General features: G+C 36.3%; 56 protein-coding genes and 1 riboswitch (2 of these 57 cut by a window edge). Of the genes, 39 read left to right on the top strand and 17 right to left on the bottom strand.

All coding sequences use genetic code 11. The features are described 5' to 3' along the window. From ACL9RH_RS17835 to ACL9RH_RS17845, 3 genes are all read left to right on the top strand, one after another. A protein-coding gene (locus tag ACL9RH_RS17835) for a type 1 glutamine amidotransferase domain-containing protein (protein ID WP_422694701.1) crosses the window boundary here: on the top strand, positions 1 to 30 show its 3' end. It extends 645 nt beyond the left edge of the window; 30 of the gene's 675 nt are visible here — the last part of the coding sequence; its start codon lies beyond the left edge, outside the window; its stop codon occupies positions 28 to 30. 198 nt (positions 31 to 228) lie between these two features. After that, positions 229 to 1,212 (top strand): aldo/keto reductase, encoded by a 984-nt coding sequence (locus ACL9RH_RS17840; protein WP_422694702.1) that lies wholly within the window; start codon positions 229 to 231, stop codon positions 1,210 to 1,212. A 196-nt stretch (positions 1,213 to 1,408) separates the two neighbouring features. Continuing rightward, on the top strand, positions 1,409 to 2,377 hold the full coding sequence (locus ACL9RH_RS17845) for a cyclase family protein (protein ID WP_422694703.1): 969 nt from the start codon (positions 1,409 to 1,411) through the stop codon (positions 2,375 to 2,377). Positions 2,378 to 2,863: 486 nt separating this feature from the next. Here the strand turns inward: ACL9RH_RS17845 and ACL9RH_RS17850 are convergent, their stop codons facing one another. The 3 genes from ACL9RH_RS17850 to ACL9RH_RS17860 all read right to left on the bottom strand — a co-directional run bounded on the left by ACL9RH_RS17850 (position 2,864) and on the right by ACL9RH_RS17860 (position 4,383). Beyond that, positions 2,864 to 3,307 carry a carboxymuconolactone decarboxylase family protein gene (locus ACL9RH_RS17850; RefSeq protein WP_422694704.1) on the bottom strand — a complete coding sequence of 148 codons (444 nt, stop codon included), beginning with the start codon at positions 3,305 to 3,307 and terminating at the stop codon, positions 2,864 to 2,866. Positions 3,308 to 3,309: 2 nt separating this feature from the next. Beyond that, entirely contained in the window at positions 3,310 to 3,747 is a 438-nt protein-coding gene (locus ACL9RH_RS17855) for a DoxX family protein (RefSeq protein WP_422694705.1), read from the bottom strand. Positions 3,748 to 3,810: 63 nt separating this feature from the next. Further along, entirely contained in the window at positions 3,811 to 4,383 is a 573-nt protein-coding gene (locus ACL9RH_RS17860; RefSeq protein WP_422694706.1) for a Crp/Fnr family transcriptional regulator, read from the bottom strand. Positions 4,384 to 4,447: 64 nt separating this feature from the next. Between ACL9RH_RS17860 and ACL9RH_RS17865 the strand changes: the two genes are divergently transcribed. From ACL9RH_RS17865 to ACL9RH_RS17880, 4 genes are all read left to right on the top strand, one after another. Beyond that, positions 4,448 to 4,813, top strand: coding sequence for a DUF1304 domain-containing protein (locus ACL9RH_RS17865; protein WP_422694707.1), 366 nt, complete (start codon positions 4,448 to 4,450; stop codon positions 4,811 to 4,813). Between the two features lie 530 nt (positions 4,814 to 5,343). Further along, positions 5,344 to 6,594 (top strand): quaternary amine ABC transporter ATP-binding protein, encoded by a 1,251-nt coding sequence (locus ACL9RH_RS17870; protein WP_422694708.1) that lies wholly within the window; start codon positions 5,344 to 5,346, stop codon positions 6,592 to 6,594. 1 nt (position 6,595) lies between these two features. After that, a complete protein-coding gene (locus ACL9RH_RS17875) occupies positions 6,596 to 7,423 on the top strand; it encodes an ABC transporter permease (RefSeq protein ID WP_422694709.1) in 828 nt (275 codons plus the stop codon). 1 nt (position 7,424) lies between these two features. Next, complete coding sequence (locus ACL9RH_RS17880) at positions 7,425 to 8,279, top strand: glycine betaine ABC transporter substrate-binding protein (RefSeq protein WP_422694710.1); 855 nt, start codon at positions 7,425 to 7,427, stop codon at positions 8,277 to 8,279. Between the two features lie 292 nt (positions 8,280 to 8,571). On the opposite strand, the gene ACL9RH_RS17885 is transcribed toward ACL9RH_RS17880, so the two are convergent. Then, positions 8,572 to 8,949 (bottom strand): winged helix-turn-helix transcriptional regulator, encoded by a 378-nt coding sequence (locus tag ACL9RH_RS17885; RefSeq protein ID WP_422694711.1) that lies wholly within the window; start codon positions 8,947 to 8,949, stop codon positions 8,572 to 8,574. 90 nt (positions 8,950 to 9,039) lie between these two features. Between ACL9RH_RS17885 and ACL9RH_RS17890 the strand changes: the two genes are divergently transcribed. Together ACL9RH_RS17890 and ACL9RH_RS17895 are read left to right on the top strand one after the other, a co-directional pair. Beyond that, a complete protein-coding gene (locus ACL9RH_RS17890) occupies positions 9,040 to 10,029 on the top strand; it encodes an NADP-dependent oxidoreductase (protein ID WP_422694712.1) in 990 nt (329 codons plus the stop codon). A gap of 3 nt (positions 10,030 to 10,032) precedes the next feature. Continuing rightward, complete coding sequence (locus ACL9RH_RS17895; RefSeq protein WP_422694713.1) at positions 10,033 to 10,503, top strand: cupin domain-containing protein; 471 nt, start codon at positions 10,033 to 10,035, stop codon at positions 10,501 to 10,503. 297 nt (positions 10,504 to 10,800) lie between these two features. Here ACL9RH_RS17895 and ACL9RH_RS17900 read toward each other — a convergent pair whose 3' ends face one another. Together ACL9RH_RS17900 and ACL9RH_RS17905 are read right to left on the bottom strand one after the other, a co-directional pair. After that, complete coding sequence (locus ACL9RH_RS17900) at positions 10,801 to 11,262, bottom strand: thiol:disulfide interchange protein (protein ID WP_422694714.1); 462 nt, start codon at positions 11,260 to 11,262, stop codon at positions 10,801 to 10,803. Then, complete coding sequence (locus tag ACL9RH_RS17905; RefSeq protein WP_422694715.1) at positions 11,259 to 13,328, bottom strand: TonB-dependent receptor plug domain-containing protein; 2,070 nt, start codon at positions 13,326 to 13,328, stop codon at positions 11,259 to 11,261. The genes ACL9RH_RS17900 and ACL9RH_RS17905 overlap by 4 nt, the downstream gene beginning before the upstream one ends. A 121-nt stretch (positions 13,329 to 13,449) precedes the next feature. Here ACL9RH_RS17905 and ACL9RH_RS17910 point away from each other — a divergent pair, with 121 nt between their 5' ends. The 9 genes from ACL9RH_RS17910 to ACL9RH_RS17950 all read left to right on the top strand — a co-directional run bounded on the left by ACL9RH_RS17910 (position 13,450) and on the right by ACL9RH_RS17950 (position 23,310). Beyond that, complete coding sequence (locus ACL9RH_RS17910) at positions 13,450 to 14,601, top strand: homogentisate 1,2-dioxygenase (protein ID WP_422694716.1); 1,152 nt, start codon at positions 13,450 to 13,452, stop codon at positions 14,599 to 14,601. 162 nt (positions 14,602 to 14,763) lie between these two features. Beyond that, the gene (locus ACL9RH_RS17915; RefSeq protein ID WP_422694717.1) at positions 14,764 to 16,275 is read left to right on the top strand and encodes a succinate CoA transferase; all 1,512 of its coding nucleotides are present in this window, start codon (positions 14,764 to 14,766) and stop codon (positions 16,273 to 16,275) included. Positions 16,276 to 16,497: 222 nt separating this feature from the next. After that, positions 16,498 to 17,772: an acetyl-CoA hydrolase/transferase family protein gene (locus ACL9RH_RS17920; RefSeq protein ID WP_422694718.1), complete on the top strand. Its 1,275-nt coding sequence runs from the start codon at positions 16,498 to 16,500 to the stop codon at positions 17,770 to 17,772. A 129-nt stretch (positions 17,773 to 17,901) separates the two neighbouring features. Continuing rightward, positions 17,902 to 18,693 (top strand): hypothetical protein, encoded by a 792-nt coding sequence (locus ACL9RH_RS17925; RefSeq protein ID WP_422694719.1) that lies wholly within the window; start codon positions 17,902 to 17,904, stop codon positions 18,691 to 18,693. A 237-nt stretch (positions 18,694 to 18,930) separates the two neighbouring features. Further along, positions 18,931 to 20,061, top strand: coding sequence for a 4-hydroxyphenylpyruvate dioxygenase (hppD, locus tag ACL9RH_RS17930; protein WP_422694720.1), 1,131 nt, complete (start codon positions 18,931 to 18,933; stop codon positions 20,059 to 20,061). A gap of 71 nt (positions 20,062 to 20,132) precedes the next feature. Beyond that, positions 20,133 to 20,597, top strand: a complete 465-nt coding sequence (locus ACL9RH_RS17935; RefSeq protein ID WP_422694721.1) for a hypothetical protein — start codon at positions 20,133 to 20,135, stop codon at positions 20,595 to 20,597. A 56-nt stretch (positions 20,598 to 20,653) separates the two neighbouring features. Continuing rightward, positions 20,654 to 21,901, top strand: coding sequence for a fumarylacetoacetase (gene fahA / locus ACL9RH_RS17940; protein ID WP_422694722.1), 1,248 nt, complete (start codon positions 20,654 to 20,656; stop codon positions 21,899 to 21,901). A gap of 97 nt (positions 21,902 to 21,998) precedes the next feature. Next, positions 21,999 to 22,412, top strand: coding sequence for a GxxExxY protein (locus ACL9RH_RS17945; protein ID WP_422694723.1), 414 nt, complete (start codon positions 21,999 to 22,001; stop codon positions 22,410 to 22,412). Between the two features lie 73 nt (positions 22,413 to 22,485). Next, positions 22,486 to 23,310, top strand: a complete 825-nt coding sequence (locus ACL9RH_RS17950; RefSeq protein WP_422694724.1) for a flavin reductase family protein — start codon at positions 22,486 to 22,488, stop codon at positions 23,308 to 23,310. Between the two features lie 53 nt (positions 23,311 to 23,363). On the opposite strand, the gene ACL9RH_RS17955 is transcribed toward ACL9RH_RS17950, so the two are convergent. Continuing rightward, positions 23,364 to 23,873 (bottom strand): hypothetical protein, encoded by a 510-nt coding sequence (locus tag ACL9RH_RS17955; RefSeq protein ID WP_422694725.1) that lies wholly within the window; start codon positions 23,871 to 23,873, stop codon positions 23,364 to 23,366. A gap of 47 nt (positions 23,874 to 23,920) precedes the next feature. Further along, positions 23,921 to 24,763 carry an alpha/beta hydrolase family protein gene (locus tag ACL9RH_RS17960; RefSeq protein WP_422694726.1) on the bottom strand — a complete coding sequence of 281 codons (843 nt, stop codon included), beginning with the start codon at positions 24,761 to 24,763 and terminating at the stop codon, positions 23,921 to 23,923. A 230-nt stretch (positions 24,764 to 24,993) separates the two neighbouring features. Between ACL9RH_RS17960 and ACL9RH_RS17965 the strand changes: the two genes are divergently transcribed. The 7 genes from ACL9RH_RS17965 to tenA all read left to right on the top strand — a co-directional run bounded on the left by ACL9RH_RS17965 (position 24,994) and on the right by tenA (position 30,597). Continuing rightward, a complete protein-coding gene (locus ACL9RH_RS17965) occupies positions 24,994 to 25,767 on the top strand; it encodes a HipA family kinase (RefSeq protein WP_422694727.1) in 774 nt (257 codons plus the stop codon). Next, positions 25,754 to 26,137 (top strand): DUF3037 domain-containing protein, encoded by a 384-nt coding sequence (locus tag ACL9RH_RS17970; protein ID WP_422694728.1) that lies wholly within the window; start codon positions 25,754 to 25,756, stop codon positions 26,135 to 26,137. Before ACL9RH_RS17965 ends, ACL9RH_RS17970 begins: the two co-directional genes overlap by 14 nt. Before the next feature lie 22 nt (positions 26,138 to 26,159). Beyond that, positions 26,160 to 27,194: an alpha/beta hydrolase fold domain-containing protein gene (locus ACL9RH_RS17975; RefSeq protein WP_422694729.1), complete on the top strand. Its 1,035-nt coding sequence runs from the start codon at positions 26,160 to 26,162 to the stop codon at positions 27,192 to 27,194. Positions 27,195 to 27,546: 352 nt separating this feature from the next. Then, a riboswitch (TPP riboswitch) is annotated at positions 27,547 to 27,639 on the top strand. A gap of 61 nt (positions 27,640 to 27,700) precedes the next feature. Continuing rightward, positions 27,701 to 28,498: a hydroxyethylthiazole kinase gene (thiM, locus tag ACL9RH_RS17980; RefSeq protein ID WP_422694730.1), complete on the top strand. Its 798-nt coding sequence runs from the start codon at positions 27,701 to 27,703 to the stop codon at positions 28,496 to 28,498. Beyond that, positions 28,495 to 29,130, top strand: coding sequence for a thiamine phosphate synthase (thiE, locus tag ACL9RH_RS17985; RefSeq protein ID WP_422694731.1), 636 nt, complete (start codon positions 28,495 to 28,497; stop codon positions 29,128 to 29,130). The genes thiM and thiE overlap by 4 nt, the downstream gene beginning before the upstream one ends. Continuing rightward, entirely contained in the window at positions 29,127 to 29,960 is an 834-nt protein-coding gene (gene thiD, locus ACL9RH_RS17990; RefSeq protein WP_422694732.1) for a bifunctional hydroxymethylpyrimidine kinase/phosphomethylpyrimidine kinase, read from the top strand. Before thiE ends, thiD begins: the two co-directional genes overlap by 4 nt. Continuing rightward, a complete protein-coding gene (gene tenA, locus ACL9RH_RS17995; protein ID WP_422694733.1) occupies positions 29,947 to 30,597 on the top strand; it encodes a thiaminase II in 651 nt (216 codons plus the stop codon). Before thiD ends, tenA begins: the two co-directional genes overlap by 14 nt. Before the next feature lie 97 nt (positions 30,598 to 30,694). On the opposite strand, the gene ACL9RH_RS18000 is transcribed toward tenA, so the two are convergent. Together ACL9RH_RS18000 and ACL9RH_RS18005 are read right to left on the bottom strand one after the other, a co-directional pair. Beyond that, positions 30,695 to 33,463: a TonB-dependent receptor plug domain-containing protein gene (locus tag ACL9RH_RS18000; protein ID WP_422694734.1), complete on the bottom strand. Its 2,769-nt coding sequence runs from the start codon at positions 33,461 to 33,463 to the stop codon at positions 30,695 to 30,697. A gap of 413 nt (positions 33,464 to 33,876) precedes the next feature. Then, entirely contained in the window at positions 33,877 to 36,207 is a 2,331-nt protein-coding gene (locus ACL9RH_RS18005; RefSeq protein WP_422694735.1) for an ATP-dependent helicase, read from the bottom strand. Positions 36,208 to 36,468: 261 nt separating this feature from the next. Between ACL9RH_RS18005 and ACL9RH_RS18010 the strand changes: the two genes are divergently transcribed. The 4 genes from ACL9RH_RS18010 to secG all read left to right on the top strand — a co-directional run bounded on the left by ACL9RH_RS18010 (position 36,469) and on the right by secG (position 40,691). Further along, the gene (locus tag ACL9RH_RS18010; protein WP_422694736.1) at positions 36,469 to 36,693 is read left to right on the top strand and encodes a bacteriocin-like protein; all 225 of its coding nucleotides are present in this window, start codon (positions 36,469 to 36,471) and stop codon (positions 36,691 to 36,693) included. Between the two features lie 136 nt (positions 36,694 to 36,829). Then, positions 36,830 to 38,143 (top strand): M16 family metallopeptidase, encoded by a 1,314-nt coding sequence (locus ACL9RH_RS18015; protein ID WP_422694737.1) that lies wholly within the window; start codon positions 36,830 to 36,832, stop codon positions 38,141 to 38,143. 8 nt (positions 38,144 to 38,151) lie between these two features. Continuing rightward, on the top strand, positions 38,152 to 40,197 hold the full coding sequence (locus ACL9RH_RS18020; protein ID WP_422694738.1) for a M16 family metallopeptidase: 2,046 nt from the start codon (positions 38,152 to 38,154) through the stop codon (positions 40,195 to 40,197). A 134-nt stretch (positions 40,198 to 40,331) separates the two neighbouring features. Beyond that, positions 40,332 to 40,691, top strand: coding sequence for a preprotein translocase subunit SecG (gene secG, locus ACL9RH_RS18025; RefSeq protein ID WP_422694739.1), 360 nt, complete (start codon positions 40,332 to 40,334; stop codon positions 40,689 to 40,691). 51 nt (positions 40,692 to 40,742) lie between these two features. Here the strand turns inward: secG and ACL9RH_RS18030 are convergent, their stop codons facing one another. Further along, entirely contained in the window at positions 40,743 to 41,582 is an 840-nt protein-coding gene (locus ACL9RH_RS18030) for a glycosyltransferase family 2 protein (protein ID WP_422695024.1), read from the bottom strand. Beyond that, positions 41,578 to 42,189, bottom strand: a complete 612-nt coding sequence (recR, locus tag ACL9RH_RS18035) for a recombination mediator RecR (RefSeq protein WP_422694740.1) — start codon at positions 42,187 to 42,189, stop codon at positions 41,578 to 41,580. Before recR ends, ACL9RH_RS18030 begins: the two co-directional genes overlap by 5 nt. A gap of 248 nt (positions 42,190 to 42,437) precedes the next feature. On the opposite strand from recR, the gene ACL9RH_RS18040 reads away from it, so the two are divergent. The 5 genes from ACL9RH_RS18040 (at position 42,438) to ACL9RH_RS18060 (ending at position 46,701) form a co-directional block, all read left to right on the top strand. Beyond that, a complete protein-coding gene (locus ACL9RH_RS18040) occupies positions 42,438 to 43,043 on the top strand; it encodes a hypothetical protein (protein WP_422694741.1) in 606 nt (201 codons plus the stop codon). Positions 43,044 to 43,067: 24 nt separating this feature from the next. Continuing rightward, positions 43,068 to 43,559: a hypothetical protein gene (locus ACL9RH_RS18045; RefSeq protein ID WP_422694742.1), complete on the top strand. Its 492-nt coding sequence runs from the start codon at positions 43,068 to 43,070 to the stop codon at positions 43,557 to 43,559. 81 nt (positions 43,560 to 43,640) lie between these two features. Then, positions 43,641 to 45,083, top strand: coding sequence for an aminoacyl-histidine dipeptidase (locus ACL9RH_RS18050; protein ID WP_422694743.1), 1,443 nt, complete (start codon positions 43,641 to 43,643; stop codon positions 45,081 to 45,083). Positions 45,084 to 45,149: 66 nt separating this feature from the next. Continuing rightward, positions 45,150 to 46,118 carry a hypothetical protein gene (locus tag ACL9RH_RS18055; protein WP_422694744.1) on the top strand — a complete coding sequence of 323 codons (969 nt, stop codon included), beginning with the start codon at positions 45,150 to 45,152 and terminating at the stop codon, positions 46,116 to 46,118. 1 nt (position 46,119) lies between these two features. After that, a complete protein-coding gene (locus tag ACL9RH_RS18060) occupies positions 46,120 to 46,701 on the top strand; it encodes a TIGR00730 family Rossman fold protein (RefSeq protein ID WP_422694745.1) in 582 nt (193 codons plus the stop codon). A gap of 74 nt (positions 46,702 to 46,775) precedes the next feature. On the opposite strand, the gene ACL9RH_RS18065 is transcribed toward ACL9RH_RS18060, so the two are convergent. After that, complete coding sequence (locus ACL9RH_RS18065) at positions 46,776 to 47,105, bottom strand: ferredoxin (protein ID WP_422694746.1); 330 nt, start codon at positions 47,103 to 47,105, stop codon at positions 46,776 to 46,778. 12 nt (positions 47,106 to 47,117) lie between these two features. Then, a complete protein-coding gene (locus ACL9RH_RS18070) occupies positions 47,118 to 48,173 on the bottom strand; it encodes an NAD(P)/FAD-dependent oxidoreductase (RefSeq protein WP_422694747.1) in 1,056 nt (351 codons plus the stop codon). 150 nt (positions 48,174 to 48,323) lie between these two features. Here ACL9RH_RS18070 and ACL9RH_RS18075 point away from each other — a divergent pair, with 150 nt between their 5' ends. Continuing rightward, positions 48,324 to 49,094, top strand: coding sequence for a DUF3108 domain-containing protein (locus ACL9RH_RS18075; protein WP_422694748.1), 771 nt, complete (start codon positions 48,324 to 48,326; stop codon positions 49,092 to 49,094). Between the two features lie 289 nt (positions 49,095 to 49,383). On the opposite strand, the gene pheS is transcribed toward ACL9RH_RS18075, so the two are convergent. Further along, complete coding sequence (pheS, locus tag ACL9RH_RS18080; protein ID WP_422694749.1) at positions 49,384 to 50,394, bottom strand: phenylalanine--tRNA ligase subunit alpha; 1,011 nt, start codon at positions 50,392 to 50,394, stop codon at positions 49,384 to 49,386. Positions 50,395 to 50,522: 128 nt separating this feature from the next. After that, positions 50,523 to 51,182 (bottom strand): YceI family protein, encoded by a 660-nt coding sequence (locus tag ACL9RH_RS18085; protein WP_422694750.1) that lies wholly within the window; start codon positions 51,180 to 51,182, stop codon positions 50,523 to 50,525. Positions 51,183 to 51,257: 75 nt separating this feature from the next. Here ACL9RH_RS18085 and ACL9RH_RS18090 point away from each other — a divergent pair, with 75 nt between their 5' ends. After that, positions 51,258 to 52,193, top strand: coding sequence for a sulfate/molybdate ABC transporter ATP-binding protein (locus ACL9RH_RS18090; RefSeq protein ID WP_422694751.1), 936 nt, complete (start codon positions 51,258 to 51,260; stop codon positions 52,191 to 52,193). Positions 52,194 to 52,504: 311 nt separating this feature from the next. Here ACL9RH_RS18090 and ACL9RH_RS18095 read toward each other — a convergent pair whose 3' ends face one another. After that, positions 52,505 to 52,849, bottom strand: a complete 345-nt coding sequence (locus ACL9RH_RS18095; protein ID WP_422694752.1) for a zinc ribbon domain-containing protein YjdM — start codon at positions 52,847 to 52,849, stop codon at positions 52,505 to 52,507. 270 nt (positions 52,850 to 53,119) lie between these two features. On the opposite strand from ACL9RH_RS18095, the gene ACL9RH_RS18100 reads away from it, so the two are divergent. The 3 genes from ACL9RH_RS18100 to asnB all read left to right on the top strand — a co-directional run. Beyond that, positions 53,120 to 54,325 (top strand): RsmB/NOP family class I SAM-dependent RNA methyltransferase, encoded by a 1,206-nt coding sequence (locus ACL9RH_RS18100; protein WP_422694753.1) that lies wholly within the window; start codon positions 53,120 to 53,122, stop codon positions 54,323 to 54,325. 174 nt (positions 54,326 to 54,499) lie between these two features. Next, entirely contained in the window at positions 54,500 to 56,167 is a 1,668-nt protein-coding gene (locus ACL9RH_RS18105; protein WP_422694754.1) for a GLPGLI family protein, read from the top strand. A 319-nt stretch (positions 56,168 to 56,486) separates the two neighbouring features. Beyond that, positions 56,487 to 57,671: the 5' portion of an asparagine synthase B gene (gene asnB, locus ACL9RH_RS18110; protein WP_422694755.1), read on the top strand. 483 nt of this gene lie beyond the right edge of the window; only the first 1,185 of its 1,668 coding nucleotides appear in the window; it begins with the start codon at positions 56,487 to 56,489; its stop codon lies beyond the right edge, outside the window.

Genomic DNA, 57,671 nt, shown 5'->3' on the forward strand with positions numbered 1-57,671 from the left:
GAAGCCATCTTAAAAGAATTAAAAAAATAACAGACAGGTTTTAACCACAAAAGCTTTTCAAATGCTTAAATAAAAATAAGCTGCTATTCAAAATGCAGAGAAAACATTTAAGTTCTTAAAACTGCCACCATTGAAACAACGAGAATTCCCCTCCTCTGGAGGGGTGGCGAAAATTCAAAGAATTTTTGACGTGGTGGTTCAACACAACAACAATTGTAAAACAAAAAAATGGAATACAGAAAATTAGGAAATACAGACTTAGAATTATCAACAATCACGCACGGTGCTTTCGCTATTGGTGGAAATATGTGGGGTGGTAACGAAAAACAAGACTCTATCAATTCTATTCATGCATCTTTGGATCATGGAGTAACTTCAATAGATACAGCACCTTTCTACGGTTTCGGATTAAGTGAAGAAATGATTGGAGAAGCAATCAAAGGAAAAGACCGTTCAAAAATTCAGCTTCTCACCAAATTCGGATTGGTATGGGACGGAAGCAATAATGGAAAAGGAGAATTTTTCTTTGATGCTGAAGATGAAGGGAAAACAATCCCTGTTTATAAAGTCGCTTCAAAAGAAAATATCATCAAAGAAGTTGAAGAAAGTTTAAAAAGATTAGGAACAGATTATATCGACCTTTTGCAACTTCACTGGCCAGACAGCACTACTCCAATCAATGAAACGATGGAAGCAATGGAATTATTGATTCAACAAGGAAAAATAAGAGCTGCCGGAGTAAGTAATTACAGTGTAGACCAAATGGAAGAAGCTAATAGGACTTTAAAATTAGCCAGCAATCAGGTTTCATACAGTATGCTGAACCGTTCCATTGAGAGCGATCTTGTTCCTTATTCTTTAGAAAACAATTCAGGAATCATCGTTTACAGCCCTATGGAAAGAGGTCTTCTTACAGGTAAGTATTTCAAAAACAATACACTGAAAGACAATGACCACAGAAATGGATATTTCTCTCAGTTTGACCTGGATAAAGTAAAAAATTTCTTAGAAAAAATTGAACCTATCGCCCAGGAAAAAGGAGCTACCCTTTCACAATTGGTATTGAGATGGACCGCTTTACAACCGGCAATCACCGTAGTATTGGCAGGAGCAAGAAATGCACAGCAGGCTATTGAAAATGCACAGGCAATGTCTATCAATCTATCTCAGGAAGAATTGAACTTCATCAACTCATCATTAAACGAGATATAACATATAAAGTTACGGGTTGGAAAAAGAAATTTTATGTTTCCTTCCTTCCAATCCGTAGCTTTTCATTCTCTTATTAACTTACATAAAAAGAAAGCCGGAAGAAATTCTATCAACAGAATATCATTGACGATATAAACCTCTACAACTCTCTCTTCCAACACTTCTTCTTTCTTTTCTCTCTATAATTTTTTTAAAAATGAAAAAGAATCTGATCAAAACGCTCGGACTGATCACTCTATTGGCATTCAACAGCGTTACCATAAAGGCTCAAACCCTTGTGAATCCCGAAGATAAAACATGGTATCCTTCTGCTTATGGAACAAAGGATGAAATCGGAGCCGCCAATTTACTGACTCCTGAAGTTGTAAAACAAGCCTTAGGACTAGTAAAACAGGGAAAAACATTAGCCCTTGCCGTTCCTATTGATAAAAACCTGCCTGCCTTCAGACACAGAAGTTTCAATTTGTATAATATTCAGCCTGGTGAACAGGGAGGAAAAAGCATCGGTCCCAACAAATTCACCTTCAATGATGAATTGGTTAACGGATGGACTGGTGTGGGAACCCAGCTTAACGGCATTGGACATATCGGAATCGACAACACTTACTACAATGGAAATAAAGCCACAGATTTTGTAACAGTAGAAGGCGTTAAAAAATTAGGAATTGAAAAGGTTCCCCCTTTTGTTACCCGAGGTGTTGTTCTTGATATGACGGTTCATTATGGGAAATCTATTGTACCCGGAGGAACAGAATTTACAGTAGAAGACATCAAATCTGTTCTAAAGAAACAGGGAATAACATTAAGAAAAGGAGATGTTCTTCTCTTCAATACCGGATGGCTTGAATTGATAGGAAAAGATAATAAACAGTTTCTGGAAACAGAACCCGGTATCGGAATGGAAGCTGCAAAATGGCTGGCCGATCAAGGAATTGTTGCTTTCGGAGGTGATACCTGGGCTTCAGAAGTATATCCTAATCCTAAAAGTAAAGAAGAATTCCCGATCAATCAGTTTATGCTGGCCAAAAAAGGAATCTATAACCTGGAACTTATCGACAGCCGCCCGCTGGTGAAGCAAAAAGTATGGGAATTTCTATTCGTTCTGGGACAGCCTTTATATGTAGGTTCCACTCAGGTGAATGTAAATCCTGTGGCGATTTATTAATTTAAATGCTTACAATATGAGGTTGTTTAAACTTTTATATTCATATTTTAACCACCAAAGGCACAAAAGTTTTAAACACTTAACTTTTTTCAGAACCCGGCCTTATGTGTAATAAGTACACCTAAGTTTTGTGAAAATCTTTGATTTTCATCTTTTGTGAACTTTTCTGCGGTCTCATTTTAAACTTACTTAAGTGAACTCAAGTGTATTAAAATGAAACCTTTTGTGATTTTTGTGGTTGGGTAAAATTCAAACAACTTTTATATCAGAGAAGCGGAGAGACAATGCAATTCCGGTTTAAAAAATAAAGTCAACCTTAGAATTTATTGTTAGAATTAATACCAAACTGTATTACACTGTCACTTTGTTTATTACATCAAAACGGCCTTTCAGCATTTGAAAGGCCGTTTTCTTAAAAATAAAGTAAACATCTCTGATGCAGTCACCATTAACTTCCATCCTTCATCTTCTCACTTCCTTGCTACACTATTTTGCAACCGGAAGATGAGTACTTACTGCGATTCTGTTCCAGGCATTGATCGTTACAATAGCCATGATGATCTGAGCGATCTGGTTATCATCAAAGAATGACTTCGCTTTCTGATACGTTTCTTCAGTAAGCCCTTTATCGCTGATTAATGTAATTTCTTCTGTCATCGCCAGTAGCACCTGCTCTTCTTCAGTGAAAAATTCTTTGGCTTCTGTCCATCCATTCAGAATAAAGATTCTTTGAGGATTTTCTCCATATTTGATGGCATCTTTAGTGTGCATATCAAGACAGAAAGCACATTTATTAATCTGTGAAGCTCGGATTTTAATCAATTCTTTCTGAATATGACTTAAAGAAATTGTCTGAAGATATCCTTCCAATCCTAACATCGCTTTGTAAGCGGCTGCATCTACTGTTGCAATATTTAATCTTGCGCTCATTATTATATATTTTTTTGGGTTAATTGATCGATACTAAAAGAATACTGTTTCTGAACAGCCAGTAAAAGAGCTCCTGCACTTCCCACCCACACCGAATAATCAAAAGGGGCTTTAGCTCCCAGTGAAATAGCCATGGATGCTGCAAAAATCAGTAACAGAACGCTGCAACCGTAAGCGGCTATTCTGGTTTTAAAACCAACAATAAGCATCAAAGGAAATAGTATTTCGAAAAAAGTTGCTGAATATGCAGAGAATGTACTCAAAGCTTCCGGAAGGAAAGATGTCAACTGTCTGGTATATATTTTAAAATTGGTCATATTCCCCCAGGCTGAACTTTCTTTATTCCACCATCCGAATCGGTCTGCCACGGCAGAAAGCATGGTTACGGAAAGGGCCAGTCTTAAAAATAACTGTGGAAATGGATTAGGTGTCTCTGTCATTGTATTGGCTTTTAATTACATGACAAAGTTCCGGTTTCTAATCCGTAAAAATCTTAAACTGGTTTAAGAACGTAATTTTGCCCGAATTTCACTAAGATATTCTGGAGTAAGATTAAGGAAAGAAGCAATTAGATACTGAGGAATTCTCTGAATAAACCAGGGATATAACGTACTGAAATGCATATACAACTCTTCTCTGGACATTTCATACAAATAACGAATCCTGCGTTCTGCCGCAGCATAGGCACGCTGGTAAATCATCCGAAAATAGCGTTCCATGATAGGATGTTTCTGCAATAGCAGCTCCTGATTCTCCATATCAATGACTAAAAGAGAGGAATGCTCTACCGCCTGAATAGAAAAATCCGTTGGAATATGTCTTTCATAAGCAAAAGTATCCGTAATCCACCAGTTTTCAATAGCGAATTCCGTGGTTTGCTCTACTCCTTTTTCGTTGATAAAAAATTTTCTAAGACATCCTTTTACTACAAAATACATTGTACGGCACACTTCTCCTTCCAATACCAGCTTCTGTTTCTTTTTCACATCAAGAACCTGAAAAAAAGAAACAATAGAAGTATATTCCTCGTCAGTTACAGTAATAAATTTGTTTAAATGTGATTTGAATGAGTCCATCTTAAGAATTAATACTCAAACTTAACTTTATTTTTTTAGTTTTACAAAGAGAAAATATTGAATCATGGAAATCGTTGCTAAAATTCTGATTGCTGTTGTAGCACTGGAACACCTTTATATTCTATGGATGGAAATGTTCGCCTGGGAAACCAAAGGAAAAGAAGTTTTCAAAGCGGCCCTGCCTGCAGAAATGTTTAAACCCACCAAAGGTTTAGCCGCCAATCAGGGATTGTATAATGGTTTTCTGGCAGCCGGACTCATCTGGTCATTCCTTATTAAAGACCCGCAATGGCAAACCAATGTGGCTTTATTCTTTTTAGGATGTGTAGCAATAGCCGGAATTTACGGTGCTGTTTCTGCCACTAAAAAAATATTTTTCGTTCAGGCTTTGCCCGCTATCCTTGCTATTATTGCCATTTTATTGAAATAGTCTTACAAGTTATCTTCCCAGGATTTCTTCTCCCATCAATATTCTCTTACCTTGAATGATAAGAGAAAAAACATCATGAAATCACCATTCTAAAATAAACCTGAAAATCAACACCTTACATACTGAAAAATTCATTTAATATATAATTCGTAAATTTGCACCGTCATAAAAAATTGATATACAGTTTTTTGATGCTGGCAAGCATTTTGATTAAATGTAGCCATTCAAGTTGTTCAGTACACATATCTGTAATTACCTCATCCGTAATTTAATTGTAGAATCTATGTAAAAGATTAGCTTCTTTTTACATGATACACTCTTTTTCTAGAGTATAATCTATTGAAATATTTAAAATAAACATAAGGCCAGCAGGTCTTTATGCTGTTATTTTTTTGTTTAAAGCTTTTATCACTAAAGGCTTAACAAATTATTTTATCCTATCGTCATCAGCAGAACAACTAAAATTAAATAGATATAATGAATTGGTGTACAATTTTTTATATGAAATTATTAATTGAAAAATTCTGAATATGGAAAAAAATGAAAACACTCGAAAAGTAAAACTTAAAGTGGAAGACCTGACCATCATCTTTGGTAAAAACAAAGAAAAAGCCCAGGAACTACTGGATAAAGGTTTTTCCAAAAAGGAAATTCTTGAAAAAACAGGTTGTACCATAGGAATCAACAAAGCCAGTTTTGAAATCTATGAAGGAGAATTCTTTGTCATTATGGGACTCTCGGGAAGTGGAAAATCTACTTTACTGCGCTGTCTTAACAGGTTGAATGAACCTACTTCCGGAAAAGTATACATCAATGACGATGATATTACCGGTAAAAACAACAAAGAACTGCTGGAAGTAAGAAGAACGGAAATGAGTATGGTATTTCAGAAATTTGGACTGCTTCCCCATCACAATATTCTCGATAATGCAGGTTTCGGACTGGAAATAAGAGGAGAAGACAAAGCTTCCCGTGATCAAAAAGCACAGAAAGCATTGGATATTGTAGGTTTAAACGGATTTGAAAATCAATATCCTTCCCAACTTTCCGGAGGAATGCAGCAGAGAGTAGGATTGGCAAGAGCGTTGGCTAACGATCCTGAGGTTTTGCTGATGGACGAAGCTTTCTCAGCGCTGGATCCTCTGATAAAATCTGAAATGCAGGATCAGATGCTTGAGCTGCAGAATACATTACAAAAAACCATCGTCTTCATTACCCACGATTTGGATGAAGCTATTAAAATTGGAGACCGTATTGTCATTATGAAAGATGGGGTCATAGAGCAAATAGGAACGGCCGAAGATATTTTAACCAATCCTGCAAGTGACTATGTGAAAGCCTTCGTAGAGAAAGTAGACCGTAAAACGATTATCACTGCAAGATCTTTAATGTTCGACAAAGCAACGGTGGTACGCTTCAGAAAAGACGGTCCTGAAGGTGCTTTAAGAAAAATGAGAACTACAGGTCTGGAAAACTTACCTGTTGTAGACTTTCAAAATAAATTTCTGGGCTTTGTAAAACTTAACGATGTCGTTCGTATTGCCAAAATGAAAGAACCTACAGTGGAATCCATTATCAACAGCAATGTGCCTTCGGTTTATCCTGAAGTGACTGTAGAAGAAATGTTACCGCTGATCTCTGAAAACAAATCGTCCATAGCCGTAGTAGATGAAGACAATAAATTCCTAGGTCTTATCACCCAATTATCGCTCATCATAGAAGCTACAAAGTTTAACGAAAAAGAGATCATAGAATTAAAAGAAATCGCAAACAATCAATAAGATGAATAAAACTATAGATATAGGCCAATATGTAGAAACTGCAATCAATTGGCTCACAGAAAACGGAAAGCCTGTATTTGATGTCATAAAACATCTGGGAAACGCCTCTATTATGGGGATTGAATGGGTTTTAACAAACACTCCTTTTTATGTAATCATTCTATTTTTTACCCTGCTGGCATTATGGAAAGCCGGAAAAGGAATTGCTGTGGTAACAGCAGCCGGACTCAGTTTAATATTTTTAATGGGACTTTGGAAAGAAACGATGGAAACCTTGGCGCTTATCTTTGTTTCTACCATTACCGCCCTTATTCTTTCTATACCTCTGGGTATTTTAGCCGCTAAAAGTAAAATAGCAGACAAAATCATTCGTCCTTTACTGGATTTGATGCAGACCATGCCCGCATTTGTCTACCTGATCCCGGCTGTACTGTTTTTCAGTATCGGTAAAGTACCCGGAGCTTTTGCAACCATTATTTTTGCCATGCCTCCAGCGGTTCGGTTAACGGCGCTGGGAATTGAAGCCGTTCCGAAAGATATTGTAGAAGCAGCAAGAGCTTTTGGAGCTACTAACCGTCAGATTCTATTCAAAGTTGAACTTCCTCTAGCAATGAAAACGATTTTAACGGGAATTAATCAAACCATATTGCTATCATTATCCATGGTCGTTATTGCAGGAATGATTGCTGCAGGTGGTTTGGGAGAGAAAGTATTGGAAGGAATTAATAACCTGGATATCGGATTAGGATTTGAAAGTGGTTTATCTGTTGTGATTTTAGCCATTATCCTCGATCGTATTACCCAGGGATTTGTAAAGAAAAAACAATAAGATGAAACATTTAAAATATCTGTTTTTACCTTTCTTAATGTTGATAATTACCACATTAAGTTCGTGTAAAAACATAAAAAAATCTAAATATATCACCATAGGAATGGTGGATGGCTGGGCGGAAGATGTTGCCATGACACACGTGGCAAAAGCCATTCTGGACAAACAAGGTTATCATGTCATCATTCAAAAAGCCTCTACAGATATGATCCTGGCTTCGATGAATAATGAAGATACAGACCTTTTTATGGGAGTCTGGCTTCCTTACACCCATGCAAAAAAACTGGCTAAATTTCCGGGACTGGCTCATCTTGGAACCAATTATGACAACGGCCGTATAGGATTAGTTGTTCCGGAATACGTTACCATTAATTCCATTGAAGAGCTCAATCAGCATAAAGATCAGTTCAGTCATAGAATCATTGGAATTGAAAAAGGAGCCGGATTAACCACTGGAACCGACAAAGCCATTATAGATTATAAGTTGGATTATCAACAGATCAATTCTTCAACCATCGCCATGATCACCGAATTACAGAATGCGATCCAACGCAAACAATGGATTGTAGTAACAGGATGGCAACCCCATTGGATGTTTGGTAAAATGAAACTTAAGTTTCTGGACGATCCCAAAAAGATATTTGGTGAAGCAGAGCAGATTAAAACCTATTCCAGAAAAAGCTTTTCAAAAGATCATCCGGAACTGGCCAAATTCTTTTCAAAGCTTCATTTTGATGATGAAAATATGTCTGATCTTTTAATGAAAATGGAACAGAGTAAAAATAAAGAAGCTACTGCTAAAGAATGGGTGGAAGATCACGCTGAACTGATACAGTCGTGGTTAGATCAAAATTAATCAACAATTTGGTATTATTTAAAATCCTCAGCCCTAAATTAGTCTGAGGATTTTTTCATCAACATAGATTATTTGATCTTTTCTCTATGAAGTAATATTTATTAGTCATCGCAAAGGGCGCAAAGAAATTTAATAACATACTGCTTTAAGGCGCAAGAAAATCAAAGATTTTCAGCAAGTTTATTTCATCCAAAATTCAACAGAATTAAATTGTATCAAAGATAAAATCCTTGCGCCTTAAGACATATTTAAGGAAAATTCTTGCGTCTTTGCGTTTTCCAATATCTCATAACTATCCCATTGATTCTTTAATTTTCTCCCGATGAATAATTCCCCAATTGACTAATGTTTCTGTTACAGGGAATACAGATTTTCCGTATTCCGTCACTGCATATGTTACTGTAATTGGTTTTGTATCCTGAATAGTTCTTGTGATCAGAAGATTAGTTTCCAATTCTTTTAATTCTTTGCTCAACATTTTAGCAGAAATTCCTTCAATACTTCGTTCCAGCTTTTTAAAATGAATCTTCTGATCTGGTCTGTTGTTTAAATACCGCAATATCATCAGTTTCCATTTTCCGCCTAAAACATCCAGACTGTCTCGCATTGCAAACAATTCTTCAGTACAGTTTGCTTCTCTTTCGATACCGTTTTCTATAATTTTTGCCATAATAGTTTCATCAAGGTAACTAGTTACCAATAGTTAACTAGTAGCAAATATAAACTATTCTGTCTTTACATTTGTCTTACAAAAAACAATATGAAAGCAGTTATTTTAAATAAAAACGGAACACTGGAAGACGGATTTGCAGAGCAACCTCAACCTAAAAGTAATGAAGTTTTAATTCAGATTAAAGCAAGTGGTTTCAATCCCATCGATTATCAGATGATGGAAAATGAACTTGAAAGGAAGCTTATCAGTTCTCCGATATTAGGAAGAGAATTGTCCGGAATTGTAGTTGATAAAGGTAATGAAGCTATACAATTCAACATAGGTGATGAAGTATATTGCGGCAGCGGCTCTATGGGAAGTAACGGTACTTATACAGAATATATCTCAGTTCCAGAAGCTATTGTTTCTTTCAAACCAAAGAATATTTCGTTTGAACAGGCAGCAGCTATTCCTTCGGCAGGGCTTACTTCTTTACAGATCTTTAACCGTTTGAAATTAAACCCAGAAAACACCGTTTTAGTAACGGGTGCAGCCGGAGGTGTGGGATCATTTCTGATTAAACTTTTATTAGCTCATAATATCCGGCAGATCACAACAACTGTTGGCAGTGAAGAAAACAGACAAATTCTTCTCAATCTGGGATTAAAAGATCATCAAATTATCAATTATAAAGAAGAAAATCTGATTGAAAATATTTTAAAAGCTAATAACGGCCAGCCTTTCGAATATGGAATTGATCTGGTTGGGAACTATATGTCGGAAGTGACTGCAGAAGTTTTAAAAATTAACGGAACATATGTGGATGTGACAGCCCTGGTCACTAAAGATGCACATGAAGCCCTTTTCAACAAAGGAACTATGATCATGAATATCTCCAATTATACCTACGGAATGGTTAAAAAATATGAGTATTATAAGAACAGTTTACTTGAAATAAAAAAATTGATCGAGAATGAAAAGATTCTCCCTCCGCAATATAAAATTGTTGGAAACCTTTCTTTGGATACCGTTATCCAGGCACATTCTCTATTAAAAAATAATCAGACCCAAGGTCATAAACTTATTATGAAACATTAATTTATGAACAAAATACCAAGACGAATCGTAACAGGAACGAAAGACGGAAAATCTGTTATTATAGAAGACCAACAGGTAGAAAATGCTGTAGAACATTTTCCGGGACTGATCATTTCAGACGTATGGAATACCCAGAAAATGCCAGCAACTTTAGATTTTGAAACGAAAATTCCCAATACCGGATTTCCGCAAACACCTAAAAATGGAACTTACTTCCGATATGTTGTTGTTCCTCCTGATAAAGATTTAGGAGTAGAGTGGAAAAAGGATGAACCTCATCCGATGATGCATCAGACACCAACACTGGATTATATCATTATTCTTTCCGGTGAGCTTTACCTTATAATGGAAGAAGGCGAAACTCTTCTGAAACCGGGGGACATCGTCATTCAAAGAGGAACGAATCATGCATGGAGCAACCGGTCTGATGAACCCTGTATTCAACTGGCTGTGTTGATTGATGCTGATAATTAAATAATTGAAAGATTTAATTATTTAAAGATTGGGATCGTTCTCACAAATTTTAAAAGTTCAACAAGCTAAAAAATCTGTGGGAAATAGAAAAAATCTCGCAAGGTTAAAAAAACGCAAAAGCACAAAGAAAAATAAATAATGTATTGTTTTTCAAGACGCAAAAAAATCAAAGATTTCCAGCAAGAAATAATCTATAAAGTATTAGGAATATACAATTTTATCGCAGATAAAATCCTTGCGCCTTAAAACATAAGAAAAAACTTTGCGCCCTTGCGTTTTCCAACAAAACCTCCCAACTTACAAAGCAGAAATCTCCAACAGTTTCTGCTTCATTTTTTCAGATGTCATCTGCCCTTCCTGATAATACACCAGATTCTGATGCTTATCCAGAAACACCCACAAAGGATAAACAGGCTGGTTTTTATTCTTAGATAAAGCCAAAGCCAACTCATGAATTCCGGAGCTTCCATTCTGCAGATACTCAAAATCACGGTTCTGAAAACGAATTTTTTCTTTTGTTTTCTCCGCCTCAAAATTCACGAAATAAAAATGATCATTCATCAAACCTACAAGCTCTTTATCTTTACTCAAATGATAAGATTCGATCTTACACACTGCACACCAATCGGTATAAAGGTGAATGACCATAGGTCTTGGACTCACTTTTTGTAAAGTCTCTATTTCAGAAAAAGTGCCTGTCTTCATCTGAGACAGATAAAAACAGGACACTAACATAAAAAATAAAGCTATTTTTTTCATTTTAAATTATATTTTACACCAAAAAAACCTCGAATACGCTGCATTGGGGCATACCCGTACGCTGTATCAAAAGTATAATGATTGGGATTATTGATGGGATCATCAACATGCTTATCAAACGGATCAAACGGTCTCATCAGAGGATCTTTAGGCGTAAAGTTGAAAAGGTTTTTAACCCCGCAATACACTTCAAACCCAGATTTGAAACTTTTGGAAAACTGAATATTAGCCAAAGAATAGAATGGAGAATATTCCGGGCGATAATCGTTAGGCAAAACAGGAAGCCTCATAGGTCCATAAAACTGTCCTGTAAAATCTATAGTCAGATTGTTGGCAAACTTATAAGTCAGATTATAAGTACCACTCCATTTGGGGGCATGTAACTGTTGTGTTTTTTGATTTTCGTTATCAAACTTCTGATAAACATCCAGATACGTTACGCCAAGATTGACACTTAGAGGAAATTGAAAAGTAAAATCTACATTCAAAGAAGCTCCCCTTGAAATTCCGTACCCGTGAAGATTGTCATAAATGATTTTATTAGGATCGGAATCAAAATCACCTACAATTTTATTACTGAAATAGGTATAAAAAGCAGAAGCATCAAAGCTCAGCATACGACCTCCTACAGGAACTTTCCAGATATAATTAAGATTTCCGTTGACTGATCTTTCCGGCTTGAGATCCGTTTTCACAACCACATCTCTGGAACCTGTAAGAGCAGCGTGGTCTTCTGTAAATAAATTCACCACCCTGAAACCTGTTCCGAAATTGAATCGCAAAGTATGATAAGGGTTCGGAGAAAATTTCCACGCAAATCTTGGCGAATGAACCGAATGATGGATTCTGTCATAATCATATCGATAGCCCAGCAATAGAGTATTTTTATCATTAATCTCCCACTGATCCTGAACAAAAGCACCCCAAATTGGTGATTTCATCGGCGCATTGGTGATACCATCAGCAGCTAATGTTCCTGGAGTGTTATCATCATAGAACGTTCTTTTAAAAGTAAGCCCGGCAGTGATATCATGGCTTCCAAAGCTTCTGTCCCAATACGTCTGCACAAAAGCGACCTTTTGTATTGCATCGAATGGATTTGATCCATAAAAAGAGTTTTGATTATGATAATTGTAGGAAAACTGAGTCACAATATGCTCTTTCATAGGCCACTCATACAAACCGAAAACCTCAGCTCTGTTGGTGTAAATACTTTCACCATATACCTGATCACTTCCACGGAAAGATTTGTTCCACTGCATTTCACCACCAAAACGGTCCTCGTACAGATATCTCATCGCAAAACTGGCCTGTCTGTTTTCTTTTCTCTTAAAATTCCACTTGTTAAATACAGAAATTCTGCTTTGTAAAGTGGTATCTGTGAAATTATCTTTGTTCTGATCTATTCTTTCCTGAAAACTGAAATAATTTAAACTTAATAAAGAAGCGGCATTCTTCCCTACATTAAACTTCGTCGAAAGATCAAGATTATTTTCAAACCAACTGGTCGTCATCAGATCCACACTTAACTTAGGAGCGGTTAAAGCATTTTTGGTGATGATATTAATAACTCCTCCCATCGCTTCAGAACCATAAATGGATGATGCAGGACCTTTCACAACCTCTATTCTGTCAACCAAACTATTCGGAATTCCGCTTAGCCCATATACAGTGGAAAGTGAACTTACAATCGGCATTCCGTCAATTAGAATCATAGTATAAGGTCCTTCCAGCCCGTTGATGTGAATATCTCCGGTGTTACAGACGGAGCAGTTCAACTGAGGTTTTACACCGTTTACCATGGCAATGGCTTCAAAAATACTGGCAGTTGGATTTTTCTGGAAAAATTTCTGACTGTAAATTTCTACAGCTACAGGGCTTTTCGATCTGCTCATCGGTTTTATGGTACCGGTAACCACTACATCTTCAATATTGCTCGTCTTGATTTCCCTCCTCGAAACCTTCGCCGAATCTATATTTTTTTGTTGAGGTAAACTTAGACTGTCTGTCTCCTGGGCAAAACAGTAGGATGATAAAAAAGTAATAGAAAATAATATTCGCTTCATGAAATTAAAATTGTTAGACAAATCTAACAATTATTTTTCAATTACAAAACTTCTTAGAAAATATTGATTGAGCCAATTCATGAAAAATGATTAAATTTGAGAAACTACATATGAAAGTAAAATGAGATATCATGTATCGGGAAATATCCCACCAAAAAGGCATACGATCTTTAAGTCTCCGGAAGATAAGTTTTACTATGAACAGCTTTTCGGTACCGAAGGCTTTCATGGAATTTCTTCACTGCTATACCATATTCACCGTCCTACACAGATCAAATCGATTGGTGAACCGAAGGATGTAACTCCAAAAATTGCAGTAGAGAAGAACGTTGCTCCAAGAATGTTTAAAGGAATGAATGTAACTCCTGAAGACGATTTTATGGACAGCCGAAAGATCCTTTTGATGAACAACGACCTGAAAATGGGATTGGCAAAGCCAAGAAAATCGATGGATTATTTCTACAAAAACGCTGAATGTGATGAGCTTTTGTATGTTCACAACGGAACCGGAATTTTGAAAACCTTTGTTGGGGATCTTGAGTTCGTAACCGGAGATTATCTTATCATCCCAAGAGGAACCATTTATCAGGTAGAACTGAAATCTGATGATACCGTCTTTTTTGTATTGGAAAGCCACTCTCCTATTTATACTCCGAAACGATACAGAAATGAGTTTGGGCAGATGTTGGAACATTCTCCATTCTGCGAAAGAGATATGATCGCTCCTACTTTCAAAGAACCTATAGATGAGAAAGGAGAATTTCTGATCAAAGTAAAAAAACAAAACGAAATTACAGATTTCATCTACGCAACTCATCCATTTGATGTAGTGGGTTGGGATGGATACTTTTATCCTTATAAATTCAATATTAAAAACTTCGAACCGATTACCGGAAGAATTCACCAACCGCCACCGGTTCACCAGAATTTTGAAGGACATAATTTTGTAGTGTGTTCATTCTGCGCAAGAATGTATGACTATCATCCACAAGCTATTCCGGCACCTTACAACCACTCTAATATCGATTCTGATGAAGTATTATTCTACACAGAAGGTGATTTTATGAGCCGTAATCATATTGATCTTATGGACTTTACCCTTCACCCTGGAGGAATTGTACACGGACCTCACCCCGGTGCTATGGAAAGAAGTATTGGTAAGAAATTCACAGAGGAATATGCGGTAATGGTAGATCCGTTCCGTCCTCTGAAAATTACCGAAGAAGCTTTAAAAGTGGAAGATCCCTCTTATAAAACTTCTTGGTTAGAATAAAACAGTAGAAAACTACTACTGAATACATACAAAAGACGCTTTAAATCCTTTATTTAAAGCGTCTTTTTTCGTAAATTTGTGAGGTATGGTTAACATATTAGCCATCATTATTTTTCATGACGCATCCTAAGTAATGGTGGTTTAAAACAAAATCAATATTACATGTTAGAAAGAATCAGATTAGAAAGTCTACACCAAAAAGTAACCACGGCAGAAAATGCTGTAAAAATCATTAAAGACGGGATGACCATTGGGTCTAGCGGCTTTACGAAAGCAGGTGACAGCAAAGCTATTTTGCCGGCCCTTGCAGAAAGAGGAAAAACAGAAGACCTTAAAGTCACCTTAATGACCGGAGCTTCTCTAGGTCATGGTACCGATGGAAAACTGGCTGAAGCTAATGTTTTAAGGAAAAGAATGCCGTTTCAGGTAGATCCAATCTTACGAAATAAGATCAACAAAGGGGAAATTCTTTTCATCGATCAGCATTTGAGTGAAAGTGCAGAACTTCTTCACACCAAAAATCTTCAAAGCATTGACGTAGCTGTTATAGAAGCTGCTTACATTGAAAGAGACGGAAGCATTGTTCCCACAACATCTGTCGGAAACTCCGTAACATTTGCAGCGTTGGCTAAAAAAGTCATCATTGAAATCAATACAGAAGTTCCTGAAGAAGTATACGGAATCCACGACATTTACCAGGCTGAAGACTATCCTTACAGAAATGTGATCCCAATTGTAGCTCCGTGGAACAAAATCGGAAGAAAAAGCATTCCTGTAGATCCTGAAAAAATTGAGGCCATTGTTTTTACCAACCGTAAAGACAGCCCGGCTGATATTGCAGAACCGGACGAAAAAACAACAGCCATCGCCAAGCACCTTCTTGCTTTCTTTGAAAATGAAGTTCTTTTGGGACGTCTTACAGACAGATTACTTCCTCTTCAGGCCGGTATTGGTAAGGTAGCCAATGCTGTACTTACAGGTTTTAAGGACAGTAATTTCTATGATCTGACCATGTTTTCAGAAGTTCTTCAGGACAGTACATTTGACCTGATTGATTCCGGTAAGCTAAGTTTTGCATCAGCATCTTCCATCACTGTTTCCCAGGAATGCTATGAAAGAGTACTGGGAAATCTTTCAAAATATAAAGACAAATTTGTTTTAAGACCTCAGAATATTTCTAATACTCCGGGATTGATCAGAAGATTAGGAGTCATCGCCATCAATACAGCCATTGAGTTTGATATCTACGGAAATGTAAACTCTACCCACATCGGAGGATCCAAAATTATGAACGGAATTGGAGGTTCGGGAGACTTTGCAAGAAATGCCTACCTAAGTATTTTTGTAACTCAGGCTGCTTCAAAAGGAAACAATATTTCCCACGTACTCCCAATGGTTTCTCATACAGATCATACCGAACACGATGTAGATATTCTGGTAACCGATGTTGGATTGGCAGATCTGAGAGGATTAGCACCAAGAGAAAGAGCTCAGAAAATCATTGACAACTGTGTACACTCTGATTATAAAGAAGAACTGCAGTCTTATTTTGACAGAGCCTGCGAAAGAGGAGGTCATACTCCACACTTGTTGGAAGAGTCATTCAGCTGGCATTTACGCTTTGCTGAGACAGGAAGTATGAAACAAGCTATAGAAACAGATATTCAAAATTAAGAATAGCCAACCAATATTTAAAATGACCCAATGCAATGCGTTGGGTCATTTTATTTTTATGCAATACTTCTTTCATTAATATGATAAAAATCTCATCAAAACCATCAAATATTTAGAAAAAGATAAGATTATAAAGGCTATCTTTGAAAGAACAGAGATATTTTATAGGATAAAAAGATTAGGTCAAAACCCATTATGACTATTATTTAAAAAAGATAAAATATGCAGAATTACATCAGCGCAGAAGAAGCGATATATACGATAAAAAGCGGAAACCGTGTATTTTTTCATGGAAGTGCCTGTACTCCCAATTACCTGATTGATGAACTGGCAAGACAGTCGCACCGCCTGGAAAATGTTGAAATGGTTTCTATTACCCAACAGGGAAATGTTGAAATTGCCAAACCACAATACAAAGATCATTTCTTTGTCAACTCTCTGTTTGTTTCTACTCCGGTACGCGATGCCGTCAACTCAGACAGAGGCGACTTTGTTCCTGTATTTTTAAGTGAAATCCCAATCTTATTCAGAAAAAATATTCTTCCGCTGGATGTGGCACTGATAACGGTCTCTCCACCCGACAAGCATGGTTTCTGTACTTTGGGAACTTCTGTTGACATCGCAAGATCGGCCGTAGACACCGCCAAAATAATAGTTGCAATAGTAAACCCCAGAATGCCAAGAACCCACGGAGACGGAATGATTCACATCAGCAGAATCCATAAGCTGGTGTGGCATGAGGAAGAGCTTCCAACCGTCGATTATGGTTCAAAAGTTGGCCCTGAGGAAATGCTTGTAGGCAAAAATGTAGCAGAACTTATTGAAGACAGATCCACCCTTCAAATGGGAATCGGAACCATTCCTGATGCTGTGTTGAAATGCTTAACCAATCATAAGGACCTGGGTATTCATACTGAAATGCTGAGTGATGGGGTAATCGATCTGATCCAGAATGATGTCATCAATAATAAATACAAAGGCTACAATGACAATAAAACCATTACCAGCTTCTGTTTCGGGACAAGAAAGCTCTATGACTATGTAGATGACAATACTGTTTTTGCTTTCAGGGATGTAAGTGAAGTCAATTTTCCGATCAACATCATGAAAAACAAAAAAATGGTAGCCATCAACTCAGCGATTGAAATAGATCTTACAGGACAGGTATGCGCCGATTCTATCGGTACCCTTCAGTACAGCGGCATTGGTGGGCAAATGGATTTTATGAGAGGAGCAGCACTGGGAGAAGACGGGAAACCTATCATTGCCATTACTTCCAGAACAAAAAAAGGAATTTCAAGGATTGTTCCCTATCTTAAACAGGGTGCCGGTGTAGTGACTACAAGAGGGCATATTCACTATGTTGTTACCGAATATGGAACCGCTTATTTATATGGCAAAAATCTTCGTCAGAGAGCACAGGAACTCATCAGTATTGCCCATCCGGACGATAGAGAAATGTTGGAGCGTGCTGCTTATGAAAGATTTAAGCACTGATAATCAGACCATCTTGTATTCTCGCGAACTCAACTCTAAAATCCATTTTTTAATTCCGATGAATAATCAATAAAAAAGTGTTAACATTTTGGCAGTATTTTTGATCAAACTCTTTATAAAACAAACAAATTGAAGACTATATATAATTCGATACGGGAAGAGGTGGTAAAGCATTCGAAAGTAAGGAATTCTGTTTTGGGGAATGTGAATGAATGGAAGAGAAGCCATTATATTATTCTTTCAGAAATCATCAAAGACGAGCTTTCAGAAGCTGAAGAACTTAAAGGAGGAAAAAAATTTGAAATCGGTAACACTATTTCACACGTTACACTGCAGCGTTTTTTTGAAAATGACTATCAGGACAAAACTCACAATGATCTCAGGTTTCTGAAAACACTGGATAAAATATGCATTTTTTTAGGGTATAAAGACCTTAATGATTATATCCTGTCTGTAAGGCACAAACAAAAAGATGATCAGGAGGCTGACGAACAATCTTTTCTTACCCAGATGGTGTACGACTATTGTGCTTCTGCATTCGAGTTTTATAAACTCTTTCCTGCTCACGATACAGAGAAACTAAAAGACCTGGTGTTTCATGACTCCCCGTTTTTAGAGCGTTTGTCATTATTCAGCAAAGAATTGTGTGATAAAGATTTTCATCTGGTTACCAAAAATAATCGTTCCAATTACGAAGTTTTCGACATCAATATTGTGACCGACGAACCGGATAAAAAGATACTGGAGTCTCAGGAATTCTGGAATCTCTTATTTAAAGTTGGACAAACAGGAGAGGAACACTTTGTCAATCAACTGAATACACAGATCTATTTTCTCAGAAAAATAAACAACACCTGGAAAATCTGGGACAACTATAATCCGGATGCCGGAAGATTAAACCGACAAATAGAAACAGTCTAAAAATAAGAAAGCCGCAGATAAATTCTGTGGCTTTCGTGTTCGAAATGTTTTTTCTCACTTGTCTTTTGTATGACAAATGTAAGCGGTTGATTCTAAACACGTGAAACTTAAATATACTTAAGTAAACTCTTCTTCAAGGTTATGTTAAATATATTCAACGATTCCGGGGTTATATTTTCGCAATGTCTAAGATTTTTGTAATTTGCATACCAATAAAATAAAAGTAAAAGAGAAAATATGTCAACACTTACATTTGCCGAGAAAATTGCTCAAGCAGAAAATTTCTTACCAATTAATGGTACAGATTATATTGAGTTTTATGTAGGAAATGCAAAACAGGCTGCCCATTATTACAAAACCGCTTTCGGTTTTCAGTCTGTAGCTTATGCCGGTCCTGAAACAGGAGTGAGAGACCGTGCATCTTATGTGCTTCAACAGGGAAAAATCAGATTGGTTTTAACAACAGGACTAAAATCTGACTCCCCTATCAACGAACACGTAAAAAAACATGGTGACGGAGTAAAAATTTTGGCACTTTGGGTAGATGACGCTTATGCAGCTTTCGAAGAAACAACTAAAAGAGGTGGAAAACCGTATTTAGAGCCTGTAACTTTAACTGATGAGCATGGTGAGGTAAGAATGTCCGGAATCTATACCTATGGAGAAACCGTTCATATGTTTGTTGAGAGAAAAAATTATAACGGAGCTTTCATGCCTGGATATGAAAAGTGGGAAAGCGACTACAAACCTGAAGAAGCAGGATTACTATATGTAGACCATTGCGTAGGAAATGTAGACTGGAACAGAATGATTCCAACTGTTGAATGGTATGAAAAAGTAATGGGATTTGTAAACATCCTTTCTTTTGACGACAAACAAATCAACACAGAATATTCTGCATTGATGTCTAAAGTAATGTCCAACGGAAACGGATTTGCAAAATTCCCTATCAACGAGCCTGCAGAAGGTAAAAAGAAATCTCAGGTAGAAGAATATCTTGATTTCTATGAAGGTGAGGGAGTACAACACATTGCGGTAGCTACAAAAGATATCATCCACACGGTAACTGAGCTTAAAAAACGCGGTGTAGAATTCCTTTCTGCTCCACCGGAAGCATATTACGATATGGTTCCTGAAAGAGTAGGTCATATTGACGAAGATTTAAAGAAACTTCAGGACTTAGGTATACTTATTGATCATGATGAAGAAGGGTACTTACTTCAGATCTTTACAAAACCTGTAGAAGACCGCCCTACCCTATTCTTCGAAATTATTGAAAGACATGGCGCACAGAGTTTTGGTGCCGGAAACTTCAAAGCTTTATTCGAAGCGCTGGAAAGAGAGCAAGAGAGAAGAGGTAATCTTTAATTTTACATAAGAAATATTAAGTTTTGTCAGAATACCATATTCTGGCAAAACTTTTTTATAAAACACACCATATGAGAAAATTTTTAATCGGAGTTTTATTCTTTGGAACATTAGGGCTGAAAGCTCAGTATGGAACATTGGATGCAATTCTTAAAAGACTTGAAGAAAGAAAAGGCATCAATCAAAATCTGGAGCAGGTAAATATTGATAACAAGAAATTTGTTTTCATTAAAGATGAAGCAGACCACACAGAAAGAGACTTTATTATCATTAAAGGAAATAACGCTACCTATGTGGAAGTATTCGATGATAAAGCTACAGGAGAAAGCAGTTCCAACGTTTTTACCGGGGATATTATCCGAAAGAAAAACATAATTTCTTTAAGAGCTGATATGCTTGAAAATAAAAAAGTTCCCCTACCAGTTACCAAAACACTGCTTCTGACTCAGCAGGATAATATTCTGTACCTCATCGACGTCAATACGAAAGACCGATGGATTGATGAACAATCTTACTCGAAAAAGGCAAAAAAATAAACATCTGTAAAACATCAATTCCAGATGCCGTTTTAATCTAACTAAAATCTAAACTTATGAAATCATTTGTAGACTATTCCTCAAATTCGGATTTTTCTATACATAATATTCCTTTTGGAGTAGCAGTTTTTAACAAAGAATATATTGGATGCTGTACAAGAATCGGAGATCAGGTTGTTGATCTTGCCACCTTGTATGATCTTGGGTATTTTGAAGATATTGAAGGATTAGACGACAATGTTTTTGAAGCATACACCATCAACGAATTTATCGAATTGGGTAAGCCGGTTACCAATGCTGTCCGCGCAAAAATTCAGACACTTCTGCAGGAAGGTTCTACTCTTTCAAAAGATCAGAAAACCATTGAAGAAGCATTCTATGACCTGGACAAGGTTAAAATGATGATGCCTATTCACATTCCCAATTATACAGATTTCTACAGCAGCATTGAACACGCTACCAATGTAGGAAAAATGTTCCGTGATCCTGCTAATGCTTTATTACCTAACTGGAAGCATTTACCTGTAGGTTACCATGGTAGAGCCTCTTCTATTGTTGTTTCAGGAACGGAAATCAATCGCCCAAAAGGTCAGACAAAACCTGCTGATGCAGATAAGCCTGTTTTCGGACCTTCCAAACAACTGGATTTCGAACTTGAAATGGCTTTCATCATCAATAAAAATACAGAGATGGGAGAAAGTATTTCTACTAAAGACGCTGAAGATGCTATTTTCGGAATGGTCGTTTTCAACGATTGGTCTGCAAGAGATATTCAGGCTTGGGAATATGTTCCACTAGGACCATTCCTTGCCAAGAATTTCGGTTCATCTATTTCTCCATGGGTGGTTACTCTTGAAGCTTTAGAACCATTCAGAACAGCTTCTCCAACACAAGATCCTGAAGTTTTAGAATATCTGAAATTTGAAGGAGATAAAAACTACGATATCAACCTTGAAGTCTACATTCAGCCTGAAAATAGAGATCAGAATCTAATCTGTGAAAGCAATTACAAGCACATGTATTGGAATATGACACAGCAACTGGCTCACCATACCGTAAACGGATGTAATGTTGAAGTGGGTGATCTTTATGCCAGCGGTACTATTTCCGGAAGCGATCCAAAATCTTTCGGTTCTATGCTTGAACTGACATGGAGAGGTCAAAATCCTTTATCATTAAGCAATGGTGAAGAGAGAAAATTCATTGAAGACAATGATACCGTTACCATGAAAGCTTGGGCAGAAAAAGATGGAGTGAGAGTAGGTTTCGGAGAAGTTTCCGGTAAAATTATTCCAACGGTTTAATAATTATTTAAACACTTAAGTTTTTTAAGTTACATGATAATGGTAAAATTAAGTTCACTTTAGTATTGAAAATCTATGATTTTCATATTCTTGCATTATGATTACTCAAAAGTTAATTAATCATCTGTCTTACAAAATTATTGGAGCCTGCATAGAAGTACATAAATTAGCAGGTCCTGGTTTGTATGAAGACGTTTACCATCAATGCCTGAAAAAAGAATTTGATCTTATTGGTCTACAATATCGAAGTGAACTTGAAATACCATTTTTATATAAAGGAAACCATATAGACTGTAAAGTAAAATGTGATTTTTTGATTGAGGAATTAATTATCTTAGAACTAAAATCAGTTGCTGAAATTCATCAGATACATAAAGCTCAGACTATGAATTATATGAATCTGTTAAAAGTACCTCGCTCAATATTAGTTAATTTCAATGTCACAAACCTTTATCATGAAGGCTGTGAATCTTTTGCCTCTAAAATATTTAAGGAGCTTCCCAAAGAATGAAAATCTACGATTTTCATTCTTAAGTGATCTTTTATATGTTTACTAAAATAACTTAAGTGTTAAAAAGAAAAGTATGAAAACAGTAATTCCTTCCGATTTAACCTCTGTACAATTACAAACCATTATGCAAACGGCTGTTTCACCGCGACCTATTGCTTTGGCATCTACGGTGGATAAAGACGGTCATCATAATTTATCACCATTCAGCTTTTTCAATATGTTCAGTACGGTTCCTCCGATTCTGATCTTTTCACCATCGAGAAGAGTTCGTGATAATACGACAAAACATACATTGGAAAATGTTCTGGAAGTTCCGGAAGTTGTCATTGGAACTGTAAATTTTCCAATTGTACAACAAATCTCTTTGGCTTCTACAGAATACGAAACCGGAGTTAATGAATTTGTAAAATCTGGTCTTACGATGAAAGATGCAGATCTTGTAACACCCAAACTAATTGAGGAATGTCCTGTAAATTTTGAATGCAAAGTTTTAGAGGTAAAATCATTGGGAGATCAGGGTGGCGCAGGAAATCTTGTGATCTGTGAAGTTCAGAAGATTCACATTCGTGAAGAATATCTGAATGAAGCAGGAAACCTTGATCAGCAAAAACTGGATATGGTAGCCCGTTTGGGCAGTAATTGGTATTCCAGAAATAATGAAAACAATCTTTTTGAAGTTCCAAAACCTTTGGTAACAAAAGGAATCGGTTTCGATCTTCTGCCGGAAGCCATCAAATACAGTAAAATATTCACTGGAAATGATCTTGGGATGCTTGCCAATACGGAAGTATTACCCTCCGGAGAATTTCATGCTGATGAAAATATTCATCTCAATGCACAAAAGCTTCTTCTGGAAAGCAAAATAGAAGAAGCCTGGAGTATTCTGATCATGAAGTAAACCATCATAATAGTAAAAAAAGGCCAGCCTGAAAAATTCAGGCTGGCTTTTTTTTATTTTGCTTTTAAAGACTTTGTCACTGCGATCTTCTTCTTTTCGCTGAAATCTGTTAATGTTCCATTCTGATCTATCATAACATTTATATTGTCATCCTTGGCATCGTAATAAATATCTGTGGAATATCCCGGACAATCGTGCTGCTTACATCCTGTCACTTTATAAATCCCGTTTTCGGAGGTAACAGGAGTTTCTACATTGAAGTTCTTCACCATTTCATCATACTTTTTCCCCAGTAACTTCTTCAATCTGTCAGAAATCGTTTTATCTTCAAACAGTTTGATCTCATTCGGATATTTCCCTTCATTTTTGGTAATGATATTGTCTGTACCCGGAACAGAGGCTGCTTTTGTTGATGCAGAATCTGTTTTTGGAGCAGCAGCCGAATCTTTGGATGTCATGGCAGCTAAAGAATCTTTACTCACAGAAGTGTCCGTTTTTGATTCTTTCTTACAGGAAACAACAAATAATGATAGCGCAAATGCGCCTGCAATGATTTTTTTCATAAATATAAGTATGTTGGTTAATGTATTATAATATGATTGGAAAAGTTTTAATTCAGTTTTTCTCTGATAAAATCAATACATTTTTCAGTGACTGTATTGAGATCTTTGGGTAAATGATGATCCACCCAAGGTTCTTTTGCCCCAAAAGTATGATTGGCATTTTCAATAAGAAACAATTCAGAATTCGGGTGAAGAAGGTGAAGATGCTCCGCCTGCTTTACTTCTACAGCCTCGTCTTCTGTTCCGTGTATAATCAACATATGAGCTTTTGCCATTTCGGTAGCCCGTTCTACATCAAACCGGTGAATATTTTCTTCATAATTTTCATAAAACTGATAATAATGAGGCATTTCCTGTTTTGTACGGCCGTTTAAAGCATAATATACTCTTTCTTTTTTCCACTTTTCAAAGGCTTCACCAGTAGGAAATCTTTCTAGAGTATCTACACTGGCTAAAGTAATCAAACCGTTGATTCGTTCATCTTCTGATGTTTTGATAATGGAAATTCCTCCTCCTCTACTGTGTCCAATCAGTATCACCTTCTCTGAATCTACATGCGGATTTTGAATAAAATGATCAATAACAACACCAAGATCTGAAAGTTCTTTAGAATAATTATTATTTCCAAAAGCTTCAAGGTCAGCAAAATGATGAGGATTATCGACCGTTGTTCCGTTATGTGAAAAATTAAACTTAACAAAGAAAAAGCCTGCTTCAGCAAACTTATGCCCCATCAAATCCCAAGCGCCCCAGTCTTTATATCCTTTATATCCATGAACAAAGATCACCAATGGCAGCTTGTCTGTACTCTCTGTATAAAAACTATCAGCCAGAAAACCTTTTGTTTCATTATTCTTTAAAAATATATCTTTTTCAACAATCAAATTCATAAAATAAACGAATTTTATTTAACACAATTCATATCTACAATGATAATTTAAATATAAATTTATGAAAAAAACTCTACTTTTATTACTTTTAAATACATTTTCTTGCTCATCCAATTAGCGTTGTAAGCCTATTTTCTTTCTTGAAATTACCGTATTTAAAGAGACCCAATTTATTTTCTGAACTATAAAAACCAATAAAAATTATAAAAAAATAAGCTTATTTTTGCCTCATGCAGAATTTAAGAACTGTAACCGTGATGCGTTACATTCTGCCGTTGAGAGAAGGAGGTTCGCTTCCTGCTTTGGCAGAAGCTGATGATGACTTTAAGTATGTTTTAAAATTCCGTGGTGCCGGCCATGGAGTGAAAATGCTGATCTCCGAACTTCTGGGCGGAAAGATTACAGAAGCGTTGGGATTAAAAATTCCCGAACTTGTTTTTATTAATCTTGATGCAGATTTTGGTAGAACAGAAGCTGATGAAGAAATACAGGATCTGCTAAAGTTTTCAGAAGGTCTGAATTTAGGTTTACATTACCTTTCCGGCTCCATTACCTATGATCCCGGTGTACGTGTTGATCCTCTTTTAGCATCAAAAATTGTATGGCTGGATGCTTTCATTACCAATATTGACCGTACATTCAAAAATACCAATATGCTGATGTGGAATAAAGAACTCTGGATTATTGATAACGGAGCTTCATTCTATTTCCATCATTCATGGCAGAACTTTGACACTGCGGCAAAAACGCCTTTCAAATATGTGAAAGATCACGTTCTTCTTCCTAAAGCAAAAATGCTGGATGAAGCCGATCAATTTGCTCATGAAGTACTGAACGATGCTCTTTTCAGAGAAATTGTCAATTTAATTCCCGAAAATTGGCTGTACTGGGATGATGCCGACGAAACTCCAGATGAAATACGTGAAATCTATTTTCAGTTCCTGAAAACCAGATTCGAAAATTCTCAAATCTTTGTAAACGAAGCCAAAAATGCAAGAGGATAAAATATATGAATACGCGGTAATACGCTTGGTACCAAAGGTTGAAAGAGAGGAATTTTTCAATATAGGATTGGTGATGTTTTCTAAAAAGGAAAAATTCATCAAAGTAGAATTCTATCTGTGTCCTGATAAATTCAAACTCATGCACAGTAAACTGGACTATGATGATGTTATCCAGAATCTGGTAAGTTTTCAGAAGATAGCCAATGGTGATAAAGAGGGCGGACCAATTGCTTTGCTGGACATTCCTGAGCGTTTCCGATGGCTGACCGCTGTAAGAAGTGCTGTTGTGCAAACATCTAGACCTCATCCAGGAAAATCCAAAGATCTGGATCGTACTTTTGGTAAGCTTTTTGAGGAGTTAGTAAAATAACGTTTCCCTCAAAAAAATTATTATGAATTCAAACATAAACAACATATCACACTACAGGTTTTTTACAAACCTGTTTTTTGTTTTATTTTTAAACCTTTCCAATTTATTTTTTTCACAAAATTTTTCACAAATACCGGTTAAAACACCTCCTGTAAAAAGTACTCTTCTTCCGGAAATTGCTACCATCACAGAGAACGTTACTTACACCATCAATAAGAAAGGAAATCCTATACAACTGGATATTTTTACCCCTAAAAATACTTCAGCAGAGAAGCTTCCTGTACTTATTTACATTCATGGTGGCGGATGGGTAGAAGGTGATAAAATCATTCATGCAGATAATTATGTAGAGACTACGATTGCAAAACTGATGGCTAAAAACTATGCTGTAGTCAGCATCAATTATACACTTCTGAATGATAATACACATTTTCCGCTTCCGCTGGAAGATACCAAAGATGCTATAAGATGGGTAAGAAAAAATGCAGAAAAATATAATTTTGATACTCATAATATTGGCCTTTTCGGTGCATCTGCAGGCGCTCACCTTGCATTGATGGCGGCCTACACTCCGGACAATACTTATATAGGTAATTCTGAGCTTTCATCTTATTCAGCAAAAGTTAATTATGTGATCGATCATTATGGACCGGCAGATCTTAATACACTTTTCCATACAAGATTGGGGACCATTCCTGTGGCTATGATCGGATTAATTTCCAAAAAAATTGTCACCCTGCAACAGAATTTGGTAAAAGGTCTTTCGGGATATGATGTGAAAAAAGATCAGGACAGAGCCATAGAATATTTCAAAACTATTTCTCCTGTTTATTTCGTTTCTGATGCAGTTACTACTTTGATCGTTCAGGGAAATAGTGATAAGATTGTTCCTTTAAGTCAATCCAAAAAACTGTATAGAAAATTAAAAAGAGCTAAAGTACAAACCTCCTTAATTGTTGTTGATAAAGGTGTTCATGGCTTTGGTACTACAGATAAAGCATATCTTGATAAACTTACAGATGAAATGGTGGACTTCGTTGTATCGCAGAAAAAGTAAAAAATATCATCAATACTTTATAATTTAAGTCATATTATTTTGTCTAGTTATAGCTTTTTATGTACTAAAAGACTAGACTTTGCATTAATCAATTATCTGCTGACTGTTTTTAATCAGGGAGATTTTTAATTTTTAACCACAGATTTCACGAATGGGCACAGATGATTGTGTTTTTATTAGATGGATGATAATGTCTTAATTGATAATATTGGTGAGATTAGTGGTAAAAGTTGACGTAAGTTTAGTTTTTTTTTACAGGTAAAAAGTAATGATTAAGATGAAAAGGTTGATCTATTTCTTTTTCAAATTCCTGTAGCGGTTTTTTGCCTGCTGTGATAATTTTTATACATTTGTTATGCTTTAGGGGTATTCTGAAAAGAATTGAGAGAGTCCCTTCGAACCTGATACGGCTTACACCGGCGTAGGGAAAAGCAAAATTACATTATCCTCTAATGTATCTTTTGTTCCGGATTTTTCCTAAAGCTATTTTTATTTTAATGATAACAATGGAAAAAATTCTCTGGCAGCAAGTTCAGCTTGTACAACAAAAATCTCCCCTGGTTCACAATATTACCAATTATGTAGTGATGAACAATACAGCCAATGCTCTTTTGGCTGCAGGTGCCTCTCCTATTATGTCTCATGCCAAATCTGAGATTAGGGAAATGATCAATATTGCCCATTCGGTAGTGATTAATATTGGGACTCTTGATGAATATTGGTCCGAATCGATGATTATGGCTGCAGAAACAGCAGATGTTATTCACAAGCCTTGGGTTTTAGACCCTGTTGGAGCGGGTGCCACTTCATTCCGCGATCAGATCCTACATCAGCTTTTACAATATCGCCCTACGGTGATCAGAGGAAATGCTTCTGAAATTATCGCTCTGGCTAAGATCAATACGACAGTTACCAAAGGGGTTGACAGTACCGCAGAAAGCAATGAAGCGGTGGACGCAGCTCAAATTTTAGTCAATCAATATAATACGATTGTCTGTATTTCTGGTGAAACTGATATTATCCTTAGCCCTCATCAAACTTTCTTTATTAAAAATGGACATCCTCTTATGACTAAGGTCACTGGCCTTGGATGTTCAGCAACAGCATTAATAGGAGCATTCATAGCATGTACAGAGGACAAAGCATTAGGCACTGCAGCAGCAATGGCATTGATCGGGATATCGGGAGAACTGGCTGTTCAGAAAAGCAAAGGTCCGGGAAGCCTTCAGGTTAATCTGATCGATAAGCTTTACAATATTACTGAAGAAGAATTCATCCGTCATTTGAAAATTGAGAAAAAATGAGCCTATCTTCCTTCCCTTACCAATTATACCTTGTGATTTCCGAAGCTGACTGTGCTGGAAAAAACTTTCTAACAGTTGCTGAACAAGCAATTTTGGGTGGTGTAGATATCATTCAGCTGCGAGAAAAAAATGACTCTACCGCTGTATTTCTTCAAAAAGCCCAGCAACTTCTCGAAATCACCGAGAAATACAATATTCCTCTTATCATTAATGATAATATTGAAGTGGCTGAAAAAGTAAATGCTGCAGGAATTCATGTTGGAAACAGTGACACCGCTCCTACTTATCTGAGACAGCAGCCTCTCATTAAAGATAAAATAATAGGGTATTCTATAGAGCACCTGATACAGCTTGACAATGAAGAAACTTCTTTTTCAGATTATCTTGGAATAAGTCCTGTATTTAAAACCAATACTAAAACAGATACTATCATAGAATGGGGACTCGAAGGCATCTCAGAGATTAGGCAACGCACAAGAAAACCTTTGGTAGCAATAGGGAATGTTCATCGGGAAAATGCAAGGATAATCATCAATGCAGGAGCAGACTGTCTTGCGGTAGTCTCGGCAATATGCAGCGCAAATGATCCCCAAAAAGCCGCATATGAATTAAAAAACGAAATTTTAAAATGAAAAAATATAAATATCCATCGGTTCTAACCATCGCAGGTTTCGATGGAAGCGGCGGTGCTGGAATTCAGGCTGATATTAAAACCACTTCCGCACTGGGATGTTTTTCAACATCGGTATTAACGGCCTTACCTGTACAAAATACTCAGGGAGTAAGAAATATATATCCGATTCCTGTTGAAGCCGTGGCTGATCAGATCAAAGCCATTCTGGAAGATATCGTCCCTGATGCTATTAAAATCGGGATGGTTCACACACCGCAGCTGGTTGAAACTATTGTTTCTACCCTCTCACAATATCAAAAAATACCCATTGTATTTGATCCTGTAATGGTTGCTACCAGCGGACATCGGTTGATTGAAGAAGAGACCATCAATGCGATTACAGAAATGCTGTTTCCTATTGCTGATGTGATTACTCCCAATATGGACGAAGCTGCTATTCTGGCAGACATGAAAGTAGAAACTCTTGAGGATCTTTACACAGCCGGAAAAAAGATTAAAACATTGGGATGTAAAACAATCCTTCTTAAAGGCGGTCATCAGGAAACCTCAACGATAACGTCTCTATTTTATGATGAGTCTGATGTATTTCATCCTTTTGAAACCATAAAATTTGCGACCCACAACACCCACGGTTCTGGCTGTACGCTTTCTTCAGCAATCGCAGCTTATATCGCTCAGGGAAAAACCTTGTATGAAGCTGTTTCTTTAGCTCAGGATTATGTTTACCAGGCTATCGAAAACGGAATAGATGTACAAACAGGACTTGGAAACGGTCCTCTTAACCACTTTTTTAACCCTCAAAAACTTATCAAAAATGAAATGGTCTGAACAAACCTGGAATGATATTGAAGAATGCTACCAATCTATTCTCGATATGCCTTTTATAAAGGAATTATCAGACGGCAGTCTACCTCAGGAGAAATTCCGTTTTTACATGGCTCAGGATTCTTTATACTTAGAACATTTTGGAAGAACCCTTTCTCTGATTGCAGCTAAAATCCCGGATCTTCAGGATGTATTAGCCTTCATGCGTTTTGCAGAAAATGCTATTGTCGTAGAAAATGCCCTGCACGAGTCTTACTTTAAAGATTTCGGAGTGAGTGACAAAGGAATTTTACAGCCTGTATGTCATCATTACATCCATTTTCTGAGAAGTACAGCTGCTTTGGAATCTGTGGAAATTGCCGTTGCCGCGGTATTACCTTGCTTCTGGATTTACAGGGAAGTTGGAAATTATATCTACAAGATTCAGAATACCGACAATAATCCTTATGAAAAATGGATTGCTAATTATGCCGGCGAAGAGTTTTCTGCCGCAGTGGATCAGGCAATAGTCATTTGTGATAAAATCGCTGAAAACAGTACTGCTGATACCAGAAAAAAAATGACCGAAGCTTTCATCACGGCCTCCCGTATGGAATATCATTTCTGGGAAGCTGCTTATGAACTTAAAACCTGGAAATAAAATCTGCAAGGTTGATATTATAGCCTGACTTTCACCAAATAAAAACGGAACTCTATATCATAGAAGTTCCGTTTTTTTTATAAAAGTAAAATATTGTTTAAAAATTGAAATTCAATCTGGAGAAAACATATCTTCCATTCTGTCCAAACTGTGAAGTGGAACGCGAATAAACGAACTGATCGTTGTTGGAAGATACCGCAAGATTTTTGGTAGGGTAAATATCAAAAATATTGTTTACCCCTAAAGTCAATCCTATATTTTTTGTAAACTGATACACTACAGAAATATCGGTAATGATCTTATCTCCTATTTTTTGATGTTCGTTAGGCTCTATAATACCATCACCATTAGCATCTACTACGTCAGCTCCGGTTACTTTCCCGAAATAGGTATTTCTAAGGTAGAAACTTGCATTTTTCCATGAAAGAGTATGAGAAAGACTGGCTTTCACTCTAGGAACCGCTTCTTCCAGATATACTCTGGATTTTTCAGAGAAATAAATCTTTTCAAGATTCGGGGAAGTTAACAATCCTGCCGAATGAATATCTCCAACCTGCTTGGTCTGGTTCAGGTTCACAGCAAAATTATTGTCTAGCTTGAAGTCTGAAAATCTTGTATTATGAGAAATCACAATATCCAACCCTTTGGTTTCTGTATCAATGGCGTTGGTAAAGAACTGCGCTGCATTCACATTTAATTTGTCATACTGTAGCTGTGCATCCACTGGCACATCTTTTCTTAAGAACTGGTCTGTAAGAATGATTCTGTTATTAATTTTAGTAAAATACCCATCTGCTGTAAAGGTCAGGTTTACAGATGGAATTCTATACGTAAATCCTATACTTGCAGATTTCGAAGTTTCCTGTTTCAGTTTTGGCATATCCAGCAGACCTGCCAATTGAGAATCATTGCTGAAAGTTCCTACTTCCAAAAGCTGATTATTGGTAAATAATGTAGACGTTACATTATAATAAATCTGGTGGATAGAAGGTGCTCTGAATCCTGTAGATCCTGCAAATCTTACGTTGAAGTTGGGAGCAACTTTAATTCTGGAAGCCAGTTTGTAGTTGAAAGTAGATCCAAAGTCTGAATAATTTTCATATCTCGCAGCAGCATCTACTAAAAGCCAGTTGGTAAAATTGAATTCAACATCAGCATACGCTGCCAATGACTGTCTGTTTTTATTCACTGCATTCTCAGGTTTAAATCCATTGAATACCTGTGAACCTCCCGGAAGAGGCTGACCAAAGAAATCTGTAGCTCGTTGAGTGGGATCTCCATTCCAGATATTCCCAAATTGGTCATAAGTCTGGTAAGATGCTTCTTCTCCCTGTGTTATCTTGAAATTTTCAAAACGGTGTTCTCCTCCAAACGCAACGTTGATTCCTTCCAAAACATCATATTTTTTAGAGAAATCTAAATTGATGGTATTCTGTGAAAATCTTAAACCTCCTGCATTAAATTCATTTGGAGACGCAAAACGCATTGAAGTATTTCCCGTGTTTCCAATATTATAGGTAAATGAGTTTTGTCCAAAAGTATTACTGAAATCAATATTCCAGCCCTCCCATTTACCTTTGATTCCGGCTGCTAAAGAAAGATCCTGAATATCCGTTCCAATTTGTGGAAGATACCCATTAGGATATAGCCCTGTAAAAGTTCTGCTTTCTCTTGGTCTTCTGTAAAATCCTCCTGAAGTTCCATGTCTTATACTGTACCCTCCAAAAGTATATACTTTCCAATCGTCATTAATAGGCAATTCAGCATTGATAAAAAACTGATGATTGTTAAGCTTAGACTGCCCTACCTGCATATTGAAATCTTTCCTAGTCTGTCCTCTGTAAGCTAATTCCTGATCAGTAATATAATTAAGCTGATCGGTACTGAAACCTGTTCCCAAAACTTTTTGAAGATCCGCAATTGTATTTGCTCCCTGGATTGAATTTTGTAAATCCTGAGAAAAATATCCTACCTGCTGTGCATATTGATGGACATAGTTTACCAGCTGTTGAGGATTGGCTATATCTTTAATATCGGTAAAAAGAGAAGAAAGATTCACTCCGTTGTTCAAAGCACGCTGCTCAATAGCATTATAGGCATTATAAATAGGTCCACTTTCCGTCCCTGCTCTATAAGTAGGATTTCTGAACTGTGAAGTCCATGTAATATTGAAGAAACCTCCTCTTTTTCCAATTTTGTTTCCGTAGTTTAGGTCCAGCTGGATATTCTGACCATCAAAATCTCCAGTATGATCATTGGCTGCAGGGGTTAAATTTCCTCCGTAGCTGATCTGTCCCGCCAGTTTTCCGGTATCTTTTTTCAGTTCAAGGTTGATTACTCCAGCAATGGCATCTGATCCATATTGTGCAGAAGCTCCGTCTCTCAAAACTTCTATTCTGTTTAAGGCAAAAGAGGGAATGGCGTTTAAATCCGTTCCAACTGTACCTCTTCCCGGTGTTCCGTTTACATTAACAAGTGCTGAAGTATGTCTTCTTTTTCCATTAACCAATACCAATACCTGATCAGGTCCTAATCCTCTCAACTGAGCGGGGTCCAGATGATCCGTTCCATCGGAGTTAGTTTGGATGGTAGAGGTGAAAGATGGAGCAACAGCATTCAGAATCTGTCCAATATTGGTCTGTGGAAGAATAACCGATGATTCCTTTACATTGAATACATCTACCGGAACTGGGCTGTCTATTTTGGATCTGGCACCGGCTCTTGATCCTAATATAACAACTTCTTCTACGTTATTGGTCTTTATAGTGTCTTTATTTGTCTTTATGCTGTCTTTCTCCTGCCCGTAAGTAAATACGCCAAGGAAAAATAGAACAGAGGCAGAAAGAATAGTTTTCTTATTTTTCATAGTTTAGAAATTGATTAACATTTATGTTTTTTACAAGATGCAAATGTAGAATTTATTTATTAGTCTACAAAAACAATAGACTTTGTTTTTGTAAAAAATAGTTATCGTTTCTTTCTATCCCTCACTTAAAGTTATGATAAATTAAGAAACATTCGATAAAAAAAACTCATTTTCTTGAATATTAAATCCAAAATAATATAGAAAATGCAACATATATAAAGAAATATGTTACTCATTGATTACTCTTTCTATCAAAAAAGTCCTGTATTTGGCAATAAAAATGACTTCATTAATTGAAGCACCTTTACAAATATCAATGTGAAGTAGTTATTTATAAAAACTTTCCGAGATTGTGCTGAAAATAAAAGCGGACTCAAAAATTGAGTCCGCTTTTATTATATTTTATTTTAAAATTAAATCTTAGTCAGTTTAGCATATTTTAAGATCAGATTTTTCTCACCTTCATGTAGAAAAACTACCTTGGCCTTGATATTCTGTGGATCTGTTCCATCCAGGAAAGTAACTTCGCCAATTCCAAAACGATCATGTCTTACTTTATCTCCCACTTCAATATCCTGAGAAGAAGCACCACTTGGATTAATAATCTTCGCTGTACTTACAGGTTTTAGTTTTCTTACTTCCTGAGCCGGTTTCGAACTATCTCCCCTATCAATGGTCTTTTTCTCAACCTTTTTGAAAGATTTCATTTCAGATGGATGTTCATCAAAAATATTCGATTTAACCCCAGAGTTATTGATAAATCTCTTTTCTAATACAGGATTAAGGAATTCTATATATTCGTCATCAATTTCACTTAAGAACCTTGATGGCTCCGCATCTGTAATTTTCCCCCATTGAAAACGGGACACTGCATAAGAGAAAAAGACCTGCTTTTCGGCTCTGGTTAACGCCACATAAAACAATCTTCTTTCTTCTTCCAGATCTTCTCTGGTAGCAGAACTCATAAAGCTTGGGAATAGATTCTCTTCAAGCCCCACCAAATGAACTACCGGAAACTCCAATCCTTTTGAAAGGTGAATGGTCATTAATGAAACCATGTCATCTTCCAGATCTTTGTTTTGAGTATCTGCAGAAAGAGCAATGTTTTCAAGGAAATTGGAAAGGCTCGGATCTCCATCTTCCAGCTGCATTTGTTCCTCAATGAATCCCTGCATCGAGTTCATTAATTCCTGAACGTTTTCTACTCTGGAAATCCCTTCAGGCGTCTGATCATCTTTCAGGAATTTGATAAGGCCACTTCGTTTAGCCACTTCCATCGCTACACTGTAAGCTGTTTCTGTCTTCAGTAATACCTGAAATGCCTTTATCATCGACCAGAAATCGTTCAGTTTATTTAAAACTCCATTGTTTAAACCTAACTGTGGAGCATACATCGGAAGATTATCCAACACTTTTGAGACAGCAATATTCTGTGCATCGGCAAAAACAACCAGTTTATTCTGAGTGGTTTCACCAATTCCTCTTGCCGGATAATTGATGATTCTCATTAATGCTTCGGAATCATTTTCATTGATCAGAAGTCGCAGGTAACCGATAAGGTCTTTTACTTCTTTCCTTTGATAGAAAGAGAGTCCACCGTATACTTTGTAAGGAATATTTTTACGCCTCAAAGCATCTTCAAATGCTCTGGTCTGAGAGTTTGTTCTGTATAAAATAGCAAAATCACTGTACCTTCTCTGATCACGGTTGCGAAGTTCCCAGATATTTCCAGCAACAAAGTTGGCTTCATCAGCGTCTGAAAGTGAACGGTAAATTTTAATTTTATCCCCTTCTTCATTGTCACTGAAGACATTTTTCTTAAACTGCTGCAGGTTTTTTGCAATCACTACATTGGCAGCATTTACAATATTCTGGGTAGAACGGTAGTTCTGTTCCAGAGACACACTTTTAGCGTCTGTATAATCTTTTTGAAAGTTTAAGATATTATGAATATTAGCTCCACGGAAGGAATAAATAGACTGGGCATCATCTCCTACCACACAGATATTTTCAAATTTTGAAGCCAAAGCTTTCACAATAAGATACTGAGAATGGTTGGTATCCTGGTACTCATCTACCATAATATATCTGAATCTGTCCTGATATTTTGCCAACACTTCCGGAAAACGAGTCAGTAATTCATTGGTTTTCAAAAGAAGATCATCAAAATCCATAGATCCGTTTTTGAAACACTGTTCAACGTATCTTTGATAAATCTGACCAATAAATTTCATATTAGCTTTTTCATCAGCTTCCATCAATTCCGGATTGTTGAAATAAGCTCTTACCGTAATGAGATTGTTTTTATAGGTAGAAATTCTTGCCTGAACTTTTTTAGGTTTGTAAAGATCGGCATCAATGTTCATATCTTTCAACACTTTTTTGATGACGTTCAAAGCATCCTGCTGATCGTAAATGGTAAAATTGGAAGGATATCCCAAATAATGGGCTTCAATTCTCAAGATTCTCGCAAAAACGGAGTGAAAAGTTCCCATCCAAAGACTTCTTGCATTGCTGTCTCCTACAACTTTTGCAATACGTTCTTTCATTTCCTTTGCCGCCTTGTTGGTAAAGGTAAGGGCCAAAATATTGAAAGGGTCTATACCATTGTGTATTAAATGGGCTATACGCATTGTGAGCACACGCGTTTTCCCGGAACCGGCTCCTGCAAGCACCATCAGAGGTCCTTGTAAAGAGGTAACGGCTTCATATTGTGATTCGTTGAGTCCTTTCAGATAATCCATACAGCAAAAAAAATTTTGGGAACACAAAATTAATGTATTCAAAGGAGAAATCAAATTTTAGCTTTGGCTTCAATTAGAATTTAGTATTTATAAGACTTTTTAATCATCAGCATAACTTCAATTAAAAAGTAACAACAGAAATAATATTTAACATTATAATATTCGACTATTTATTTTTTTTCATTAAAATCATATCAATTATCCCCATTTATTGAATTAATAAATTATATTTATGATCTTAAATTTAAAAAAATTAATAACATGAAAAATCTAAAAAAACTTTCCAGAAACAGTCTTAAAAAACTATCTGGAGGAGAAGGAAATCTTGTATGTGGTATGACATGCTCATCTGGCAAAGTAATTTCGATGCATCATTGTGATAGCTGCGCCCCTATGAGTGGAGGAGCTGGAATGGCATGCGGAGTTAACAGTTCAATATTTGGCAGAGGACCGGCTCAGATAACAATGTTTGTTGAAGAATGCTAATATAAAAAAGCCGCATCTAATTTGGATGCGGCTTTTATTTTACAGATCAACATAGATGTATTAGCGCTTATTCTTTACTAGAATTTGTAACAAATAGTGTGTAATAAACACTAATTGGTAAACAATTTCTAAGTTTATGAAAAAGCGATTTCTTTCTGCTGCTGCCGTAGCTTTCTTCGGACTCATGCTGAATGCACAGCAAATCAAATTCGAAGAGTACGACCTTCCCAACGGCCTTCATGTAATTCTTCACCAGGACAATTCTGCTCCTGTTGTAACTACAAGTGTAATGTATCACGTAGGTGCAAAAGATGAAGTAAAAGGAAGGACAGGATTTGCACACTTTTTTGAACATCTTTTATTTGAAGGAACTCCTAATATTAAAAGGGGTACATGGATGAAGATTGTTGCAGCTAATGGAGGTGTAAATAATGCAAACACCACCAATGACAGGACTTATTACTATGAAACTTTTCCTTCTAATAATGAGCAACTTGGACTTTGGATGGAAGCTGAAAGAATGCGTCATGCAGAAATTAATCAAATTGGTGTAGACACTCAAAGAGAGGTTGTAAAAGAAGAGAAAAGATTAAATATGGACAATAGACCCTATGGAAATCTTTTTACTGCTATCTTAAATAATCTTTTTACCAATCACCCTTATCACTGGCCAACAATAGGTTCTATGGAGGATCTTAATGCGGCAAAGCTTGAAGAATTTCAGGCATTTTACAAAAAATATTATGTTCCAAACAATGCAACTTTAGTCGTAGCAGGAGATATTAAACCTGAACAGACCAAAAAATGGATTGAGGAATACTACGGAGGAATCCCGAAAGGAACTATTTATCCAAAAGACTTCCCGAAAGACGCTCCAATTACTCAGGAAAAAGAAGTGACAGCTACTGATCCTAACATTCAGATTCCTGCTTACATTTTTGCTTACAGAACTCCGGCTAACAAAGAAAAAGATGCGTATGTTTTAGATATGCTTTCTTCTTATTTAAGCAGTGGTAAATCTTCTGTTTTATACAAAAAATTAGTAGATCAGGATAAAAAAGCGCTTCAGGTAGCGGCGTTCAACCAGGGACTTGAAGACTACAGTATTTTCGCATTCTTTGCGATCCCGATGGGACAGACCACAAAACAGACTTTACAGACTGATATTGATGCTGAAATCAAAAAATTACAGACAACTCTTATTTCTGAAGAAGATTATCAAAAATTACAAAATCAAGTTGAAAATCAGTTTGTTAATCAAAATTCAAGCATTCAGGGAATTGCGGCTTCTTTAGCAACCAATCACGTATTGATGGGAAATACGAACCTTATCAATAAGGAAATTGACATTTACAGATCTATCACAAGACAGGACCTGCAAAATGCAGCTAAAAAGTATCTGAATTCCAACCAAAGAATCATCATCAACTACGTTCCTGAGAAAAAATAATTTTATCAATGAAAAAGCAACTCACCTATATAGCAGCGTCATTTTTATTTGCAGGAATGCTTTCTGCCCAAAAAATTGACCTAAACGCAATGCCAAAGCCAGGACCAACTCCTGCCATCAATATTGCTAAACCAAAAACCTTCCAACTAAGCAACGGTCTTACCGTAATGGTTGTTGAAAACAATAAATTGCCTAGGGTAAACACGACTCTTTCTATAGATAAACCTCCATACTATGAAGGAAATATCTCGGGAGTAAGTGAAATCATGGCCAGTCAGCTTGATAACGGAACCACTAACCTAAGTAAGGATGACTTCAATAAAAAAGTAGATTTCTTAGGTGCTAACCTTAGTTTTAATGCAGATGGAGCTTCTTCCAACTCTCTTTCGAAATATTTTCCGGAAGTATTAGGATTAATGGCTGATGCTATTGTTAACCCAAAATTCTCTGCTAAAGAAATTCAAGATGCTAAAGAAAGAACCATTGAGGGATTAAAAGCGGATGAGAAAAATGCTTCTTCTATCGCAGAAAAAGTATCTAATGCTTTAATGTATGGAAAGAATACGTCAAGAGGGGAATTTGAAACGATTGAATCTATCAACAAAATTCAGTTGGCAGATGTACAGAATGTTTACAATAAATATTATACCCCAGACAATGCTTATTTAGTCATTGTGGGTGATGTAAAATTCGATCAGGTAAAATCATTGGTTGAAAAAGCTTTTAGCGGCTGGAAAAAATCCAACACGAAATTTGCGCCATTGGAACCTGCTACTAATGTAGCAAAAACGGAGATTAATGTAGTAGATGTTCCCTCTGCAGTACAGTCTGTATTATCAGTAAGTAATCTTACTACACTTAAAATGAAAGACACGAATTACTTCCCTGCAACGATTGCCAATTATATTCTTGGTGGTGGTGGTGAAGCAAGACTTTTCATGAATCTGAGAGAGAAAAACGGATTTACTTACGGAGCGTATTCTATCATGAGTGCCAGTAAATATTCTCCTGAGTTTTCTGCTGAAACAAGTGTGAGAAATGAAGTAACGGATAAAGCTATTAAAGAATTAATCAACGAGCTGAATGGTATTTCTACTGTAAAACCTGAAGAACTTGCCAATGCCAAAGCGAAATTGAAAGGATCTTTCATTATGTCTTTGGAAAAACCGGAAACTATCGCAAGATTTGCAGTTAATCAAAAAGTACAGGATTTGCCGGCTGATTTTTATAACAATTATCTAAAATCTATTGATAAAGTAACGGCGGCAGATGTTTCCAACGCAGTAAAAGCTACGATCCTTCCTAACCAAAGCAGAATTTTCGTTGCCGGTAAAGCTTCTGATATTTCTGAAGGACTGGAAAAATTGGGATATCCGGTAAAATATTTCGATAAAGAAGCGAATCCGGTAAGCAAACCTGCAGTTCAGAAGGTAGATGCCAATGTAACGGTAGCTTCTGTAGTAGATAAATATATCAACGCGATTGGAGGAAAAGCTAATTTGGCTAAAATATCTTCTTATACAACCAATGCTTCGATGTCTATGCAAGGACAGACCATCGATTTGAAAATGATAAAAGCACAGGGCGGAAAAGAACTTACCACTGTAACAGCAATGGGACAGGTTGTTCAGAAGCAGGTATTTGATGGAAAAACTGGATATTCTATGCAAATGGGACAAAAAGTTGACATCACACCGGAAGAACTTGCTGCCAAACAAAAGAATACTGAACTTTTCGAAGAATTAGGTTTTGCAAAATCTGCTGATTATAAATTAGGAGGAATTGAGAAAATTGCAGGTGAAGATTCTTACGCCATTAAAGGTGGAGATACTACCTATTACTACAGTGTTGCAACGGGATTAAAAACCGGAGAAACTAAAAAAGTAAAAGCTCAAGGTCAGGAAATGAATATTCCAACCACATTCTCCAACTACAAAGAGGTAGAAGGGGTAAAAATGCCTTACACTATTTCTGTAAGCCAAATGGGAATGGATATGACAATGACTGTAAAGTCTTATGAGATCAATAAGGCTACAGATGCTGATTTTAAATAATAACATCCTCTTTTTATAGAAAAAACGGCAACAATTGTTGCCGTTTTTTATTTTTATCAACATTTGGCGACATCTTTTTTTGTTGTTCAGTAAAAAAAGATTAAATTTGCCCATTCAAAAAGATATCAGAATTAATGGATACTATATTTACACTATTGATGGTTCTTATTATGATTGCCAGTGTTTTATTGGTGATTATTGTTATGGCTCAAAATCCAAAAGGAGGAGGCCTTTCCAGTACATTCGGAGGTGCATCATCTGCACAGTTCGGAGTACAGAGAACCAATGATTTCATGGAAAAAGCAACATGGACTCTAGGCGGAACGATCATTGTTCTTATCCTTATAAGCGTTGTCATCACAGGTAAACCATCTCAAGTGGCTCCTGCTCAACAACAACCGGCTAAGAAAGAAGCTCCTGCAAAACAGTCTGCTCCTGCTTCTTCTACAACCACTACAGCTCCGGTACAGGCTCCTGCAGCCCCGGCAAAATAAGAAGAATATTATCTTACATAAAACAAAAGCAACTCAAATTGAGTTGCTTTTTTATTTTAATCTGATCTTTTCAATCTGATGGCGGAGTTTTAATCCTGCTTTTAAAAATGAATACTGCATCGGCTTTGTTTCTTTATAATACTTATCTATAAAGATTTGCATCGCACCATAGAATCTCTCCAGATAAATTTCGTCTTTTACCGTACTTTCTCCTTTATGATGAAGGATAGAAACTTTTCCGTAATAAAAGTTCTGATAGCCATTTCTTAAAAAAGTATAGCAAAGATCAATATCTTCCCCGTACATAAAGTAAGCTTCATCCAAACCTCCGATTTTCTGATATACGTCTTTTTTAGCCAGTAAAAACGCACCCGTGATTACATCTATCTCAGCTATAGCATCTTCTTCCAGGTCATTTCTATAATAAGACTTGGAATTATTCTTTTTAAAATTGGTAAAAAGCTTCTCAAAAGAATTGAACATATCAGGAACAGAACGTTTACTTTCGGGAAGAAAGTTCCCCTCGGCATCATGCATACGGACTCCCAGACATCCAAACTTAGGTTGGGAATCGGCAAAATCAAGAAGGGTCTTCATATCATATCCTTCCAGTTCCGTATCAGGATTTAAAAGTAACAGGTACTCTCCTGCAGCAGTTTGTATGGCCTGGTTATTCGCTTTTGAAAATCCACCGTTTATGTCAGAGGAAATAAAACGTACTTTGGGAAATTCGGGAATAAGATCTCCCCATGAACTGTCTGTGGAAGCATTATCAATGACAACCACTTCATATTCTACATCCGTTATATATTTCTGAATAGACAAAAGGCAGTTTCTCAGCAGCTGAGTAACATTATAATTGACAATAATAACAGACAACTTCATATTAATCCTTTTCGTTATAAGGTAATCTGTTGATAATAGATCTCCCTAATGAAATCTCATCCGCATACTCCAATTCGTCTCCTACTGAAATTCCTCTGGCAATACTGGAGAAATTCACTTTAAAGTTTTTAAACTTCTTATAAATATAATACGCAGTGGTATCCCCTTCCATAGTAGCACTTAAAGCAAAAATAAATTCTTTTACTTGACCATCATTCAGCTTCTTTTCAATACTCGGAATATTCAGCTGACCGGGCCCTACTCCTTCCATTGGAGAAATCTTTCCTCCTAAAATGAGATATTTCCCGGTATACTTCCCGGTATTTTCTATAGCAATAACATCCCTTACATCTTCCACAATGCAAATCAACTCTCCATTTCTCTTTTCATTGCTGCATATTTCACAGATGTCAAAATCAGAAAAATTATGACATTCTTTACAGTACTTTATTTCATTGACAAGGTTTATCAGGGAATTTCCAAGACTCACAGCTCTGGAATTAGGCTGTTTCAATAGATGAAGTGCCAATCTCAAAGCTGTTTTTCTCCCAATCCCAGGCAGGCCTGAAATCTCATCAACCGCCTTTGCCAAAACTTTACTTGGGTAATCCATAGTTACAAAAATAAGGATTATAGTTGAGGAAACGGTGAGAAATGGGAAATGGTAACCGGAAAATTGAAAGTTAAAAGCAGAACCGTATTTCAATTTTAATATATTCTTATCAACCCTTTCACACCTGGGTTTGTCCCTTAATCCATCAATGTAAGACAATGGCGAATTACCGTATAAAACCGGTCCCGGTCAATCAAAAAAACCATTATCTTTGCGCCTTAAATTAAATATGAAAAAAATTAACGAACATGGTACTTAACAACCTTAATTATCCTCTGGATTTCAAATTCAAAATCACTACCTTAGCAAGTGACTTCAACATCACTGACAGAAATGGCAACTATGTAGCTTACGTACGTCAGAAAATGTTCAAACTTAAAGAAGATGTTATTGTTTTTAATGATGAGAGCAAGTCTAAAGAACTTTTCAGAATCAGAGCCAACCAATGGATTGATTTCAACGCATCGTATTCTTTAAATGATCTTATCGATAACAAAAACTTCGGAAGATTGGCAAGAAAAGGAATGCGTTCTATCTGGAAGGCAAGTTATGATATTATGGATGCTCATGATCAACCTAAGTTTAAAATTCAGGAAGATAATGCATGGGTAAGATTCTGGGACAGCTTTGTAGGAGAACTTCCTATCATCGGAATGTTTACAGGATACTTCCTTAATCCTTCTTACACTGTAACAGGAGTGGACGGGAAAGCGTATTTCAAATTGAAAAAAATGCCTTCATTCTTCGGAAGAAGATTTCAGTTGGATAGACTGATCGACATTGATGATGAAGACGAAAGCTTAGTGATCCTGTCATTATTAATGATGACATTACTGGAAAGAGCGAGAGGTTAAGAAAACAAATAAAACCAAAAACAAATGAAATACGTAATCATTTTATTTTCAGCATTTCTACTGGTAGCCTGCAAAAAGGAAAAAGAAACCGTTTCAAATTCTGCTCCTGTAAATTCTTTATCTGTTGTTAAAGATTCTGCCACTTCAGGTCATTCTTCAGGTAATATTTTGGTTGGAACTATTCCGTTTCCAAAAGAAATTAAAGAATGTTCCTGTTATTTTGCCAAAAATAAAGCCGATTTTGAAACCGAAAAATACATCTATGCAGATGATGCGGGAAAAACAGCTTATATGATGTTGGATGGCAAAAGACTCGCAATGAATCTCATCTCATCAAGCGATATGGAAGTAGATGAAATCCTTACCAAAGAAATAGAAAATGGTGATTACAAAATTTCTGTAAAAGGTAAAAAAATAAAAGGTGAAGAAGCTCTGTTATTTGAGGGTACTCTGACGATTGAAAAACCGGACGGTACTACCTTCACTACTCCGATCTATGGAGAATGTGGATGTTAATAAAAGCGAAATCACACAAAAATGCTTCTGTATCCTACAGGAGCATTTTTTATTTCGTAAATTTGAAAAAAATAAATTTCAATGGAATTATCTAATATAGAACCGCAAATAATCTGGAAAAATTTCTCCAAGTTAAATGCAGTTCCAAGACCATCAAAAAAAGAAGAAAAAGTAATTGCTTTCATCAAAGGATTTGGCGAAGATCTGGGATTGGAAACAACTGTAGATGAAGTAGGAAATGTAATTATTAAAAAACCTGCCACTGCAGGAATGGAAAACCGTAAATCTATTGTACTTCAGTCTCATTTGGATATGGTTTGCCAGAAAAATAATGACGTTAATTTTGATTTTGAAACAGAAGGAATCAAAATGGAAATTGATGGTGACTGGGTAAAAGCAAAAGGAACGACTCTTGGAGCCGACAACGGTTTGGGAGTGGCAACAATTATGTCAATCCTTGAAAGTTCAGATATTCCGCACCCGGCTCTTGAAGCTTTATTCACCATTGATGAAGAAACGGGAATGACAGGTGCTTTAGGCTTAAAGCCAGGGCAGCTTACAGGAGATATTCTACTAAACCTTGATACTGAAGAGGATGACGAGATCGATATCGGCTGTGCAGGAGGTGTAGATGTAACCATTACCCAAAGCTATCCAACCGAAGCTTCAAAAGGACAGATTGTAAGAATTGAAGTGAAAGGTCTTCAGGGAGGCCACTCAGGAATGGATATCCATAAAGGTTTTGGAAATGCAAATGTTATTCTGGGAAGACTTCTTTACATTGGGCTTGTAAACCAGAATATTGAGTTGGTTTCTATCGACGGAGGAGGTTTAAGAAATGCGATTCCTAGAGAAGGTGTTGCTATTATTTCTGTAAGAAATGCTCAGCAATTTATAGAAAATGCAACTGCTCTTAAAAAAGAAATCCTGGAAGAATTTGCTTCTGTAGAACCGGGAATTCAGATCAATATTGAAAACTCTACGTCTTCTGATAAAGCGATTTCCGAAAGCGATTCTAAAAAAGTGATTCTTACTTTAAAATCTCTTCACAACGGAGTATACAGAATGAGCCCGGATGTAGCTGATCTTGTAGAAGCTTCCAATAATGTAGCAAGAGTTGAATTGAAAGGCGGAGAACTTAAGATTTTAAACCTTACAAGATCTTCTGTAGATTCCTCTAAGTATTCTACTGCAGAACAATTGAAATCTGTAGCAGAACTGGCAGGAATGAATGTAGAATTCAGCGGCTCTTACCCTGGATGGAAACCGAAACCAGGTTCAGAGATCGTACAGATCATGGAAAAGATTTACACCGAAAAATTCAATGAAAAACCTCATGTTGTAGCTTGTCATGCAGGTCTTGAATGCGGAATCATTGGTGCCAACTATCCTGAAATGGAAATGGTAAGCTTTGGGCCAACTATCAGAGGAGCGCACTCTCCGGATGAGAAAGCGAATATTCCTTCTGCTCAGAAATTCTGGAGCTTCCTAAAGGATATTCTAGCCAATATTCCTCAGAAATAGAATAGTATAATAACAATATTGAATATCCAAAACCATATGGTTTTGGATATTTTTAATTTTTTAACCATGAAAAAAAAACTACTCCTATTATTCTACTTAATAATTTGTATTAAAACGTATTCTCAATCAGAAAAACTAAGAGGTGAATGGATTTTAGATAAAATTGTAAAACCAGATGGAAAAAATTTAGAGATAAATAATCCCAGATATTCAACATGGCTTTTTTATGAAATCAATCCTGATGAATTATCAATCAATAAAACCAAATTCAAAGCTAAATTCAGTAAAGATCTCATAAATCTAGATAATAGAACATTCAAATATTGGTTTGAAGAAGATTATCTTATTTTGCAAGAAGGAAATGAGATTTCTTTATTACTAAAAGCTGAAGATTTTATAAAAAGAAATTCGGAATTTAGACCCCAAATTGAGATTAGAAATAGTGATAGTCTTTTAGTTGCCAATAAAGTGATACATCCCATATTCAATAATGAAAAAACATTTGATGAATTTATAATGCCACTGATGACACAAGAAACTTCAAAAGATATGGATGATCTATATTTTAAAATTGAATATATATTAACAAAAAATAATAAAATTAAACAGATTAAGATACTTGATAAACGTACACCGCAATATGATACACAGTTTATACAAGCATTAAAACAAGCCGAAAAATATTTCGTAAATCCTTATAATAAGGATTTACTAGTAACGGATGAAAAACATTTCTTAAAATGGTATCATGATTTGTCAGATAAATCAGAAAAGGATTTATTTAATAATACTGACGAAGGTTTAAGATATTATAACAATAATAATTTTGAAAAAGCAGTAGAATATTTTAGTAAAGTTGATGAATTCCAACCTAAGAATAATCGTTTTGTAACAGAAGTTCACAATGCATATATTAAGTTAGGAATATCCTATCTTGCTATTGGAAAAACTGAACAAGCATGTAATAGCTTTAGAAAAGCTGGAGATTTAACCGATTTTGAAGTTAGAAATTATTTAAAAGATTTTTGTAAATAATATGAAAAGTATAACCGTATTCTGTGGCTCAAGTTTCGGATCAGATAAAATTTATGAAGAACAGACTTTTTTGCTGGGGCAAACCTTGGCAAAACAAAATATCCAACTGATTTATGGTGGTTCGGAAACCGGTTTAATGGGTACCGTAGCCAATGGAGTGTTAAGTGAGAACGGTAAAGTGATCGGGGTACTACCCCACTTTCTACAAACCAAAGAAATTGCCCATAAAAACCTAACTGAGCTTATTATTGTAGAAACCATGCACGAAAGGAAAACAAAAATGAATGACCTTTGTGATGGAGTGATCGTTCTTCCCGGTGGCTACGGAACCTTGGAAGAGTTCTTTGAAATGATTACCTGGGCACAATTGGGTCTTCACAAAAAGCCAATCGGGATCTTGAATATTGACGGATTTTATGATGATCTAATCAACCTGATTCAAACCATGGTAGATAAGGGATTTTTAAAACAAGTCAATAAAGATATGCTGCTGGTCAGCGAAAACATTGATGACCTCTTGGAAAAAATGAAAAATTATGAGGCGCCTACCGTTTGGAAAGTGATTTCTAAGGAGGAGATTTAAACTTTAAAGCTATTATAAAAACAAAGCCCGTCCGGAATATCCGGACGGGCTTTTATTAAGATTAAAAAATATTTTTAAGGATAAGGAGCAATTTCCACTTCAAGTCCCTCCATTTCATCTACCATATGCAGCTGGCATCCCAATCTGCTGTTATCTTTTACATGGAAAGCTTCTGCCAACATAGCATCTTCTTCATCTCCCATGGGTTCAAGACCTGGATCATTGATTACATAAACCTGGCAAGAAGCACACATCGCCATTCCTCCACATACTCCAATAGTACCTTCTTCTGCCAACTCATAAGAACGGATGATCTCCATTAAGTTCATGGACATATCCGTAGGAGCTACAACATCGTGAATTACACCTTCTCTGTCGGTGATTTTAATATTAATATCTGACATAATTCTGCAAAATTAGTCAATTTTTTTCACAACTGCCTTCTCTGCTTCTTTACGGCTTCCGTCAAATCCATCTACTCCACTTACGGTCGTATATTTTAGAACGAATTTTTTACCAGGATTAAGTCTGTTATAAACACTTTGACACATTAAAGTAGCTTCGTGGAAACCACAAAGGATCAATTTAAGTTTACCAGGATACGTGTTAATATCTCCGATAGCATAAATCCCATCAATGTTGGTCTGATAATCAAGTGCGTTGTTTACTACAATCGCATTTTTTTCAATATTCAATCCCCAGTTTCCGATTTCACCCAATTTTGGAGTCAATCCGAATAATGGAATAAAATAATCGGTTTCAATATCGTATGCTTCCTGACCATCAACTTCTACAGTAATGGCTTCTACTTTTCCGTCACCTTTAATTCCGGTAACTTCAGCAGGCGTAATTAATTTAATTTTTCCCTGATTTTTCAAATCCTGAACTTTCTCTACAGAATCCAAAGCTCCTCTGAACTCGTTTCTTCTATGGATCAATGTTACTTCGCTTGCTACATTAGAAAGGAAAACACTCCAGTCCAGTGCAGAATCTCCACCTCCGGCAATCACTACTCTTTTGTTTCTGAAATGTTCAGGTTCTTTAACGAAATATTCCAGCCCTTTTTCTTCATAATCCGCTACATTTTCGAAAGTAGGTTTTCTCGGCTCAAAAGTTCCTAATCCACCTGCAATAGCAATCGCCTTGCATCTGTGAACAGTTCCTTTATTGGTAATTACTTCAAACCACTCATCATCAACCTTTGTATAGGAAACAGCAGTTTCACCAAGTGTAAATCCAGGTTGGAACTGCTTAATCTGCTCCATTAAATTATCCACCAATTCCCCAGCATTCACTGAAGGATACCCCGGAATATCGAAAATAGGTTTTTTAGGATAAAGTTCTGCCAATTGCCCTCCCGGCTGTGGAAGTGCATCAATAATATGGCACTTCATTTTTAAAAGGCCCGCTTCAAAAACTGCAAAAAGTCCTGTTGGACCTGCACCTATGATCAATATATCAGTGGTTATCATAATTTAGATAATTTAATTATACATGTAACTGCAAATTTACTAATTTTAATGCGAAGCATATTTAATTGATTCTAAATAAAAACCTGAGATTTGTCAAATATCTATTAATTAAGATTTTAAATTTGGCAACGTTTTTGTAAATGTCTTGTCATGAAGAAAATTTTAACCCTCTTTGCAGTATTATTATTCATTTTAGGCTCAGCCCAGATTGACAACATCGCAGACGGTGAATCTATCACCCTGAGAATTCACTATGGGTTCCTGAATGCCGGAACTGCAAATCTTACCACCAAACAGACCGTTTACAAAGGTGTTCCCCATCTGTATGTAAAAGGAACAGGACAAACGACCGGTGCTGTAAAGGCATTCTTCAAAGTGGAAGACCTGTATGAAAGTTTCATCAGTACAGAAACAGGGTTGCCCAGTTTTTATGTAAGAAATGTAAGAGAGGGAAGCTATCGCCAACATCTTGAAACCGTTTTTAATCACGATAACAACACCTTAATTTTAACCGATAAAAAAACACCCGCCAATGGGTCTAAAGTTTTAAAATCTGTAAAAGGAGTACAGGATATGCTTTCCTGCTTTTATTATCTGCGAAGCAAAAGCCCTGATGAATTGAAAGCTGGAACCATCATTAATATGAATGTATGGATTGATGATGAAATGTTTCCTTTTCAGTTAAAAGTGGTAGGAGCAGAAGATTTGAAAACTAAATTTGGAACCATCAACTGTTTAAAAATTATTCCATCTGTAAAAAGCGGAAGAGTATTTAAAGAAAAGGAAGGTGTAACGATGTGGGTTTCCAATGATGCGAACCACGTTCCTATGCTATTGAAAGCAGAACTGGCTGTAGGATCGTTAAAAGCAAGCATTGATGACTACAAAAATGTAAAGTATCCTTTAAAATTTACCAAGTAAAAAATATATTGAGTTTTTCTCATTTAAAAATGTCTGCAAAATTTTTGCAGACATTTTTAAATGATGATGTAATATATCCTTAACACGAATTGTCTTTATAATAGAGGCAGCAATAAAGCTGCAGCATGTCAATACTTTCTTTGAGGTCCCTTGCGGATCTGAACACAAGTAGAGGCATAAGAAACAGACACGTGTAAATTTTTCAATAAGATCAGTTTTTAGTTACGTTTTGTTTCTTAGGTCAGTAATTAAAAACAAAAAACCTCCGGAGCTCCGGAGGTTTGATTTTTTATAATGTTTTGAATTGTTCAAGTGTTCTGATATCATTTTCAAAGAACATTCTGATATCGCTCATCTGGTAAAGAAGCATCGTAATTCTTTCAATTCCCATTCCAAATGCATATCCTGAATATTTCTCAGAGTCAATATTTACATTTTTCAGTACGGCAGGGTCTACCATTCCACAACCCATGATTTCCAGCCATCCTGTTCCTTTTGTAATTCTGTAATCTGTTTCAGAATTAAGTCCCCAATACACATCAATCTCAGCACTTGGCTCAGTGAATGGGAAGAATGAAGGTCTCATTCTGATCTTAGATTTACCAAAAAGTTCGGTAGTAAAGAATTGAATTGTCTGCTTTAAATCTGCAAAGCTTACATTCTCATCAATATATAATCCTTCAATCTGGTGGAAGATACAGTGAGAACGTGAAGAGATTGCTTCATTTCTAAATACTCTTCCCGGAGATAAAATTCTGATTGGTGGCTGATTTTCTTCCATATAACGGGTTTGTACGGAAGAAGTATGCGTTCTCAAAAGAATATCAGGATTCTGCTCTATGAAGAAAGTATCCTGCATATCTCTTGCCGGGTGATATTCCGGAAGGTTAAGCGCCGTAAAGTTATGCCAGTCATCTTCAATCTCAGGACCATCTGCTACAGCAAAGCCAATTGATTTGAAGATTTCAATAATTCTGTTTTTAACCAGGTTGATCGGATGTCTTGACCCTAAATCCAATGGAAAAGCTGGTTTTGTAAGATCTTCTTTCTCTACAACAATAGAAGATGCAGAAGCATTTTTCAAATCTTCCAATTTTACAGCAACCGCCTGCTTTAAAGTATTGATCTTCTGTCCGAATTCTTTCTTCTGGTCGTTAGGAACTTCTTTAAATTTTTCAAAAAAATCATTCAGAACCCCTTTTTTACCGTTGTACTTGATACGGAAGTTCTCTATCTCTTCCTTAGAGGTAGTATTGAAGCCGTTTACTTCGATCAGTAGTTCTTCTATCTTTTCTATCATTATTTTACCCTTTCAAAATGTTTTGCAAAAATACGATTTTTAAGTTTAATAATTAATTGACTCATAAAAAAATCTGCCTCTTTTTCGGGAGGCAGACTTCAATCACTTATTTCACTTAAATAAAAAAATTATTTCTTTTCTAAAGCTTTCACGTTGATCTGAAGAGTTACCTCATCTTTAATCACTCCGTTTTCAGCTGGAGCCTGGAATTTTACGCCAAACTCTTCTCTCTTGATATCTTTCGGCTCAGTAGCTACACTCACCTCTCCTTCCTTCACAGAAACATTAGCTTTAAACTGAACTGGTTTTGTAATTCCTTTAATCGTTAAATTACCATCCAGAAGTGTATTGTAATCTCCTTCTGTAGAGGGAGTCACCTTTGTAATTTCAAAAGAAGCTGTTGGAAATTTTTCAACTTCAAAGAAATCACCACTCTTAAGATGGCCGTTTAGTTTTCCCATATCTTCTGGACTGTCTTTCAGGTCTACAGAAGTTAATGAGTTCATATCAGCAACGAATTTTCCGCTTTCCAGTTTTCCGTCTTTCACCGTTACATCTCCACTTTCAAACTTAATGGTTCCAAAGTGGCTCGTATTTTCAGATTTAAATACTTTATATCCCTTCCATTCAACCTTACTGTTTAGCGTATCCAAAGTGTACTGACTTCCGTCTTTGGTAGTCGTCACCTCATTACTTTCGCTGGTAAGTGGTTTATCTTTTTTACAAGAAACCATCACAACAGCCGAGAATAAAGCAGGAATAGCTAGTGAAAACAGTTTTTTTCTCATTTTTGATTTATTTTTATTAGTCCCGCTAATATAATAAAAAAAATTGTGTTTTCATAAAAACCTTACATTTGTATTATGCTATTAGAAATAAACAATCTATTTTTCTCTCACAATCAAGATAAACCCCTGTTTCAGAACCTTAATTTAAGGTTTGAAGAAAACAGAATCATTGCCCTTGCAGGGGAAAGTGGCTGTGGAAAATCCACATTGCTTAGCCTGGTTTATGGTCTTATTGACTGGCAAAGCGGAGAAATTATTTTTAACGGAACAAAACTTTTGGGACCGAAAGGAAATCTTGTACCCGGAGAGGCCGATATGAAATTTGTAGCACAAAATTTTGACCTTATGCCTTATGCTACCGTGGCTGAAAATGTAGGTAAGTTTATTTCAAATATTAATTTAAAGCAAAAAAGAGAAACTGTTATGGAGCTTCTTGAAGTGGTAGGACTTCAGGAATTTGCTCATATTCTTCCGAAATATCTGAGTGGTGGGCAACAGCAGAGGGTTGCTATTGCAAGAGCATTATCTGTACTACCGAAGCTTCTTATTTTGGATGAACCATTCAGTAATCTGGATTTCCCAAGAAAGATCGAACTGAGAGAAAGACTTTTCCGATATGTAAAACAGCATCAGATTTCTCTTATTATTTCTACTCACGAACTTCAGGATATTATGCCGTGGCTGGATCAGATTGTTATTCTTCAAGATGGAAGACTCATTCAAAATGACAGCCCCGAGGAAACTTACCGAAAGCCTTACAATTCTTATGTAGCCAAACTATTTGGGGAAGTAAATATTTTCAGTGAGGTTGAAAAAGAAGATTTCCAACTTTCAAAATTCTCTTATTATCCAAAAGAAATAAAAATTACAGAAAGCGGTATTGAAGCAGAAGTTCTGGAGAGCAGGTTTGCAGGAAATTATTACTGGAATAAATTAAGAGTAAAAGAAAAAGACCTTGTGATGTATACGGATGAGAGAATAGAAGGTTCGGTTTTCATTTCATTTATTTAGGCGAGAAATCAAAATTGAGAAGGGTAAAATAGTAAGATCCCAAAGTGAGTCGTAAGCAAATTCTTTGTTCTACTTTTCGCCGATCCTGAATATAACTCATACATTCCCTTACACTTATCAATAAAAAAAAATACAAACATAAGAATCTGTTCGTAAACTTTTTCTTACATTTGTATTTCCAAAGCATAAGGAAATTTTTGGTTAATTCTCTTTCTGCCTTCCAGACGGACATTAGCAATCTTGCAATTAAGTCTTTTGAAAGATTACACTGTCCAATCTTTTCCTTTTTTTATGGCTTTTTGCCAAATTATCTATGCTTTCTTTACGAATTCAGACTTTAAAGCCATTGCCCCGAAACCATCAATTTTACAATCAATATTGTGATCACTTCCTGGTCTCAGACGAATATTTTTTACTTTAGTACCGGCTTTTACAGGTTTTGGAGCTCCTTTTACAGGAAGATCTTTCACCACCACTACAGAATCACCATCCTGAAGCTCGTTTCCGTTGGAATCCAATATTTTTCCTTCACTGGCTGCATCATTAGCTGCTTCTTCAGGATTCCATTCATAGAAACATTGTGAACACACCATCATATTATCGCTCGGGTAGGTAAACTCGGAACTGCATTTCGGACAAAGTACTGTATCACTCATATTTTTTATTTTCTACAAAGGTAGAGCTTTTTGGAGGTTGAAGTCAAGTGTGAAGAGAATAGCTGTCAATAAGTCAATTTTTGCTTCGCAAAATGAATGGTAAGTATTGACTCCCCGTCCCCTCTTACTCGCAGACTCTCAAACTTCTCTCAAACAAAACAATTCACAAGCGTAGCGAATTGACGATTGATTATTCACCATTCACAACCTCATTCACCAACTCTCAATTAAAAGTCGTATTTTTGCAGATTCAAACAGCGAAGCAAACTTATGGAACTTATTCACAGAAACTTGGCAATCGGAATTCACGATGCCCTACAGGAGACATTTTTTGAGAAAAACAAATATGCAGATAAAGTGATTGAAAGACTTTTGAAAGCAAACAGAAAATGGGGAAGCCAGGACAGAGCCGTTGTTTCTGAAATTTTTTACAATATTATCCGTTGGAAAAAACGCCTTGAGTACTACATGGGCGAAGGGGTAAAACCCAACAATATTTACAAACTGATCATTGCGTATTTGCTTTGGAGCAAAACCAATTATAAAAAATTCGAGGAGTTTGACGGAATCAAAATTGCTGATATCCTTACCAAGCTTAAAAAAAATACGGTTCCTACAAAAGCGATAGAATACTCTATTCCAGATTGGTTAGCCGAAACTCTTGAAAAAGAATTAGGGCCTAAGTGGGAAAGAGAAATGCTTGCATTAAACGAACAGGCTCCTACCGTTTTAAGAACGAATTCTTTAAAAACAACTACAAAAGAACTTATTTCTGACCTTTCAGACGAGGGAGTTGTTTCTTTCCCTATTAAAAATTACCCTGATGCCGTTCAGTTGGAAGAAAAGAAAAACGTTTTCCTGACCACTGCATTTAAAGAAGGTTTATTTGAAGTTCAGGATGCTTCTTCTCAGAAAATAGGATATTTCCTGGATGTAAAAGAAGGACAAAGAGTGGTAGATGCATGTGCCGGTGCCGGAGGAAAAACTCTTCACCTGGCTGCATTGATGCAAAATAAAGGACAAATCATCGCATTAGATATCTTTGAATGGAAACTTGCAGAATTGAAACGTCGTGCTAAAAGAGCCGGTGCTCACAATATTGAAACCCGTATGATCTCTGACAATAAGGTGATTAAACGTCTTCATGAAAAGGCAGACAGACTTTTGATAGATGCACCATGTTCCGGTCTTGGAGTTTTAAAAAGAAATCCGGACAGCAAATGGAAAATTGATCAGGACTTTATCGACAGAATTAAAAAAGAACAGCAGCAGATTCTTCAGGATTATTCTAAAATGCTGAAAAAAGGAGGAAAAATGGTATACGCTACCTGTTCTATTCTTCCTTCTGAAAATAACCTGCAGGTAGATGAATTCATTAAGAACAATCCTGGGTTTAAAATGATCAAGGATGAAAAAGTAATGCCAAGTGAAGGCTACGACGGATTCTACATGGCTTTGATTGAAAGAGTATCTTAATCTAAGAAACAATACAACAATATAGCAACTACTCCATTCAGGGGTAGTTTTTTTATGTTTGGAATTAAAAAACTTTTTGTAACATTTCAATAATATTCTCTACTTATTATATAGATTAACCCGTTTTTGTTGCTGCAAAAAGTTAAAATAGCTTTGCACTAAACTCATTTATTTATGTATACAAGAATTGTCTTCAATTTTCTGGCTGTTTTCGTATTCTGTCTGTTTTCTGCGCAGACGTATGAAATTCAATATACCAGTTCCTATAACGGGAAATTACTATCAGACCAGCCTTCCACAATCGTATGGGTCAATGAAAAAGAAAACTTCATTTTAAACAGTACTATTAAAGAGCATAAAAGCAGCTATCCTTTTGAGATTACCAAAGTAGAAAAACCATCCAATACTGTGGTTTCCTATGCTTTCTTAAAGCCGGAATCCATTATATCAGCTTCCGATAAAGAATCTGTAGGTAAGCAGACATTTGAATTTACCAATGAGACTAAAAAAATTCTAGGATATACGTGTAAAAAAGCGGTGACCAAAGTTAATTCCAACACCATCGAAGTTTGGTACACCAATGATCTGAAACTTCAGGGCGGGCCATCTGTACTTGGGCAAAATTTAGGACTTGTTCTGGAAGTGGAGAGAAATAAAAACTCTTTAATTACCGCAAGTTCAATTAAAAAAATTAAAAATACCGGAATTGAGACCATCGTAAAAGGTTCCATCCAATCTACCGATCAACTAGGATACAAAGACCTTTTATGGAAAAGCAGATTTACAACACTGAGTGTTTTTGAAAATGAAACCATCAATTTTTCTGACGCTTCAAAATCTGATGATCAGATAAAAAGATATGCTAACGGAACCATTATTCTTAAAAAAGTAAAATTTCCTGCTATTACTGAAGGAGAAAATATTTTCGTAGAGCTGAAGCAACAATCAAACGGAGATGCTTACGACAGAACCGGAACTGTATTTTTCATTCCTCAGGACAAGGAAAAATCATTTTTTGACGGATTGGAGAAAGGAGTTAAAACACTTCCTGTTTTCGAAAACGGAAACGGAAAACAATATTTCGGGATCACTGCTACAGACAACTATAGTCCTGCTATTGAAATGATGAGATTCTTCACAGCGTTTGGAATCCAGCAGTTCAATCATATTCAATTGAAAGGGAAAAACTGGCAGACGGTCAGCCCTTATCGTCAGGATATTACAGAATTAAAGCCTTCATTATCCGGAAAAGAGCTTTGGGTAGGAACTTTCATTGGGAACTATGATAAAGGCGGACATAAGGTAAGTCTTGAAATCACCATTCACAAAAGCGATCAGAGTACGTATAAAAACAATATTGCAATTCCTCTATTCAACACGTTGAACATTATGGAAATGGCCGGCCAGGACTACTCCACTCTGTTTAATCAGGAAAAAGGGCTGACCGTAGATTTTACGTTAAAAAAAGATGTTAAAAATGCACAGTTGAGATATACAACCACAGGACATGGAGGATGGGAAAACGGTGATGAGTTTGTTCCTAAAGCCAATTCTATTTTTATGGATGGCCAATCTGTATTTTCTTTCATTCCCTGGAGAACAGATTGTGGATCTTACCGTTTGTACAATCCCGCATCAGGAAATTTTCAGGATGGGCTTTCATCATCAGACCTCAGCAGATCCAACTGGTGCCCGGGAACGGTTACCAATCCGAACTTTATTCCTCTTGGAGATTTAAAGGCTGGAAAACATACGATTCAGATAAAGATTCCTCAAGGGCCTACAGAAGGTACAAGTTTCAGTTCATGGAATGTTTCTGGAACCCTACTTGGGGTGCAATAAAACAAAACCTTCTTGCATGAGAATTGCAAGAAGGTAAAAACACAAATGATGAAAAAAAATTATTTCGAGCCACAAAGTAAGGGTTAATATTTGTATAATAAATTATCATATATTAATAAATATGTCATTTTTATTTTGTATAGAGATAGCATCATTTCAAGCCCAACGAAAAAAATCAATCTAAACCATAGAAATCACCACAAATAGTTAATATTTTTAATTAAAAATAATTTTATAATTAAAAATATTCTCTTTTAAATATTTTTTATTGTTATTTATAAACATCAATTCTACTTTTGTTTCATAAATAATAAAAAATATGTGTGGAATAGTATGTTTATTTGACGCCAAACAAAAAACCGAGATATTAAGACCTCAGGTTTTAGAAATGTCAAAAAAAATCCGTCATAGAGGACCGGATTGGAGTGGAGTTTTCCAGGATGAGAAAGTTGTTTTTTCTCACGAAAGACTAGCCATTGTAGACCCTACATCGGGAAAACAGCCCTTATTTACCAAAGATGGTAAAGTTGTATTAGCTGTAAACGGTGAAATCTATAACCACAGAGAATTAAAAGAAGAATTTCCGGATTATGAGTTTCAGACTCAATCCGACTGTGAGGTAATTCTTGCCCTTTATAGAAAATACGGAAAAGATTTTGTTGAAAAACTGAACGGAATTTTTGCCTTCGCACTATACGATACCGAAAACGAAGTATACCTTATTGCCCGTGATCATATGGGAATATGCCCGCTCTACCAAGGCTGGGATAAAAATGGAAACTATTATGTAGCCTCAGAACTCAAAGCTTTGGAAGGAGTTTGTAGAACCATTGAAACTTTTTTACCGGGACACTTGGTATACAGCAAAGACGGAAGTGAGCTTCAACAGTGGTATAGCAGAGATTGGGACAGTTTCGACCATGTAAAAGATAACAAAACAGATATTGCAGCATTAAGAAAAGGACTTGAAGATGCTGTTCACAGACAGCTTATGAGTGACGTTCCTTACGGAGTTCTTCTTTCCGGCGGACTGGATTCTTCCGTTATTTCGGCTATCACTGCAAAATTTGCAAGACAGAGAATTGAAAGCGGCGACACCCAAGAGGCATGGTACCCAAGACTTCACAGTTTTGCGGTAGGACTTGTAGGTTCTCCCGATTTGGCGGCAGCGCAAAAAGCGGCAGAACATATCGGATCCGTTCACCATGAAGTTAACTTCACGGTTCAGGAAGGATTGGACGCTGTACGCGATGTTATTTATCACTTGGAAACTTACGATGTTACTACCATCAGAGCCTCTACCCCAATGTATCTTTTGGCCAGAGTTATCAAATCGATGGGAATCAAAATGGTGCTTTCAGGAGAAGGTTCGGATGAGTTGTTCGGTGGATATTTATATTTCCATAAAGCACCGAATGCCAAAGAATTTCATGATGAAACAGTAAGAAAACTGGGAAAACTTCACCTTTACGACTGCTTAAGAGCCAATAAAGCACTGATGAGC

The organism is Chryseobacterium sp. Mn2064, assembly GCF_049319685.1.
Lineage (GTDB): Bacteria > Bacteroidota > Bacteroidia > Flavobacteriales > Weeksellaceae > Chryseobacterium.

Bases quoted from the DNA above. Each gene is read 5' to 3' on its own strand.
- ACL9RH_RS17870 (WP_422694708.1), top strand. From the start codon at position 5,344: ATGGAAAAAAATGAAAACACTCGAAAAGTAAAACTTAAAGTGGAAGAC.
- ACL9RH_RS18060 (WP_422694745.1), top strand. From the start codon at position 46,120: ATGAAAAGTATAACCGTATTCTGTGGCTCAAGTTTCGGATCAGATAAA.
- ACL9RH_RS17865 (WP_422694707.1), top strand. From the start codon at position 4,448: ATGGAAATCGTTGCTAAAATTCTGATTGCTGTTGTAGCACTGGAACAC.
- ACL9RH_RS17945 (WP_422694723.1), top strand. From the start codon at position 21,999: ATGATTACTCAAAAGTTAATTAATCATCTGTCTTACAAAATTATTGGA.
- ACL9RH_RS17845 (WP_422694703.1), top strand. From the start codon at position 1,409: ATGAAAAAGAATCTGATCAAAACGCTCGGACTGATCACTCTATTGGCA.
- ACL9RH_RS17970 (WP_422694728.1), top strand. From the start codon at position 25,754: ATGCAAGAGGATAAAATATATGAATACGCGGTAATACGCTTGGTACCA.
- ACL9RH_RS18020 (WP_422694738.1), top strand. From the start codon at position 38,152: ATGAAAAAGCAACTCACCTATATAGCAGCGTCATTTTTATTTGCAGGA.
- hppD (WP_422694720.1), top strand. From the start codon at position 18,931: ATGTCAACACTTACATTTGCCGAGAAAATTGCTCAAGCAGAAAATTTC.
- ACL9RH_RS17905 (WP_422694715.1), bottom strand. From the start codon at position 13,328: ATGAAGCGAATATTATTTTCTATTACTTTTTTATCATCCTACTGTTTT.
- ACL9RH_RS17960 (WP_422694726.1), bottom strand. From the start codon at position 24,763: ATGAATTTGATTGTTGAAAAAGATATATTTTTAAAGAATAATGAAACA.
- fahA (WP_422694722.1), top strand. From the start codon at position 20,654: ATGAAATCATTTGTAGACTATTCCTCAAATTCGGATTTTTCTATACAT.
- pheS (WP_422694749.1), bottom strand. From the start codon at position 50,394: ATGATAGAAAAGATAGAAGAACTACTGATCGAAGTAAACGGCTTCAAT.
- ACL9RH_RS17860 (WP_422694706.1), bottom strand. From the start codon at position 4,383: ATGGACTCATTCAAATCACATTTAAACAAATTTATTACTGTAACTGAC.
- thiD (WP_422694732.1), top strand. From the start codon at position 29,127: ATGAAAAAATATAAATATCCATCGGTTCTAACCATCGCAGGTTTCGAT.
- ACL9RH_RS18040 (WP_422694741.1), top strand. From the start codon at position 42,438: ATGGTACTTAACAACCTTAATTATCCTCTGGATTTCAAATTCAAAATC.
- ACL9RH_RS17935 (WP_422694721.1), top strand. From the start codon at position 20,133: ATGAGAAAATTTTTAATCGGAGTTTTATTCTTTGGAACATTAGGGCTG.
- ACL9RH_RS17875 (WP_422694709.1), top strand. From the start codon at position 6,596: ATGAATAAAACTATAGATATAGGCCAATATGTAGAAACTGCAATCAAT.
- ACL9RH_RS17915 (WP_422694717.1), top strand. From the start codon at position 14,764: ATGTTAGAAAGAATCAGATTAGAAAGTCTACACCAAAAAGTAACCACG.
- ACL9RH_RS18000 (WP_422694734.1), bottom strand. From the start codon at position 33,463: ATGAAAAATAAGAAAACTATTCTTTCTGCCTCTGTTCTATTTTTCCTT.
- ACL9RH_RS17955 (WP_422694725.1), bottom strand. From the start codon at position 23,873: ATGAAAAAAATCATTGCAGGCGCATTTGCGCTATCATTATTTGTTGTT.
- ACL9RH_RS17910 (WP_422694716.1), top strand. From the start codon at position 13,450: ATGAGATATCATGTATCGGGAAATATCCCACCAAAAAGGCATACGATC.
- secG (WP_422694739.1), top strand. From the start codon at position 40,332: ATGGATACTATATTTACACTATTGATGGTTCTTATTATGATTGCCAGT.
- tenA (WP_422694733.1), top strand. From the start codon at position 29,947: ATGAAATGGTCTGAACAAACCTGGAATGATATTGAAGAATGCTACCAA.
- thiM (WP_422694730.1), top strand. From the start codon at position 27,701: ATGGAAAAAATTCTCTGGCAGCAAGTTCAGCTTGTACAACAAAAATCT.
- ACL9RH_RS18090 (WP_422694751.1), top strand. From the start codon at position 51,258: ATGCTATTAGAAATAAACAATCTATTTTTCTCTCACAATCAAGATAAA.
- ACL9RH_RS18055 (WP_422694744.1), top strand. From the start codon at position 45,150: ATGAAAAAAAAACTACTCCTATTATTCTACTTAATAATTTGTATTAAA.
- ACL9RH_RS17920 (WP_422694718.1), top strand. From the start codon at position 16,498: ATGCAGAATTACATCAGCGCAGAAGAAGCGATATATACGATAAAAAGC.
- ACL9RH_RS18070 (WP_422694747.1), bottom strand. From the start codon at position 48,173: ATGATAACCACTGATATATTGATCATAGGTGCAGGTCCAACAGGACTT.
- ACL9RH_RS18010 (WP_422694736.1), top strand. From the start codon at position 36,469: ATGAAAAATCTAAAAAAACTTTCCAGAAACAGTCTTAAAAAACTATCT.
- ACL9RH_RS17890 (WP_422694712.1), top strand. From the start codon at position 9,040: ATGAAAGCAGTTATTTTAAATAAAAACGGAACACTGGAAGACGGATTT.
- ACL9RH_RS17950 (WP_422694724.1), top strand. From the start codon at position 22,486: ATGAAAACAGTAATTCCTTCCGATTTAACCTCTGTACAATTACAAACC.
- ACL9RH_RS18100 (WP_422694753.1), top strand. From the start codon at position 53,120: ATGGAACTTATTCACAGAAACTTGGCAATCGGAATTCACGATGCCCTA.
- ACL9RH_RS17900 (WP_422694714.1), bottom strand. From the start codon at position 11,262: ATGAAAAAAATAGCTTTATTTTTTATGTTAGTGTCCTGTTTTTATCTG.
- ACL9RH_RS18050 (WP_422694743.1), top strand. From the start codon at position 43,641: ATGGAATTATCTAATATAGAACCGCAAATAATCTGGAAAAATTTCTCC.
- ACL9RH_RS18085 (WP_422694750.1), bottom strand. From the start codon at position 51,182: ATGAGAAAAAAACTGTTTTCACTAGCTATTCCTGCTTTATTCTCGGCT.
- ACL9RH_RS18015 (WP_422694737.1), top strand. From the start codon at position 36,830: ATGAAAAAGCGATTTCTTTCTGCTGCTGCCGTAGCTTTCTTCGGACTC.
- ACL9RH_RS17965 (WP_422694727.1), top strand. From the start codon at position 24,994: ATGCAGAATTTAAGAACTGTAACCGTGATGCGTTACATTCTGCCGTTG.
- ACL9RH_RS17850 (WP_422694704.1), bottom strand. From the start codon at position 3,307: ATGAGCGCAAGATTAAATATTGCAACAGTAGATGCAGCCGCTTACAAA.
- ACL9RH_RS17885 (WP_422694711.1), bottom strand. From the start codon at position 8,949: ATGGCAAAAATTATAGAAAACGGTATCGAAAGAGAAGCAAACTGTACT.
- ACL9RH_RS18005 (WP_422694735.1), bottom strand. From the start codon at position 36,207: ATGGATTATCTGAAAGGACTCAACGAATCACAATATGAAGCCGTTACC.
- ACL9RH_RS18045 (WP_422694742.1), top strand. From the start codon at position 43,068: ATGAAATACGTAATCATTTTATTTTCAGCATTTCTACTGGTAGCCTGC.
- ACL9RH_RS17895 (WP_422694713.1), top strand. From the start codon at position 10,033: ATGAACAAAATACCAAGACGAATCGTAACAGGAACGAAAGACGGAAAA.
- ACL9RH_RS18105 (WP_422694754.1), top strand. From the start codon at position 54,500: ATGTATACAAGAATTGTCTTCAATTTTCTGGCTGTTTTCGTATTCTGT.
- thiE (WP_422694731.1), top strand. From the start codon at position 28,495: ATGAGCCTATCTTCCTTCCCTTACCAATTATACCTTGTGATTTCCGAA.
- ACL9RH_RS18095 (WP_422694752.1), bottom strand. From the start codon at position 52,849: ATGAGTGATACAGTACTTTGTCCGAAATGCAGTTCCGAGTTTACCTAC.
- ACL9RH_RS17880 (WP_422694710.1), top strand. From the start codon at position 7,425: ATGAAACATTTAAAATATCTGTTTTTACCTTTCTTAATGTTGATAATT.
- ACL9RH_RS17975 (WP_422694729.1), top strand. From the start codon at position 26,160: ATGAATTCAAACATAAACAACATATCACACTACAGGTTTTTTACAAAC.
- ACL9RH_RS18075 (WP_422694748.1), top strand. From the start codon at position 48,324: ATGAAGAAAATTTTAACCCTCTTTGCAGTATTATTATTCATTTTAGGC.
- ACL9RH_RS17855 (WP_422694705.1), bottom strand. From the start codon at position 3,747: ATGACAGAGACACCTAATCCATTTCCACAGTTATTTTTAAGACTGGCC.
- ACL9RH_RS18065 (WP_422694746.1), bottom strand. From the start codon at position 47,105: ATGTCAGATATTAATATTAAAATCACCGACAGAGAAGGTGTAATTCAC.
- recR (WP_422694740.1), bottom strand. From the start codon at position 42,189: ATGGATTACCCAAGTAAAGTTTTGGCAAAGGCGGTTGATGAGATTTCA.
- ACL9RH_RS17840 (WP_422694702.1), top strand. From the start codon at position 229: ATGGAATACAGAAAATTAGGAAATACAGACTTAGAATTATCAACAATC.